Here is a 53,115-nt window from a genome sequence, read left to right as displayed (position 1 = left end):
AGGTCGATGGTTCTGGGATCGTGTCCCCTGTGACTGAAATTCGGACCAGGCTTGAAGTGAAAATGAGGGCTGATTTTCCAGCGCATTGTTGTTTCCTCCCGTGGGAGCATCAAAACAACGCGAGCAGAAAGTTCCGGTTCCGGTCAGGGCAGCGATGCACAAAGCACCGCGCAAACGTCAGGATGCATTGACCCCGCGCCAGCGGCCGTACCGCCACGGCAGATACCAGCGTGCGCCGTGCGGCGCGGTGAGGGGCACGTTGTCGATGCCGGATGTGCCGAACGGATTGCAGCGGAGCAGGCGCGCGAGCGTCATCCAGCCGCCGGCCCAGAGCCCGAACCGTTCGATCGCCTCATCGCCATAGACCGAGCAGGTCGGCAAATGCCGGCAGTTGTAACCGACCAGGGGCGACAGCGTGTGGCGATACAGCCAGATCAGCGCGCGGCCGAATCTGCGCGGCAGCCGGAGCACGCCTTCGATTGAACCGGAACAATGCTCGCAGGCTGAATGCTTCATGTGCGTTTTGCTGCGACGTTGATCGAGGTGTTGCACGGTTCCGGCGCAGGGAACCGTAAGCTGTTGTTTGCGCGCCATATTTTGCGTGCTTTTTGGGAGCAGTGCAGCAAGTATCTGTGGACGATCTGTATTCCCACGGATACCATTTTCGTGACGCCCATGTGTAGAAACATACGCCTGTATGATGGACTCAGAGGGCGCTACCGTGGATTGTTTAGGGACCTTTGGGGCTTGGGGAAGGAACCAGATTGAGACTTCTGAACTCCCTTGATCTTCGCGGCTGGTTGCTGGTGGGAACCGCCGTCTGCGGAATCGCGTTGGCTGGCGCCGTCGCGACATTCGGATCGTCGGCTCGAGCTGGCGCTGCCCTCGAGGAGCGCAAGCTGCCGATGAAGTTCAGCTGGGTCGCCTGCGAGCCCAACTGCCGCGGCTGGATCAGTGCAGTCGGCATCATCACTGCCGATACGCCAAAAGCATTCGAAGAGTTTTCGCGTGGACGCCAGCTCGGCGGCGCGACCGTGGTGCTCGACTCCAGCGGCGGTTCCGTCAATGACGCGATCACGCTCGGCCGCCGCTTCCGCAATCTCGGGCTCTTGACCACGGTCGGCGTAAGCCTCCGCGGCGGGCAGTCGGCTCGCCCGACGGTCGCGCCGGAAGCCTATTGCGAATCCATGTGCGTGTTCCTGCTGCTGGCCGGCCAGAAGCGTTACGTGCCGGAAGCCGCCCATGTTCGCGTCCATCAAATCTGGATGGGCGACCGGGCCGACGATGCCAAGGCGGCGAGCTACAGCGCGCAGGACCTGATGATCGTGGAACGCGACATCGGCCGCCTCGCCAAATACACCTTCGACATGGGCGGCGCCGGCGATTTGCTGTCGCTTGCGCTCAGCGTTCCGCCTTGGGAAGACCTGCACGAGCTCGATGCCGGCGAGCTCAAGCTCACAAATCTGGTCACGACCGATCTCGTGGCGGATGTGCTTCCGCATGTGGACATCTCAGCGCCGGCAATGGCGGAGCTTGCACCGAAGACGCAGGCCAGGTTCGGCGCGGAACCGCAGCAGGCGCAGCCTGCCAAGTCGACCAAGACGGCGGAAGCCCTGGTGCCGACCGGCAGCGCGGCAGCGCCGGCTACGGCGGCGCAGAAGTAAGCTCTTAAATTCTGGCAGTCATTCCGGGGCGCGCGTGGCGCGACCCCGGAATCTCGTGCTGCAATCTCGGGATCCCGGGTTCGATGCTGCGCATCGCCCCGGAATGACGGAGAGGGGTTTCAGCCCTGCGCTGCGGCCGGCTGCTTGGGCTCGGCCGTGATCTTCGCCTCGATCTGACCGATGGCATCAACCACGGCATCGAAGGTGAGAAGCGTCGAGGCATGGCGCGCCTTGTAGTCGCGGACCGGCTCGAGGAACTTGATCTCTTCCCATTTGCCTTCAGGAGGCGCGCCATTCTCCTTCAGCATCTTACGAACGGTTTCGCGTAACTCACGGAGCTCGCTCGCAGTCGAGCCGACCACGTGACTTGCCATGATGGATGAAGAGGCCTGGCCCAAGGCGCACGCCTTCACGTCATGGGCGAAGTCGGTGACGGTGTCCCCGCTCATCTTGAGATCGACCTTCACGGTCGAGCCGCACAGCTTCGAGTGGGCGGTTGCGGAGGCGTCCGGGTCCGACAACCGTCCGAGGCGCGGAATATTCCCGGCCAGTTCGATGATCCGCTTGTTGTAGATGTCGTTCAGCATGTGATGGAGTCCAGCACTTCCCCACCCGATCGGCCTTGGCGGGCGGCGTCCACGGTCCTATATAGGGGCGGAACCGGCGGAAAAATAGTCCAGCGGGGGGCAGACCCACGCGGCCGACGTTAGTGGTGAGGATATTTTCCACCGGCTTCAATTGTTCTCTTCAGGCGTCCGGCGGCTTGGCCGCCCCGTCTGCCGGTGACACTCCGGCCGTAAGGCCGTCGAACGGAGTCGAAATGGACGCTGCAATCAAATCCATCCGCCCCAACAAGCCCTCCGACCGGCAGCCCGAGAGCCGCCCGGCCGAGCTTGACCCTGCCGAATTCCTCGAAGCCGCCGTCCGCGCCGACCAGCCGCGCCCCGCGCGCGCCGAGGCGGAAGCGGCGGTGAAGACACTGCTCGCCTATATCGGCGAGAACCCCCAGCGCGAAGGCCTGCTCGACACGCCGCGCCGCGTCGTCGAGGCTTTCGACGAACTCTATCAGGGCTATCACCAGTGCCCGGCGGAGGTGCTCGACCGCACCTTTGGCGAGACCGCTGGCTATGACGATTTCGTGCTGGTGCGCGACATCGAGTTCACCTCGCAGTGCGAGCATCACATGATGCCCTTCTACGGCAAGGCGCACATCGCCTACACGCCGGTGGAACGCGTGGTCGGCCTGTCCAAGCTTGCCCGCCTGACCGACATCTTCGCCCGCAGGCTCCAGACCCAGGAGCACCTGACCGCGCAGATCGCCGCGGCCATCGACGAGATCCTCAAGCCCCGCGGCGTTGCGGTGCTGATCGAGGCCGAGCATACCTGCATGTCGGTGCGTGGCGTCGCCAAGCATGGCGCCTCCACCTTCACCAGCCGCTTCACCGGCATGTTCCGCGACAATCCGGCCGAGCAGGCCCGTTTCCTGTCCCTGGTGCGAGGCACGACGCGCTGACCTCGCGAGGCTTTATTGTTTGAGCATGATCTTTCCGGAATACCGCTTCACACTTTTCCGGATCATGCTCGCGCGAGGGTCCCGTGTCCGTTCACTCCCATGAGATCGAGGAAGGTCTTGCCTTCCTGCCCAGGTTCGACGCCAGCGGCCTCGTGACCTGCGTCGCGACCGACGTCGCCACCGGCGACGTGCTGATGGTCGCGCACATGAACGAGGAGGCGCTGCGCAAGACGATTGCGACCGGCGAGGCCTGGTACTTCAGCCGCTCGCGCAATGCCTTGTGGCGAAAAGGTGAGACCTCAGGTCAGACCCAGCGCGTCATCGAGATGCGCACCGATTGCGATCAGGATGCGATCTGGATCCGCGTCGAGCAGATCGGCGCGGCCTGCCACACCGGGCGGCGGTCGTGCTTCTACCGCAAGGTCGAGGCCGAGGGCGGGGGAGCGAAGCTGGTCTTCACGGACGCCGAGCGGCTGTTCGATCCCGACGCGGTCTATAAGAAGTGACGTCCGTCATTCCGGGTTCGCACCGTCTCGCGCGCCCCGGAATGACCATTCGCGTCCAATTAACCCCGCATTAACCATACCTGTCCCACGGTGAGACGACGGGCGCCGAATTGCCGGTGCCGCAACGCCGCACGGGGCGGGCACTTCATCATGTCGATCGACAATTCCAGTGCCACGCAGGCGGCCGGACTCGATCCGTCGCGGGCGCGCGTCGCCGGCGCGATCAAGCAGGCCTCGAATATCTCCGGCGTCAGCTTCCAGTACATGCTGACCACCGCCAAGATGGAATCGGATTTCGACCCGACGGCAGGCGCCACCACCTCGTCCGCGCACGGGCTCTATCAGTTCATCGACCAGACCTGGCTCGGCACCGTGAAGGAGGCGGGCGCGCAGCTCGGCTATGGCAGCTTCGCCGACGCCATCACCAAGACATCGTCGGGCACCTATACCGTCAGCGACCCCGTCATGAAGCGTTCGATCATGAAGCTGCGCGATGACCCGGAGGCCGCATCCACCATGGCGGCAGCGCTGACGCAGTCGAATAGTTTCAAGCTCACCGGTCTGCTCGGCCGCAGGCCAAGCGACAGCGAGCTCTACATGGCGCATTTCATGGGCGTCGGCGGGGCCGCAAAACTGATCGCCAATGCCGAGGACAATCCCCAAGCGGTCGGCGCGCGGCTGTTTCCCAACGCGGCTGCCGCCAACCGCTCGATCTTCTACGCCAGGGACGGCCGCGCCCGCAGTGTCTCCGAGGTCTACTCGGTGCTCGACGCACGTTACGCCAGTGCAGCGAATTCGAAAGTCACGCGGAGCGCGATGGCGATGTATGGCGGCACGCCGTCGACAACTGAGGTCGCGAGCGCGAACGGCGTGCAGCCGACCGCACCGGTGATCGACAACGCCGTCTATCTTCAGACCTTCCCGAACACACGCGCCGTGACGCCCGTCAGTGCGACTTCGCCAAGCTCCGTCGCGGACAACGTCCCGAGCACGCCGGTGTTTCGTTCGATCTATCAGCCCGGCGACGCCACGCAGCCGGTCTCGGCGACGGTGCAGAAATTGTGGGGCAACAATGCCTCTCTTACGTCAGTCGCATCAGTGACGCCGGATGTGCGGCCGCCGCAGCCGCTCGATCTCTTTAGCGATCGCAGCGGTACGTTCTCGAGCTAGTGTCCGCGCTCGTGTCCCGGACGCGCTGCAGCGTGAAACGCTGCTGGCAGAGCCGGGACCCGCGCAACAAGCTCCGCTCTCTGAACTCTGGGCATCCGGCTCGGCAGCGCATTACTTGCATGCTGCGCAGCGTCCCGGGGGAACGGCTCGCGGGCGCCTTTGTTCCCTTAACAAATCATCAATAAAACCAGCCAGTTATGGTGAACGCTTTGTTAAGCGTCGTGGTTTATTTTGTGTTGCAAGTGACGAGCCGTCACCATTTTCGTTTGTTGTGTAAGCCGGAAGCAGCATGATTGTTCGGCAGTTCATTCATTGGATCAGGACGGCGCCCGCCGGCGAGCGGGCCGAGGCAACACGGGCGTTGGCGCGGGCCTGGCTGATCTCGGACCTTTCTGCAGACGACCGCATCGCCGCCGAAGGCGCGCTTCTGATGCTGCTCGACGATCCCTCGCCGCTGGTGCGGCAGGCGATGGCCCAGGCCTTTGCCCGCAGCCTTGATGCGCCCGCCGCAATCGTGCGGGCCTTGTCGGCAGATCAGCCGAGCGTCGCGCTGCCCGTGCTCGAACATTCTCCGCTGCTGATCGACGCCGATCTCGTCGATATCGTCGCGACCGGCAACGAGGAGGTGCAATGTGCGGTGGCCCGCCGCATCGCATTGCCTGTATCGGTCTGCGCCGCGATCGCCGAAGTCGGCTGCGCGGCTGCCGCACTGGAGCTGATCGAAAATCCCCACGCGGAGCTGGCTCCGTTCTCCTGGCACCGCATCGTCGAGCGTCACGGCCATCTCGCAGCAATCCGCGAGGCGATGCTGGTGCTGGAGGATCTTCCGGCCGCAACGCGTGCCGCGCTGGTGGCAAAGCTCTCGGAGACGCTGGCGCAATTCGTCGTGGCGCGGAACTGGCTGAGCGCCGACCGCGCGGACCGCATCACGATCGAGGCACGCGACCGCTCCACCATGAACATCGCGGCGCGCTCGCGCGGCGAGGACATGCAAGACCTGGTCCGGCATTTGCGCATCACTGGCCAGCTGACCGCGGGGCTGATCCTGCGCGCACTGCTGTCGAGCAATCTCGATTTGTTCGATGCGGCTCTCGCCGAGCTTGCCGACCTACCGCTGGCACGCGTCACCGCGCTGCTGCACGACCGGGGCGGCAACAGCTTGCACGCGCTGCTGCGCCGCGCCGGCCTTCCCGAGGCGACGTTTGCGGCATTCCAGATCGCGCTCGATGCCTGCCACGAGCAGGGCTTCGTCGATAGCGACGACGGCGCGGTGCGGCTGCGCCGGCGCATGGTCGAGCGCGTGCTCACCCATTGCGAGACCGATCGGGGCGCCACCGAGCCGCTGATGGTCCTGCTGCGCCGCTTCGCCACCGAATCCGCGCGCGAAGAGGCACGGCTGTTCTGCGACGAGCTGGTCGCGGATGATTCGATCGATCCGGTATACGACGATCTGATTGCAGCGTAGCCGGATCCGCAAACTCCGTCATTGCGAGCGCAGCGAAGCAATCCAGAATCCCGCCGCGGGGACAGTCCGGATTTGCTTCGCTGCGCTCGCAATGTCGAGAGGAGAGAGGCTTCAATCCACCGGCGCGATGGTCGGGGCCAGGATCACCTCGAGATGCTCGGGGCGGTCGCGGTTGACCTGGGTGAGATAGTCGTCGGCGACCTTGCGCAGGCGGCGGCTGAGCTCGGCGGAGACGCTGATCCTGTCGAGCCTGGTGTTCTCGTGCACGATGGCGAGAATGGCGTTGATGTGGTGCGTGAACAGCTCGGCCGGCACCTTTTCCAGATCAGGCGCGTGCTCGATGACGCGGCACAGGCTCTCGGCGATTCCCGCTGCCGAAGGAAAGCCGAAAGTCGCCGCATCGCCCTTGATGTCGTGTGCGGCGTGAAACAGCTCGTCGCGCAGTTCCTTGGTGAAGCCATGCTTCTGCACGGCAGTCCAGGCGGCCGACAGTCTCTCGACCTCGATCGCCATCCAGTCCTTGAACTCACCGGCCAGGCTTGCGAGCGCCTGCTCGGCGCGGCCGACCGGATCGTCCGCGTCCTTTGCTTCGACGCGGCGCAGGACCTTGCGCAGTGGGTTGGGCTGCGTGATGATCTGATGCGTGGCGAAGGCCTTGACCTCGATGTCCTTTGCGCTGTTCTTCGCCATGATGCCTGCCTCGCCTGAAGGACGTTGCGCTAGATGGTGGAGCGGGCCTTGTCGAGCAGTGAGGGCTGCTGCAGCACCTCGTGCTTTTCGCCGACGCGGCGCTCGGGACCCATATAGGCGGAGTTGGTGTTGCGGCGCCGGTCCGGACCGAAATAGGTCTTGGTCTTGATGAAGGGGCGGGGATTGGCGACCACGTTGAGGATGCGTTGATAGAGTCCCTTGGCCGAGATCGGCTTGGCCAGGAATTCGGTGACACCGGCATCGCGCGCGACCGTGACGCGGCGCTTCTCGGAATGGCCCGTCAGCATGATGATCGGCGCGTAAGGGTTGCCCTTGGATTCCGGCTGCCGGATCATCTGCGCGAGCTCGAGCCCGTCGAAGATCGGCATTGCCCAATCGCTGATGACGATGTCGGGCACGTAATGACTGTACATTTCGAGCGCGGTGGCGCCGTCCTCGGCTTCGTAGACCTCGCGCGCGCCGAAGGAATGCAGCAGCGTCCGCAGGATGCGGCGCATGTGCGGATTGTCGTCGCAGACGAGGAAGCGCAGCTTGTTGAAATCGATGCGGAACATGACGCCTGGGCCAAAGCGGTCAACTTTCGTTAACCATATCGCGCTGGCGGTTAACGAAGGGTTGCCAGAGGATGCCACGCGTTTCGAGGCGTTGCGCGCCTCGATGGTCGAGCAGGGGAAGCAAGGCAAGCACGGGGCGATGGGGGTCGGTGTCGCAGCCAAGGAATTCTGTCGCACCAATGCGGCGCCGCAGGCCACGCTGCCCGTCACGATCTACCTGATGACGTCGGAGACGAAGAGCTTCACCCCGTCGTCAGGGATTTCGGCCTACTCAGTGATCCCGCCATGGCGAGCGGCCTGGACGCGATTCAGCCGTGCGAGCAATGATGCGCTGTCGGGCTCAATAGCCGAACTGCTCGCGCAGGATGCGCTCTTCCAGGCTGTGGCCGGGGTCGAACAGCATCCGCATCGCGATCGTCCTGTCGGACAGCACCTCGACGCGGCGGACGTCGCGCACCTCGTCGTGGTCGGCGACGGCTGCCACGGGCCGCTTGTCGCCCTCCAGCACCTCGATCACGACATAGGCCGTGTTGGGCAGCAGCGCACCGCGCCAGCGGCGCGGGCGGAAGGCGCTGATGGGTGTCAGCGCCAGCAACGCGGCGTTGATCGGCAGGATCGGTCCCTGGGCGGAGAGATTGTAGGCGGTCGAGCCGGCCGGCGTCGCCACCATGATGCCATCCGCAATCAGCTCGGACATGCGCTCGCGCTCGTCGATCAGGATACGCAGCCGCGCCGCCTGGTAGGTCTGCCGGAACAGGGCGACCTCGTTGATGGCGTGGTGCAGATGGACGTGGTCATTGACATCGGTCGCGCGCATCAGCAGCGGATTGATCTCGGATTCATGGGCCGCCTCGAGCCGCGCGCGCAGATCGTGCGTCGAATACTCGTTCATCAGGAAGCCGACGGTGCCGCGGTGCATGCCGTAGATCGGCTTCCCCGTGTGCATGTGCTGGTGCAGCGTCTGGAGCATCAAGCCATCGCCGCCGAGTGCGACGACGACGTCGGCCTCCTTGGGGTCGCAATTGCCATAGTCCCTGGTGAGCTGGCCGAAGGCGACCTGCGCCTCGTTACTCGGGCTGGCGACGAAGGCGATCCGGTCGTATCGCGAGGGCTTGGTCATGGCTTCTCGGCAGGGCCGCCTTGCTGGAGAAAAGTTCCGCCGGGCTCGTCTATACGACCTAAGCATCCATTGTCGAGGATGACCGCCCGCCAAACCTAACAGGGACTGTGCAACCGGATTTAAGCACAGAACCGGGCGATTTGAACCTGGCCGGCTTCTTCAGGCCCCTCCAGACCAATGATCCCCCAAACCGTCGCAATTCCGCGCTAAGCTTTCCGTTCTCACCGGCTGTCAGGGCCGGGCAGGGAGAACGATCATGGTCACGAACTTGCCGGTGCTCCGTCACGCGAGTCTGGTGCTGGCGGTCGCGGCTTTCGCGCTCGCGGACTTTGCGCACGCGGATGATCCGCCGCAGCCGCGCTCCGATACGGCATCGCCGGCCGGACAACAGAAGGGCGGGCGCGGTGGCGGCGCGCAGAGCGCATCGCAGACATCGTCATCGACCGCCGAGCTACACCGTCTGCCGCCGGATTCGACCACGAAGCAGACGCTCGATCTGCCCGGCCGGACCCTCAATTTCGCCGCGACCGCCGGTTCGATCCGCGTGTTCGATGGCAAGGGCGAGCCGCTGGCCGACATCGCCGTCACCTCCTATGAGCTCGACGGTGCCGACCGCGCGACGCGCCCGGTGACGTTCCTGTTCAATGGCGGGCCCGGCGCGTCCTCGGCGTGGCTCCAGTTCGGCACGGCCGGTCCGTGGCGGCTGCCGCTCGATGGCGAGGCCCTGTCGCCCTCGGCCTCGCCCGAAGTGAAACCGAACGCGGAAACCTGGCTCGACTTCACCGATCTCGTCTTCATCGATCCCGTCAGCACCGGCTACAGCCGCTTCGTCGCGAGCGGCGAGGACGCGCGCAAATCCTTCTACTCCGTCGACGGCGACGTCAATTCGATCGCGCTCGTGATCCGGCGCTGGCTCGAAAAGCACGACCGGCTGACCTCGCCGAAATACGTCGCGGGCGAGAGCTATGGCGGCATTCGCGGGCCGAAGGTCGTGCGCCAGCTGCAGCTTCAGCACGGTATCGGCGTCAGGGGACTGATCATGGTGTCGCCGCTCTTGGATTTCCGCGAGTTCACCGGCACGAGCCTCCTGCAATATGTGGCGACGCTGCCGAGCTATGTCGCAGTGGCGCGCGAAGCCAAGGGACCGGTCAAGCGCGCCGACCTCGCCGACGTCGAGGCTTACGCGCGCGGCGAATTCCTGACCGATCTCGTCAAGGGCGAGGCGGACAAGGAGGCAACCAATCGTCTCGCCGACAGGGTCGCCGAGCTCACCGGGATCGACCAGGCGGTCAGCCGCAGGCTCGCCGGGCGCTTCGACGTCGGTGAATTTCGCCGCGAGCTCGACCGCAAGAACGGCAAGGTGACGGGGCGCTACGACGGCTCGGTCCGCGGCTTCGATCCCTATCCGGATTCCGGCAGCTCGCGCTTCGGCGATCCCTCGGGCGACGCGCTACAGGCGCCGCTGACGAGTGCGGCCGTCGACGTCCTGACGCGCAAGCTCAACTGGCGGCCGGACGGCTCCTATGAAGTCCTGAACGGCACCGTGGAAGGCCACTGGGATTTCGGCCGCGGCATCAACCCGCCGCAATCGGTCTCCGAGCTGCGCCAGATCCTCGCCACCGATGCGAAGCTGAACGTGCTGGTCGCGCACGGCCTGTTCGACCTCGCCACGCCCTATTTCGGAACGAAGCGAGTGCTCGATCAGCTGCCGGCCTTCGTGACGCAGCGCGTGAAGTTCGTCGTCTATCCCGGCGGCCACATGTTCTATTCGCGCGACGGATCGCGGCAGGCGTTCCGTAGCGAGGTCGAGACGCTGATCAGGGAGTAGGCCTTCGCTTGCGCGGCGGATACCGGCGCGCGATCTCGCGTGCCACGGCGTTTTCCGGCTTCACATTCGCGCCAGCGATCCAGATGTCGCTGATCTTGCCGCGCTTGTCACGGATCCGGCGCACCGGCTCGCCATGGCTGGAATAGCCGGCAGCCCAGGCGAGCTTGCCCTTGTCGCGGCCGGTGACTTCGATCTCGGCGGCATCCATGAACGGATTGTTGAACTGCGGATTGGCGACGAGCACGCGGTTGCCCGCGGGCACGAGATCGGTCGCGCCCCAGATCGTCCACCATCGGCCGGTCCAGTCGCGCACGCGCCGGTCGGGCGCGCCGCGGGTCTGGAAGACACGCAGGATCTGCATCGCGCCATCCATCCAGAACGGGGCCGCGCCGTCGATGGAGTTGCTGAGGATGCTGATCGAAAGCTCGCAGGCGGGAATGGCGCAGGTCCGGGAGATGTAGCCCTGGAAACCGCCGCCATGGCCGAACCAGTCCCAGCCGTCGGTTTTGCCGGCATTGACGCCCAAGCCATAGTAGGCCTCGAAGCTCTGCGGGATGCGCCAATGGTGTCGCGTCATCTCGCGGCGGCTCGCGACCGACAGCACGCTCTTCCTCGCATTGGGTGCCAGCTGCGCGAAGAAGCGGGCGGTGTCGGCGGCGGTGGCGACGAAGCCTGCGGCGGATGCCATCGCATGTGCGGGATTGTCGCCGGGGATCACGCCCCGCTCGCCCAGCGGCACTTTGCGCGTATGACCGCACGCGAACGGCGTGCCCTTGGCAAGCGGCGTATTTGGCTCGGTTTCGCGTAAGCCCGCGGGTTCGATGATCTCGCGCTTGATCCAGACCGGGTAGGGCTCCTTGGTCACGGCCTCGATCACGAGGCCGATCAGCCCAAAGCCGTGATTGGAATATTTGAAGCGGGTGCCGGGCTCGATTGCGGTGGCCTGCTTCAATTCCGCGAGCAGCTCGTTGGCATCGAGATAGGGGCGGCTGTCGATGAACTGGCCGGAATCGGCGCCGTCGCGCGTCAGCCCCGCGCTGTGCGAGAGCACTTGCGCGATCGTCGTCTCGGCGACGCGCGGATGCAGGCCGCCGACATATTGGCCGACCATGTCGTCGAGCCGGATCTTGCGCTGCTCGCGCAGCTTCATGATGCCGGCCGAGGTGAAGCTCTTGGAATGGGAGGCGATGCGGAAGCGGTGGCGCGGCGTGAGCTTCTCGCCGGTGTCGAGATTGGCGAGGCCGAATGCATGCTCGGCGACGACCTCGCCGCGATGGGCGAAGGCCACGATGACGCCCGGCTGCTGGATTGTCGTCAGTTGGAATTCGATCCAGGAGCCGATGTAGTCGATCGCGGATCGCAGCCACGTGTCCATTGCGAAACCAATTTGCGAGGGAGGATTGGGTGCGCGAGGCTAGCCGAAAATGCAGAACGGGCACAACCCTGAGGTTGTGCCCGTCCGCTTCGTCAGAAGATGCGATTGGTCTCAGTAGACCAGCGTCGCGCCGGTCGGCTTGTCGAGCGCTGCGGCAAGCGAGCGATATTCAGAGCTGTCGGTGCCGGCGAGCGAGGCGATCTTGTTCAGATGATACTGCGCCTGTTCGCGGTTGCCCTGCTCGAGCTGCCAGAGGCCGTAATACTGCCAGGTGCGCACGTGGTTCGGATCGTCCTTCAGCGCCAGCTCGTAATAGACCTTCGACCACTGGTAGTCGCCGAGCTTGCGATAGGAATAGCCGATCAGGTTGGCGACGTCGGCGACGTCGTCGCGCCCCAGCGACTTCAGCTGGTCGATCGCGCCCGTGTAATCGTGCTTGTCGTAGACCGCGGCGTAGGCGGTGCGATAGGCAGCCAGGAATTTGGGATCGCTAACGGAAGAGCTCTTCTTCTTGCCCTTCTTGGACGAGGAGTCCGATTTCGGCGGTGAGGACGGCTCGTCGCTGCCAGCGGCGTAGGCGCTGGACAGCACCGGCGCAGCCGCCAACGTCATGGCGACCAAGCCCGGCACAACAAGCGTTGAGAGTTTGCGCATCTAAAAGTCTCCCGTATGGAACGTGGCGATCCTACACGATTGCCCAAAGACCGGAACACCCATCGGGCGGAAACATTCCCGCTTCGCACGATCTATTCGCCAAGTTCTATTCGCCAAGTTCTATTACCCAAGTCGCGCTGTTCGCCCAGCCGCGGATGACAAACTTGTCATCGAGATGAACGGAAGCCTGCAAGGGGCTTCAGACTGGGTTCAGCGCGCCACGCCTAGGCTCCGACCCACGATCGAAGGGGTGACGAGAGGGCGCCGCCTCAAGATCCTTGCAAGAGGAGACCACCATGTTGAAGACGATTTCTGCAGCCTTGCTCGCAGCTTCCGTGATCGCAGCCCCTGCCTTCGCAGCTGAAGCCGGCAAGACCACTACGACAGCCCCGGTGATCAAGGCGGATCAGGGCCAGACCAAGGCGGCGACCACCGCTGCGAAACCGGACACCGGCGTCAAGGCGCCCGATGCAAAGGCCGATGCCAAGGTGGATACCAAGTCGAAGGCGATGAACGCCAATGCCGCGGTCACCACCGACGAGCACAAGACCGTGCGCAAGCATCGCCATCACCACAAGCAGGTCTCGGCCAAGGCGTCGCAGAAGGCGCAGCCGGACGTGACCAAGCCGGCAACGTCGGACAAGCGCAACTGACGACTGATCCCGCGCGGCGGCATCCCTGGCATTGCCCGCTGCCGCGCGCGGACGTCAGGCCCGGTCCGTTCGCCACACCTTGCGCGAAAGCCCGAGGTGCCGGCAGCGGGCCGGTGCGCTGTTTGCTCCGCTGCAAGCGAATTCCCTTCGCGCAGGCTTGGGGCTAGAACGTCTCCGAATCTGATCGAGCGGAGAGCGGGGCCGGTGGGGCGATTGGCGAGATGTGCGGTGATCCTGGCGTTGCCGCTGGTGCTTGCGGCATGTTTCGGCAATGACGGTGACCGTCCAACCCTGCTGGATGGGACACAGGCGGGCGGGCCGCAGCCGTTTCCCGACAATTTCCGCAGCGACACGGTGGCTTTGATGAAAGCGTATCTCAACAATCCGGTCGGCGTGCGCGATGCCAGCATGGCCGAGCCGGTGCAACGCGAGGTCGGCGGCCGGCAGTTCTATGTGAGCTGCCTGCACTTCACCCCGCGCGAGAGCGATGGCAGCTACAAGGCCATGCGTGAGCGTGCCGTGATCTTCGTCAACGGCCGAGCGGATCGCGTGGTCGACCGGACCAGCGATCTCTGCACTGGTGCGGTTTACGCTCCCTTTCCGGAACTGGAAAAGATGACGCGGTAGCGCAAAGCCCGCCTTCATCGTCTGGTGTTAGACAGAAGCGGCCGAGCCGCTGGATCACGTTTCGGCGAGCTTTGAACGGGGTGGTTTGTCTTGCGACAAATCGTTGCGGCGGCCTTGCGCAGTCGACGTGGTGGAACAAAATACTCTCGTTGCAAAGCCGTCACAGTAACGAACGATCAACGTTCCGGCATCGCCGCGAAGCAACCCAATTCACGCCACGTTGTTTCCCGAGTGTCGTAGATGAAAGAACGGGGATGATCATGAAGTCGATTTTGCTCGGTGCAGCAGCTCTGCTGGCGCTGGCCGCACCGGCGGCCGCCGCGGACATGCAGCCGCGCACCTATACCAAGGCTCCGGCCTATACGCCGCCGCAGGTCATCTACAACTGGACCGGTTTCTACATCGGCGGCCATGTCGGCGGCGCGTTTGCCGGCGACAGCAGCTTCCAGTCGAGCGACGCCCGCTTCATGGGCGGCGTGCAGGGCGGCTTCGACTACCAGTTCGCGCCCAACTGGGTGGTAGGCGTCGAGGCTCAATATTCCTGGCTGCCGACCAACAACAACGGTGTCACCTTCCCGCTGGGCACGCAGGTCACGTCCAACACCGACCAGATCGGGTCGGTGACCGGTCGCATCGGCTACACCTGGGGACCGACGCTGCTTTACGCCAAGGGCGGTTACGCCTGGCGCAATAATGGCCTTGGCGTGAACATCGCCGGGGTGCCGCAGGCCTTCACCACCACCGGCAACAGCAAGGACGGCTATACCGTCGGCGCCGGCCTCGAATACATGTTCGCGCCGAACTGGTCGGCCAAGGCCGAGTACCAGTATTACAATTTCGGCAGCACCACCTTCACCTCTGGTCCGGCCGACATCGTCGGCGTTCGTGGCCGGGAGGACGACCATGCCGTCAAGGTCGGTGTGAACTATCGCTTCGGCTGGGGCGGCCCGGCCGGCTCCCGCTAGTGAGCGGCCCAGCGACGATCCAAAACCCGACAAAGGCCGGCTCCGCCGGCCTTTCGTTTGCCGGTCTTCCGGCGGCTTGCTTGCCTTGCGTAAACCATCTGGCGCGTCATTTGCTTGCAAACGATGCTGACGCGCCTTCTCACGCGCGTCACGGAGCCGACGTAAAGCAAAAATAATCTTTGCGATTTACGGAACTCGCGCTCCGGAACGCGTTATATGAGATTTACCGGGCTGGTGGGACGACGGACATGCGTATCTTGATGTCGGCAGTGGTGCTCTCGTGCTTCTTCGGCCTGCCGTGCTCTGCACAGACAATCCTCAAATCCGAGCCTCTGATGCTGGCACCTTATGAGGTCGCCTTCGTCAAGAACGCTTCCTGTCCGTCTGGCCAGGTGTTGAAGGTTACCGGCTCCATCCGTGGGCTGCATCGCCGCAAGGCCTGCGTCGCCATGCCAGGCGAGCAGGCCTCGCTTGCGGCCGCCACGCCCTGACACGCCCTGAGCTGCGATCCGGTTTCGTGCCGGAGCTCAGGAGTTCAGCTCGAACTCCATCCGCGACTCCTGGTCGGCCTCAGCCTTGTTCTTGGCGGGGTCCTCGCCCTGAGCTGCCTGGCAAGGCGCGATCTCGTAGTCGTTGTCGAGCACCCGGCGCGGTCCCGGCCGCTCGTCGTCCGCCATCACGTCCACGACGAGACCGCTCCGTTGCGCGAGCTTCCAGACGTCGGACTCGCTCGGATAGGCCTTGCTGATCTGGGCGTCGTTGCAGAACAGGGCGTAGGGCATTCTTCCCGCTCCAACAAACCCAGTTAACGAGCTTGCCCGGTAAGGGGTTCCGGCCCGCGGTTCGATCACGGCGCCGTGATCGGTTACCGCCGTCCCTGAGTCCTTAACGAGTCCTGAATCCCGGAAAAAAGAATCCCTGGGACTCGTTGGCCGGAATCAGCGGATGTTTTCCGCCATGACGAGCGACCTGAAGACATCCTGTGGGCACATGCTCCTGCCCCTCACGCTAGCGCTGTTCGGCGCCTGCGCGACCAATCTCTGGGTGGTCTGGTCCTGGCTGTAGGTCCCTGACGGGGCGACCTTATTTTTTGGGCGGGGGGCCGCCGGGGTCGCGGATGGCGGCACGCAGTTTGGTCAGCGTCGCCGCATAATATTCCTCACGCTCGCGCTCGAAGCGCTCCTGATGCTTGCGGAAATTGGCGATGCGGGCCTGCATCTCGGTGCGGAAATCACCGTTTGCCCGCGGCAGCGGGACAGGTGCGGGCCGGGACGGAAGGGGGGCTGGCGGCGGTTCGAACTCGCGGGCGACCGCCTCCACGGCGACGATCTCCACCGCGGCGGTCGAGCCAACCGCAGGGTTCTCCGGCTGAAGGGTGTCATCCTTCCTGCCGGTCACCGATTGGACGAAGGCCAGTGTCTGCGCGATCAGTGCGTCGCGCTCGCTGATCCATTTCATGATCCACCTCAGCCACGCTTATTCCAGCAAAGCGGCTGCATCGAATCAAGGAGGTTCGCAAAGGGATTGCATATTTTTCCCGGTCGTCCGACATTGACCGAATGGTCGCTGCAGAAGAACGGTCGGACGAAATGGAGGGGCTGAGGCTCATCCGTGCGTTCCTGTCGCTGCCGCCCGACAAGCGGGCGGAGGTGATCGCGTTCGTGGAAGAATTGGCACGTGCCCACGGCCCGCCCGAGGAGGGCGCGAAGGTCTCGCCGCGGTGAGCGCTACCGTTCGCGCGGATTGACGTTGGGCTCGAACGGCGCGCCGACCACTCGAACTGGGGCCTGAATCGATGTCCGGGTAATGTCGATCACGGCTCCCTCGGCGACACGCTTTTCAGGCGCCGGTCCCAGCACCGGCTCGAACAGCGCCAATGTGCCAGCCAAGGCGCTGCAGCACAGCGTCACCGTCGCTAGTAGAATCATGTTTCGGTTTTCTTCCCGGATCCGCATGGGCCAATAACGGCTGGTGGCGGAGCCAGTTCCGGGCCGGGCGAAAACAGACGCGGTCCTCACCGAGGCAACCGAGGCCGTCTCAAGGCCGCGCAGATCGAAACGGAGAAGCAGGCCGCCGAGCAGCGCCGCCGCGACATGCCGACCTCCGTCATCGTCGCGGCTTCGGGTGAAGCCACCGGCAACGTCCAGTCGGTTGCGACCGCAACGGAGGAGCTGTCCTCCTTGGTGAACGAGATCAGCCGCCAGGTGCAGGAATCGGCGCGGATGGCGGGCGAAGCCGTCACCCAGGTGCGCACCACGACCGAGCGCGTCAGCGAGCTCTCGGTCGCCGCCACCCGCATCGGCGACGTCGTCGAGCTGATCAACAACCTTTGGGGCGCGGCAGTACGCTCGCGTCGCCGCAAACGGCGATGAGGTTCGCTTCTATTTCTGCGCTGGCTGTGGCTCGACGGTGTGCTGGAAGGCCGACAATCTGCCTGACATGATCGGCATTGCCGTCGGCGCCATCGCGGATCCGGATTTTCCGGCGCCCGTCAGATCGGTGTTCGAGCAATCGAAACATGCCTGGGTCGAGATCGGTGGCGCCGGCGTCGCGGACAGGGCAGCGCGCGCAAGCGTTCAAGCTGAGGCACAGGCACCGACTGCTGGTGCCGGTGCGGCCGGCGTTCGGTCAGGGACGCTGCCTTGCGTTGGATGGCGTTCCTGTTGTCTGTATCGGTTCACCGGGAGCACGGTCCAGCGGCGGGTGGGGCCTGGCGAGTCCTACCGTTCCGGGAGGAGCGCCGTTGCTGGCCGTACGGGTATTGACGCGCTCCAACGTGACTGTCGATGCAACCACAATGGCGATGGCCAAGGCGACAGCGGATAGGGCTAAGGCTACCCGATCATTCGGGTCCATCGCTAGACCTCCGCGAGACAACTCTATAGCAGGAGGATGATAACGCCAAACCGATGATTTAGTTCTTCCGGTGGTCGCCGAAAGGGGCCGTGGCCATTGACAGGTTTCGATCTGCGGTCGCGGAGCTAAACCAATGGTGCCGGCTGAGGGGATCGGGAGACTGTCATAACCCATTGATTATAAATTGTAATTTTTACAACAACTCTGGGGAATACCAACGCAGATACCAACAGCTTGCGGAGGCTGGCGGAAGTTAGCCGGGGAAAACCTTGGCAGATCGCGCCCAACGGCTGCACGGCCGGTGTAGTACGGGTCCAGGTTGATCGCGTCGCTTTGGGAGACGGTGAGAATATGCCCAGCGGAACCACTCTGTGCCCCGTCTGCAATGGAAAGTGCGTCTGCATCGTTTGCGACGGGCGGATGGAATACTTCCCCGAACCGAACCCGAAAGGGGAATGGATGCCCTGTCCAGTGTGCTGCGGTGACCCAAACAAAAACGAACGCTTGCGCGGTGTCTGCCAAAATTGCGAAGGCGTCGGCACCGTCGACAAACCTCAGACCTTTTGAAGTCGCGATGCCGGATAACCCGTTCCGTGAAGCGCGCCGAAGGCGACCGTTCCGAGGTCCACGGCTGCCGGCCGAGCCGCTCAGCTTGACGCTCACCCAGGCGGCGAGCCGACAGGTTGAGGCAGCGATCCGTGCCTTTGAGCGAGGAACGTTCGAGGTGGCCGTGACGCTCGCTGGCGCGGGTGAGGGGATGATCAAACGCGAAGGTCACTATCTCTTTGCGGCGCTGCGTGACAATCCGCGCGCCAAGGAGAGATTTGCGGCAAAGAAGGACTGGATCAACCAACTAAACCGCGAACACTACTGGCTGAAACACGGCGGCGACGACGCAATGGAGATTTCATGCTTCGACGCCGCGATGATGATCTCTCGGGCGCTGACGAAGCTGGAGGCGAAGGACTGGACGCCTTTCATGGAAGAATTCCGAGCGTGGTTTCTCGAAAACATAGACGTGATCTGAAGAGGCTTTCGCAGGAACGATGATGTTGTCGATGCAGCGCAAATTCATGGATAAGCTGGCGAAGCTCCAGGATGAGCGAGGTGGTGCGACCGCTGACAGTGAGCGTGGACCAATCTTCGGGGCGAAAGACCGTCTCACTTTCTTGCTCGACGCTATAAAGCTGGTCGGAACAGCAAACGGAGCCGGCGTAGTAGCGTCGGTGGCCGCGCTCTACTACTTCTCAAGCCGACCTGAGCTGCACGTCCTGCTTAAAGCAACTGCAATCGCCTTCTTTGTCGGGCTCATTCTGTCCTCTGCCTCGCTCGCTGCTTACATCATTGGGCTACTCCTCGCTGTTGGGTTTATCGACAGCGGCCAGATCGAGACCAAGGCAGTTCACACAGGTGATCTGAACCGCGCAATTTGGGGGTTCATGATGCTGTTCGGCTCAGCATTTGTCGCGCTGCTCGCGTGGGGTCTGTCATTGCTGGGTACGTCGCTGGGCTTGTATGTGATCGTTCGCTTCGGCTGACCTAGAGCGCGCTCGGCTCAGAACACCGTCGCGACCTGCTCCAGCAGCTCTTCCCAATCGCCGGGCTCGAACGTCACGAGGCGGAAGTCGCCGGCCTTCGACCAGCGAATGTCGAGCACCTTGTGACCTAGGTGCCGAATTTGGATGCGCGAGAACTCATCGAGCCGCGTCGGTCTAAATGGCGTCAGGAGCGACCCGGACAGCCCTCGGTGCGAGAATTCGCGAAACTGCTTCTGCTCGCCCTTGACGGTCATGTTGCCGACGAGCTCCTCGAACCTCAGCATATCGAACGCCAGCCGTCCGACCTCTTTGGCTCGCTTCAATCTTGCTTGGCGGTCCCTCGCTCTCATGGGCGGCTCTCTCGGCAGAGAGGCGGCGGCTCAGCGCCGCCTCGGGCCTGATCTCCCGCTCAGTTCGAGCCGTACTTGCGAAGAAGCGCCGTTTCGCCCGAAGGCACGACGAACTTCCACAGCGAAGGCAGATCAGCACTGCGTTGCTCCAGCAAGATGAGCGCACTGCGCAACAACCTCATCACACGCCTTTCGGACGCTAACCGAACCGCCGACGCTTTTTCACCCATGGTCGCGTCCATCTCGGACAAAGCACACGCGATCTGAAACGCCGCACCCGTGATGCTCTGGGGCGAAAGATGATCGGCCGTCAGAACCAAATGGTGGAGCCTCTCGTAGGTATGGTCGTCTTCATTTTCGAGCCATTGCTTCGCGAGGAGGTCGTACTTCTGAGCAAGGGTGAGCACTGGGCAGGATTGCATTTCCGTATTTTCTTTCTCTTCGCGCTATCGCGCTGTTTGTTAACGAGAAAGCTAAGTAACGGCGTGCCTCAGAATGCCAACAGAAATGCCACACTACGTTTTGTGGTTGTGGACACTACAAATTGTAGACAGGTGCTGAGATCTTCATGCAGTCATAGGAGATTTCTGTGGGCGATGCTCCGACCTGCGACACTACGATTTGTAGCGCGAAGAAACTTTAGTCGGAGATTGTGGCGACCGAGCCGGATCGCGCATATCCGAGCACTTCAAGCAGCTCCGCCGGCGCGGTGCGCAGTGAGAGCGCACCCTTCCACCGGACGAAGGGGAGCGGTCGTGGATTGGCGAGCACGAACGCAAAATGATCCGGAGCGTACCAGCGGCTGGGGTGGGGCCGGACGCAATCGACGATGTCAACCATGCCGATGACGCCCCCGAGCTGCTGCTCGCACGTGAGGCGCACGCCAAACCGCCTCTCGATCTCGTCGGGCCGGATCGCGTCCGGACGCTGGCTTGTGTGGATCAAGACCGGTCCCCGATAGGACGTCGCCCAGGTGCGGTTCTCGACGTCCTTGAGCTCGACTGCGCCGGTCTCGACGTTTCGTCCCCCGTGGATAATCAGGCTCGCCCAAGGCTCTCGCACGCTCAGGATCTTCATGTTCCCGAGAGTAACGGCATTCCCGGTCGGTCCAAGCGAAAAGCCGCCGCAGTGCACACTTTCCGGCTGGAAAAGCCTTACTTTGGCGTGTATCCGCGCGCGGCTACGCGGGTTGCTGAGGCTCTCACCGAAAGAACGCTGGGTCGTAGACCGCGTAGACGTTTTTTCCTTGCGCAGTGAGACCCCCGTGTCACCGGGACGTGCTTTGCTCAGGTGGTTCACAGAGGAGATCATTATGTTGAACGCCATCCGGCTCTACCGCGACTTTCGCCATCTCGCCGGTCAGCCGCCTCGTCTTGCTCTCGCGAACACTGTTAGCGCGTTCTTCGGCTCCAAGGTTCGATCCTAACCATTGGAGGCGCTGGCGCGGCCCGCCAGCGCCTCTAAGAGCGCCGCCTTCTTCGCCTCCATGAACGCCTCGTAGCGAAGAGATGGGTCGACCAGGCGCGCGGCTCTAAACGCCTGGTTCAGCTCCCGCAGCTCGCCTTTCGACTTCATCGCCGCGAGCCGCGCATTCACTTCCGCGACGGCCGCGCGGGCGCGGTCGATCGCGATCGCATGCGGCGTGATTCCCACGCCGCCTTCGTCGGCGAGCTGCTCCAGCCGCTCCGCCATCGCCGCCTGATTTGGCGCGGCGACATGGTCGTTGTCCTGTTTCCAGAGCTGGAGGCGATAGGCGAGGACGAAGTTGGCACCGCGCGGGCAGCAAAAGGCAACGCGGCCGTCCTCGAGCTGGAGACGCGCGGCATCTTGCGAGCCGATCAGTCCGTCGCGGTCGATCCAGACCGCGGCGACACCGGCCGCCTTGAGGTAATATTCCGCGAGGAGATCGTCTCGATTTGCGCCCATGCCCAAGGGCACAGGCAAGCCATGATTTGGAGGCGTCTTGTCAAGCCACTCGCGACGTTGAGTATCAATTCAGCTTGCGCCGGAGCTTCCTGATGATCTCGCGAAGATTATCGGCGTACTCCTGGACGATACGGCGCGCCTCATCCAAGCGGGAGGGCTCGGGCGGCGGCGGCTCATTCACTCGATCTGGTTCGTCAGACTGGTTCATGGTCGGACGATCCGCTCGCGCTAGGAGTGACTATTGAGCCAGATCAACCATCCGCGGATACCTACGGACGAGGGTGGTGCCGATGGTTGTTCGCCACCCGCTCGATGTTGTCGAGCAGCCCGGCAAAGATTTCGTCCGCCACGAGGTCGGGCAGCTCGCCGGGCGCGCTGCCCGTCAGGCCGTCGAGGATAGACGCGCTGCCCGCCCGCAGGAGCGCCAGTATCCGGCGCTGGCTGTCCGGCGGTACCGTGCCCAGGATCAATCCACAGAGCGTCACAACGGCCACATTGACGACCGGATTGAGCCGCTCCAGTGCGGCTACGCGGTCCTCCAGCTCGCTCAGGGGCAGGGCGGTCATGGAAGTGGCATCCCAGTGTTAAAGCCCGTCGCTGGCGCGTTCGCGTCGGGACTGCTCTTGCCGGTCGAGCCGGCGCCGTTGGAGCTGATGGAGCCGAGGAGCTTGATCCCCTGCTCCATCTTCGAGACCAGCGCCTTGAGGTAATCGCCGGCCTCGACCTTGACGTTGATGTCTGCCTGTCCCTCGACCTTGCCCTCGACCGACACGCGCTGCTCGGCACCTTCGAGCGGCTGCACGGGTGGAGCCTCGCCTAGGCCGGCAGGCCTTGCACGCGGGAGCGGCACGTTGGCGCCAATGTTCCCGTACTTGGCTTCCCACTGTTTCAGCTCGGCGTCCGAGTAGATCGGCGGCATGTCGCGCTGGCTGTCGATCGCGTTGATGCCCTGCTGGAGCTCGAATTGCTTGAGGCGAGCAGCCGCCAGATTGGCACCCGTAAGGCCGAAGCCCGGCGAGACGCGCTGATCCTGCTCGTTGAGTTGGCGCTGGAGAAGATCGCGGTGTTGTCTCTCGCGAACCTCCGAACGAGGCATATTCCAAGCAGTGATCGCGCCCCTAATGATGCGCTGGTCGTCCTCGGGCAAAAGACCGAGCCAGTCACGGTTCTGCACGGCGGCCGCTCGCTTCGCGACCGCATCTGTGAGGTCGTTGAGCGTCTTGGTCGCGGTATCCATTACCGGCGCGAGCGCCGCGAAATTGCGGAGCTGCGCTTGCAAGGCCTCAAAGGCGACGAACGGATCCTTACCCATCAGCGGGCCAGCCGCGCTCAGGCCCGGTGCGCGGCCGTATTGCTCCGCCTTCGCCTGATACTGCTCCCGCTGTGTGATCAACTTTCCAAACACGTCCTGCACGACGCGGTTGGAGAACAGCTTCGCGAGCGCCTCCGTGACCTTCACGTTGTCGTTTACGTCCACGCCCTTCTTTTGCAGGGCGGGGATGATGCGCTCCCAAGCATACTTGTCCGGGTCGCGCATGATCATGTCGCTGTCGAGGAAGCGACCTTGTCCGTCACGAAGGCCGAACGCCTGCTGAGCTGCTTTGGAAGCCTTCGTGGCGCGCCCGCCGACGTTCTGCGAGAGCGAGGATGACAGCGCGGTACCGAGCTGCGGATCGCCCAGGTCGCGGGCAAGGCCGGGCGCGGTGGTCATCAGGAAGCGGTTCGAGAGGACGCCGCCGGCGGCGCGGGACTGCCGAGCCATCGAGAGCGCGCCGCCAAGGTCCATATCCTCGCCTTCGACGCCGAGCGCTTTGATGTAGCCGTCGAACAGCTCGCGGACCTCCTTGGGATCGATGTTCTTGCCGAGCACGTCGAGCGCGGCGAAGAACTTCCGGCCCTCCTCAATCGCCTTGTCCTTGCCCTTGAGGGACTGCAGGACGGTGGTGCCTTCCGCGATGGTGTCCGCCAACTCGATCGCCTTATCGGTCGAGCGCGTGCTCATGGCGGTGTCGCGCAACCGCTCATGCATCGTCGCGGCGTCGACTGACCTATACCGCGTCGAAGCGCTCTGCGCCGCGGCTGCGAGACGGTCGCTCTCGCTCGACGAGACCCCGGCTAGAAAGTCGCGGGCGCTCTCACGCTGCGCGATCGCTGCCGCCGAGAAGCCGGCGCGACCGACGTTACCCACGGCGTAAGCCGCGCCGCCGACCCCGCTAGCGAGCAGCGCGAAGCGCCCAGCCCGCTTGAAGAACTTCTGGTGCGCCTTGTCGGTTTCATCGACCGCCGCCTTGACGTTGCGCCAATGGTCGACGGTCTTTCCCTTCCATTCGTCAATCGCGCGGAAATAATTGCTCGCGCGGATCGGGCCCGCCTTGAGCGTGTCGTGGAAGCGGTCGAACTCCTTGCGGACGCCGGCCAGCTCCTTCTCGCTGAGCTTGAGCCGCTCCAGCTCCTTGTAGAGATCGCCGGTAAACTTCGGTGCCTTGACGTTCTCCAGGGCCTTGCCCGCCTTCTCGACGCCCTTGAACTTTTTGGCGATCTGGTCGAGTACGGCGCCGGTCTTGTCGACCGCCGAAATTACCGCCTTCGCCTCTATGATTTTGCTCATGGCGCACCCACTTTCGTCTGTTCGCTGTTGTCGCTCACTAACTTGATGGTTTTGCGCAGGCTGATGTAGTGAGCTTGCTCCACCGGAAACTCAGCCATAAAGCGCGCGACGCTCTCAACCGTACTTTCCGGATCGAGAGCTCGGATGATCAGCACCTTCTCGAGACCGGGACGTGGAGTGATCTCGCTCAAGATGGCGCGAAGTCTCGTTCGCTCGAAATTGATGCCAGCTTCGATGGCGAGCTCGACGGCGCCTTCCAGTGATCGGTCGCGATCGTTGAACACGGCCTGGAGCACCTCAGTGCGCACCTCAGAGAACGTCATGTTTGCACCTCCGGAATTGGGCCGCCGCCGGGCGAAAGCCAAGAAACGCCCGGCGGCGGTGTCGACGATCCTGCCTGCAAGGAGGCTCGTCGAAACTCATCTCTTGCTCGCCGCGAGTGTGGCCGCCGCGCCGGCGCGAACGCCGGCGGCATGGGCATCTTTCAGGCGCTCAGCGGAGGCGCTGTTGGCTCCGTAGAGCCGTTCGATCTTGTCGTACTTGCTCCACGTCTCGCCGGCCTCCTTGTGCAAGCCGGCGAGTTCCTGAATGACGGTATCAATCGATCCAACCTCGTCGGCCAGACCAACAGCAACGGCCTGTGCACCGAGGTAGGTGCGCGCCTCCGTACCCTTGATTGCCGCAGGCGAGAGCTTCGGTCGGTGAGAGGCCACGCTCGCCACCAGCAGCCCGTAGAAGCCGTCCACCTCCTGCTGGAGGTCAGCTTTCACCTCAGCAGACAGCGGCTGTAGCTCGTTGCCATCGACCTTGTGCGCGCCGGCATGGATGAAGGTGGGCACCAGGCCGTGATCCGCGAGCTGCTGGCTCCGGTCGAGGTGCAACATCACCACGCCGACGGAGCCCGTCATCGAGGTCGGCGTTACGACGATCTTGTTCGCCGCCGCTGCGATCGCGTAAGCAGCGGAACAGCAGACCGAATTGGAGACCGCGACGACGGGCCGCTTCTTCGCGATGTTGCCAATGACGTCGGCGCACTCGATCGCGCCGGTTGCCGCTCCGCCTGGACTGTGAACGTCGAGCAGGATGCTCGTCACCTCGGGGTCGTAGTTCGCTTCGCGGACGGCCCGGCTGATCGTGTCGTAGGAGATCAACCCGCTTTCGGCGTCCAGGCCGCCGGCGCGGGTGACGAGGCTACCGATCACCGGGACCAGCGCGATGCCGCCGCCGATCTTGGCATAGCCGTTGCCAGACCTGCCTCGTGCTGCTGGTCGAGATGCCAACGGCGGACCGAATGCGCGGGCGAGCGCCTCAAGGCGCTCGCCGTCGACGCCGACGCGATTGCCAAGAACCGCGGCGATGGTGGCGGCCTTCCGGGCATCGAGGAATAGCGGCGTCGAGAACAGTTCCGCGGCGATGCGCGCGAGCGGGTTCATGATCTAGCTCCGCTCCGGTGCCGGCATCGCATCGGACAGGCGCAACACCGCTCTCGGGTCGGTGTCCGCCGGTGGCATCAGGCCCGCCAACTCGCTGAACATGACCACCTCGCGCTCCGCCGCCAAGGTGTCGGCGTCGATGACCGCGAGCTTTTCAGTCCTCTCCTGCTCCGATAGCGCGATCTCGTCCTCGCCCTCGCACATGAGGTCTATCTCGCGGTCGATTGCGGCCTGCATCGCTTCCGGGAGCGCCCATGCCATGACGCCGATCACGTCGACCGTCACGAAGTCGAGCGACCCGCTGCCGAGCTTTTCGAGCACTCTGGTTGGGAAACGGGGCTCCTGAAGATGTTCCAGCGTGGCCGATACGTCGGGCCTCGCCGCCTGAGCCCGAGCTGCAAGGTACTCACGCGCTTTTCGTTTTGCCTCTGCTCGCGGATAGGGCGCGAGTTCTATCTCACGACGATCCATCTTGAGGCTACGCGCACGACGCGATGCGCGATCAAGGCCGGCGAGAGCTTTCTCACCGGGCCGCAACTGCGGGTCGTCCCCGTCGTGAAGCATGATGCGGCCGGCATTCGTACGCGCATAGCTCTGGCACGTGTCGACCAGCCGCTTCGTCGAGTTCCAGAACGCACTGAGCTTCTCGATCCGGTCCAGCAGCTTCGCAAGATCGGCTCGACTGCGCTCGATCTTGGCCGCAAGCTGGCTGATCTGCTGGTCGTCTGCACCGCCCGAGCGTTCGAGCCGCTGGAGGTCCGCCTCGTCCTTCTGAACCGCTGCGTGCAGTTCGCGCATTTCGGCACTCACGGACCTCAATGCCGCGCTTTGGTTGGCCGCAGTGTCGGCGATGCTCTGTAGCCGCTCCGCAACTGCGTATGGAATGCCCTGGGGCGCCTTCATGGTGTTGAGCACGTTCCTCGTCTCCCTTAAATCAGCGATGGCGACGGTGATCCTTCCGGTTGGTCAGTTCAACTTGACCAATGATTTTCCTGATCCGCTCGGCACTTAACGGGCCGGGGCTCTCGACCTGTAGTGCCCACAACCATGAACGGACGGCTCCGGCATACTTAGCCGGGCAACTCTCCAACGACATCAGCCGATCGCGCGGCCAAGCGTCGGCGGCGTAGCGCCGCCACGCGGTGGCGATCTCCTGCGCGGCATCGTACGGACTGCGATCAGGAAAGAACTCCGCCCAGCAACCGATCAACAGAGCGTTGCGCACGCGCGTCTTGGGTGACGCAGCGTGGCCGGGTGGTGGTCTATCGGAGAGCAGCGCCACCAGTGTACGGCGGTCCTCAGCGGACAGTAACGCGATCAGAGCGAGGGCTTGCCGGAGCTGCTCAGACATCGAGGTGACCAATCCTCAGCGGCGTCTGGGAAGGCCAAGCGTACAGCCGCCGGCCGCGATGGTGGCCGACGATTGTCGCGTTGCCGTTCCTCAGCATCTTGCGAAGCGCCTTGCGGACGGTGGCAACTTGCACTGGCGAGCAGCGCGCCGGCCGCATCCGGTGAACGCGACCGCTGTAGGCATGGCCGGCGAGTTCCACGGCCGACGCGGCCTCGAGCTGCTTGAGGAGTTCGAGCAGCCTGCGGCGCAAACCGAGAGGCCGGTGGGCGAACCCAGACTGGCGGCGAGCGCCCTTAGGCATCGGGCCCTCGGAAGAAAACGAAACCGAAGTTTTTGAAATCCCAAATACGCTGATTTTTCGGGCCCATCGCGCTCGCACGGCGGTTTGCAGAAACATGATTCTTTTTCCTTTTCCCCGCGAGAGTGCGGCGCGGTCGCGCTGCCGAGCTCGCTGGTGGCTCCGCGCTGGTCGACGCGCGAAAGGAGCGGCTGAGAAATCGAACGCACCACGCCGCGGCGCAGGAGGGGCTGCGGCGCTGATGCGAGCGTCGCTGGCGGCTGCTCCGCCGGTGCGCTGCTCCGCCGCTCGCCGCGTCGGCCAGCCCGCCAGCGCCGCGCGCACGTTCGCGCGCGCGTAATCTATATCTTTGCTGCCGTTGATGTTGGTGATGAGCGGCGGTGTCGCGGCGGTGATGCGGTCTCACCGCTGCAACTGTTCCATCTGAAACAGATGATCTCCCGCCGGTGCTGGGCGGGCGTCGCGTCAGCGATCGTCCCGCCCGTTTGACGCACGCGCGCTCGCCTTGGCGCGCCTGACGGCGCTTGGCGGCGCGCTGCACCGGATGCGCACCAAGCCCCCTATGTTTATTATCTAAGAGTGTGGTCGACGCAAATTTGGTCCCTCGGGGATGAAGTTGCGTCGAACACCGCAAATCATTGAGCTTTTCGGTTTCTGTCCTGCTCTGTGCCGAACGGGGGATAGAATTCGCGTCGAACATCGGCGGATCAATTACATAGCAGACATTTTGCGTGTTCCAGCCCAGTGCGGTGTCGAATAGCCGGAAGTGAGCCGGTGCATTCGACGGTGCACGACGGTGCATCGAAGCGGTGCACCGGGGATCAGATTTGCGTCGAACATCGGAATGACAGGCACTTATGAGCGGTGCATCGCGGTGCATAGGTGATCCGTCTAATTGGAAAAGATCCATTGCTGCGGCCGGTCATCGGGGCGGCCTGCCGGCGGTCGGAACTCGGTTCGGAAGGCTCCGGAATTGTCCTTCACGAGTTCACGGAGGACCCGAGGCAGGTTCTCCTTCTTCACGTCGGCGAAGGGGCCGCGTTCAATCTTCTTGGCCAGCAGCTTCGCGGCGATGTTGCTGATGGAGGAGCCTTGCGGGGGGATCACGTCCTTGACCGTAGCGATCCGACGACGGATCAGAGCGTCCTTGTCGAGCTGCGCTTGGCTCGGCTTCTTGGGCTTGGACGCTCTGTAGTTCCGTGAATATTCTACGGCCCGCTGTCGATCGATCTCGTCAAGGACATCGCGCGGCGGCCTGTCAATCGCGTCAATCTGGCGAAGGTCTAGCCGTCGGTGTGTCGCCCAAAGCACGCCGAGCATCTGGCCGATCTGCTGTGGGGTGTATCCCCGTGGCGCGTTGGCGATCGCGCTCGCCTTGAGCCGCTCGCGCGTAGGGTGGTCGAAGTCCGTCTCCCAGGCGAGATAGTCGTCGATCATGGCTGCACCGGCCGTATAGACCGCCATCAAGTCCAAGAGCACGGCGACGTCCCTGATGGCTGCCTCGGTCGCCGGAATGGGAATGGTCCACCGGTCCTCAAGGAAGGTTTTCACCTCTTTGAGTTGTTTCCTGTAGTTTACAGTCGCCTTTCCATAATCGAGCAGGCGGCTGATCGGCTTCGCCGCTCGGACGGGCGCGTCCTCCACGCGCATCGCTTTCGCTGTCATCCGAGAACCCGCTCCCAGATCGCGCGCCGGATCGACGCCTCGAGCGCACGGACCTCGCGCTTCACCAGAGCGGCGTCGGCCCCGGCGTCGACCAGGCTACGTTCGATGTGCTGCATGTCGCGCCGCAGGATCTCTTCACCGAATTCAGCAGTGGCGGCGTTGACGACGATCCGGGCCATCCGGTCGACGTAAGACTGCGGCCGGATAGGATGGAAGAGCAGCACCGGCGCGCGCCAGCGCGCCCGTGTCGGCTCCGGACCTTCTGTGCGAGCGGCGGTCGCGATCTGGATCAACTTCGATTTGTTCTTCATGCTGCCCCGGCTCCTACGATCAGTTCGTCATATCGTTGCCACGCCGCTCGGCAGAACAGGTGGCACTCCGCTTCGATAACCTCCTCGGCCAGGCCGCGGGCTTCGAGCACGTCCCAGATGACGTTCAGGTTGAAGACGAGCTCTGCCTCAGCGCAGCTGTCGGAGCCCGATGCCACCATCATGCGTGCGACATTGTTGACCATCGTGCGGTTCTGGTGATGCGCGAAGGCATGGATGATCTCTGCCATCGCGCCCTCAGAACACCTCTTCATCAACGGGCTCCGGCTCGGCCGCGCGCGCTTTCGGCGCGCGGCTCGCTCCGAGTTGCTGGACCCAGCTAAGCGCCTCGGCGAGCTGGTGCTCGATCTGGAAGAGCTCGTCGTAAGTCATGCCGCCGGACATGTCGCCGTGCTGGTGCTGTTTGCAAAAGCCGTGAAGGTCGTGCACGAGGCTGATCAGCTTGCCAGCCCGTGCGTAAGGGGAGGGAGAGCGTTCACTCATCTCGGGATCCTCGATCCTGGTGAAGGGGATGCGCCCCCAGGCACCGGAGCACGGACCTGGGGGCGCTGTGCCGCCGGCGTACGTCCGGCCGGCAGCGGTTGCGCCAGCGCCCGGAGACTGCGACGGGCGCGGCTGCAAGGGTGATGAATGAAAGGGCTCAGGCGGCGCGATCGGCCTCTGGAAGCTCCCGCAGCACCTGGTAGATGTTCTCACCAGTGACGACGCTCTTGGTGCCCATCTTCCTGATGGTGATCTTGCCGAGCTTCACCAGCTTGTAGAAATAGTCGTGCCCGCAGCCGAGCAGCTCACAAGCGCGTTTTGGCGAGTTAGCTGGGGTGACCCCGTACGCTTTGACCCATCGCTCGAAACCGTCGTCCATATTCCGCTCCATCGATAACGATGAGCACGGACTTAGACGGATAGCGCCTTTCGACAAACGGAAGACCCCCATGAAATTCCGGGAGGGGGTCTCCCTATTTTCAGAGAGAGGACTTTTCGTCGATGCGCCAAGGAGCTTCACCGGGGTTTTCATTCCGAGCACGAGCGCGTGCCGTCTCGATAGCACTCTCCCAACTTTTCACGAAGGGTAGCTCATCAGCCGAAAGGCTCTGCCAAGCGGCGTCTAGAAAGCTGGTGAACGGTTTCGTTGTGCTCGGATCGCGAGCAGTCAGCTGCCACCACGTTCTGAACAGGGAGGAGGCGAAGCTGATGCGCCAAATGTCGCCCGCGTTTTGAGATCGTTGAAGGTAAAGACGGGTGAGCGGCGCTCGCAAATTCTCGACTGCGGAGTGCGCTCTCAGAAGCCGGTCCATTTCTCGGAGGAGAGGAACGCCTTCAAGCTCGGGCTCATATGCGTGTTCTTGAGCAGTCGCGATCAAGTCGAGCTCTCTAGCCGCCTCGGCAATCTGGTCGCACAACTCCTCCGCTTTCTTGGCGAACCGCTTCATGGCCGCTGTCGCGCTCGTCCGAACCTGCTCCACATCGGATCGATGGAGAGCAAAGAAGGCAGCCCGGGCAACGCCGGCGCGAGCCATCGCGTATGGACACTCTCCTAGGTGATGACGTCTTCGGAGTTCGTCCGGTTCGTGGATCATTGGAGCGCGGCGACGCTGCAATATCTCCGTCATGAACAGATCGATTGGGAGCGGGCGACGAGGCTGTTTCCAAGGTCTCCAATTCGCCGGAAGCGAATTGGCAGGCCATCCAGGTGACAGTCTTGCTTTCACAGCACTGAAATCCAAGTAATGAGGGTCGAACGTTTCCACTGGATCGCACCTCCTACGTGCGGATTGGTGGTTAGCCCCAGCCGGGCGTTGCCGCGCTCGGCTGGGGCATGTTGTTCAAGCTCTCAACTTCACCACGCGGCCGAACCCGCGGAGCTCATCGAGATAGTCGGCCCACCATTGAGACAACCTGCGCCGCTGCTCGTGGTACGCCGCATCGTTGTACGTGCCGCGCACAGCATCCTCATCCATGTGATTTAGAGCAGTCTCGATAACGTCAGCGCGAGCGGCGTGGGCGTCATTTGCCAATGTCGAGAACGCGCTGCGGAAGCCGTGACCCACGTGATCGCTGTTCGAATAGCCGAGCCGCCGCAGCGCCGAATTCATCGCGCTCTCCGATAGCGGGCGGTAGCGTGATCGCTTCACCGGCTGCCCGTCCTTCCCCACGGTGCGGCGCGGTTGCTGGCATGGGAATAGGAAATCAGCGCCGGCGGCCAGGCGCTCAGCGCTTTCGGCCGTCCAGCCGGTGAGTTGCCGAAGCTCTTGCAGCAATGCCACTGCCTGCCGGCTGAGGTAAACCGTGTGGCTCTTGCGCATCTTCATGAGCGAGGGTGGCAACGTGACGACCGGCTCGGCGCCGTCAGCGTCGATCCAAGACCAGCGCAATCGCCTTAGTTCGCCCGGCCGCAATCCGGTCAGCGCGAGCAATTCGAGCGCAAGGCGGGTTTGCGAGGCGCCGTGGTAGCCGCGCACATCGCGAAGGAGCTTGCCAAAGCGCCGCGCCGCGTCTCCGTCGCGGTCGCCATCACGAGCATCCGTGACGCTGGCGTGGTGCTGCACCGCCTTGGCACCTCTAATCGTGATGTCGCCGTTTCTGGTATCGCCCAGCGGGTTGACCGGGATGGCGCCGCGCCTGGCTGCACGGGCAAGCACGCGGCTGACCGTCGCGCGACATCGGTGGGCTGTGTCACGTTGACCGCGCGCACCGATACGATCCAGCGCGTCGACAATCTGCGCGGTGGTCAAGGTGCGCGCATCCAGCTTACCGAGCTGGGGCCGAACCAGCGAAAGCAACCAATCCAATTTTTCGATCGTCTCCGGCGACTTCTTGCGCTGGTCTTTGGGCGCGTCCAGTCCGCCGGTAAGGCTGCGCTGATCCTCGAGCCAATCGTCAGCGATGCGGTCAAACGTTGTCAGGTGCGCGACGGCTGCGGCCTGCTTATCGACCTTCCGCTTTTCAGATGGATCAATCCCCGCCGCTAAAAGGCGCTTGTTGGCGTCGCGCGCATCGCGCGCCGCCGCGAGACCAATGTGCGGATAGACACCCAAGGATATCGTCTTCTGCTTGCCGGCGAAGCGGTACGCCTGTCGCCAGAGCCGCGATCCGCCTGTCTCGACCAGCAGATAGAGGCCGCCGCTATCGCTCAACTTGTACGGCTTGTCGGCCTTTTTGGCAGCTCGACAAGCTGCGTCCGTCAGTGCCACCGCTCACCCCCTCGATTTTTCTCGTTTCCCGAACGTCTGTTGGTATCTCCTTTGCCTGAGACCGCAGGTACCAACAGAGATACCAACAAAATGCGCGGATACCAGCAGATGCCAACGGTCCATGACGTACAAGAAAGTCATTGTTTTCCGCGGGTTTATGCGCCGAGACGGACAATAGCGGAGGATGGAGGATAGTCAATTGGTGCCGGCTGAGGGGATTGAACCCCCGACCTTCGGTTTACAAAACCGCTGCTCTACCGCTGAGCTAAGCCGGCGACGCCCAAGATGCGGGGCAGGGCTCGGCCTACCCAGAGCCGTCTGCCCGTGCGCGCCGCAATACCAGACTTGATTGGAAAGTGCCAGAACCCGCGATCGTGGTCGCAGGCATGAAATCAGGCGGCCCCGAGGAGGAGCCGCCTGATCCGTGTCGCCGCCCAATCTGTGGCGTTCGGCTCAAACCGCCTTACTGGCACATGTGCCGGCGGCCGTCTTCGCCCTTGAAGTAAGTGCCGGGCGTACAGACGAAGCCGTTGCGCTGGGCGTAGGTGCGGGTGTCCCAGCCGCGATTGTCCCAACCGCGGTCATAGGCGTAGGAATTGTCCCAGGCGCGGAACGGGGCGGTGGCAATCGCGCCGGCAGTGCCGATCGCGGCGCCGGCGACGCCGGCCGCGACGTCGGTGGGCCAGAAGCCGGTGCGGCTCCTGTTCCAATCGTTATTCCAGTCGGCCCGGGTCTGACGATAGGACGTGCGGCGATGACGGTATCCGCTATCGGTGTACGGATTTCCGGGGCCGAGGTTCTGGCAATTGGCGTTGGGGAATTGCGCCGAGCAGCGGCCCGGATTGGTGACGACCGCCTGCGCCATGGCAGAGCCTGCCAGCATGGTCGCTGCAATCGCGGTGGCCCCGAGAAGCTTGATGTTCATGGTTCTTCGCTCCCATTTTGTTGACGGGAACTAAACGCTGACGGCGCAGGACGTTCCGGTGCAACCGTGGGATTTTCGCCGGCGAACAGTCAAACGGATGTGAGCACAAAGGCGCCGTTCCGGCGGCGGAATCCCGCGCCGTTAACGCTTCGCTAGTTCGCTCTTCAGCATTGAGTGTCGCGCAATCCTTGCACGTTAGGCTTACCGGAATTTGGTGAGCTGGCCTTAACCCTCTCGGCGCCGCGATCGGTTAGGTTGTACCCGGATAACCGGGGTCTCCTCATGCGCGCTGTCGCGCTCGCCGCCTTTCTGATCGGAATGCCTGCGACGGCGTTGGCCGGCGGCTTCGAGATCGTCGTCCCGGGCCGTCCCGGCGTGCCGATCATCATCAACAACATCGACGCGTCCTATAGCGTGGTCGAAGGTGTCTGGGGCCTCGGCAAGAACCAGCAAGTACAGCCCACAATCTATGGTGGACGCTACATCGCCGAGCGGCAGCCCGACGACGTCGGCCACTATTATCCGACGCTGGGTCTGCGGCCGGGCTACGGCCGGCTCGAGGTCGAGCCGCCCGCGAACCGCAAATTGCCGGCGCCCGCCGAGAGCTACCACCAGAGTTGGGGCGCGTCGTCCGCGCCCTTGCCGCCGCAGATGGACGTGCCCGTCGATCCGCCGCCCGTGATCTATGCGCCCGAGATCAACGACCGTCCTCGGCCCCCTCGGCTGCGGCCGCATACGGAGATACCCGGCAAGCCGCCGGGTTGAGAAACGTGAAAATCCAAAAAACGGAAATCAACAGGAGAGAGTAATGCGTCAGATGATTTCGGGACTGGTCGCGGCAGCCGCCGTGATGTTTGCCGCCACCGCGCCCGCCGCGGCCTGCGGCTTCACCACGTGCGCGCCGATTGCACCGGTCTATACCGGCTGCAACACCGGCTGCTGCGGGTATGGCTACGGCTATGGCTATGGCGCCTATGAGCGTCTCGTCGAGCCGACCACGCAGTATTATTACGTCAACCAAGGCCCGACCTATACCGGTCCGGGTGCCTTCGCGCCGTATCCGACCTACCGTGAGGACGCCGTCGTCGCGCCTGCCAATTACGGCTACGGTCATGGCTATGGCTATCGTGCTGCTACGGTGGCGCCGCCGGCCGCTTATCCCTATCGCCGCCCGTACTTCCGTCCGTATCGCTACGGCTATGGCCCGCGCTACGGCTATCTGCCGCGCGTGCACTACGGCCATGCTCCGCGTTACGGCTATGCCCATCGCCACGCGCCGTACTATTATGGCGGTCACCGCGTGCTGCGCCGCTATTACTGATCTCTGATCGGTTAGAGCCAACGTGACGCCCGTCTGCGCAATGCGGACGGGCGTTTTGTTCTATTGGCGCTTCATCAAACCGAGCCGGCTGGCGCCGACATAGAGCGCGAGCGCCGCGGCGTTCGAGACGTTGAGGCTCTTGATCTCGCCGGGCATGTCGAGCCGTGCGACGACGCTGCAGGTCTCGCGGGTCAATTGCCTGAGGCCCTTGCCTTCGGCTCCCAACACCAGTGCAAGCGGCTCGCGCAGCGCGACGTCGCCGATATCCTCGCTGCCTTCGCTGTCGAGGCCGACGGTCTGGAAGCCGCGCTCGTTCAGCGCCGTCAGCGCACGAGCGAGGTTTTGCACCGTGACAATCGGCACCAGCTCGAGCGCGCCGGAGGCGGCCTTGGCCAGCACGCCGGTCGCTTCCGGGCTGTGCCGCGCGGTGGTGACGATCGCCTTCACCGCGAAGGCTGCGGCCGAGCGCAGGATGGCGCCGACATTGTGGGGGTCGGTGATCTGGTCGAGCACCAGCACCATGCCCTCCTGCGTCAAGGTCTCGATATCGGGCGAGGGCAGGGGATCGGCCTCGGCCAAGAGCCCCTGGTGCACGGCGTCGGGCGACAGCAGCCGATCGATCTCCTGGGGCCGCACGATCTCGGGCGCCACACGGATCTGGATGTTCTCTTCCGCAAGTCGTCTTGCGGCGTTCTCGGTCAGCGTCAGCTTGCGGATTCGGCGCCGAGGGTTGGCGAGTGCCATGGTGACGGTGTGCCAGCCATAGAGAATGATGGGGCCATCTGCTTGCGAATCACGCTCGCGCCAAGCCGGCCGGCCGGGTGATTTTCCGGGCCGGCTGAAGGGCTTAGCGCCGCCGCGAGCCCCCTTGGGGCCGAATTTTCGATCCTTCATGGGTTCGCTTCTGTCACGGGTTCCGGAATATGGCAATTTCGGTGCCTGAGGGGGCGATTTTAGCTGCTTGCCTCGGTTGACTTTGCCCCACCGCTTCGCCCATAAACGCGCCCGGTCGCGCCCCGATCCGGGTTGTCGCGGCCTTCACGTTCCATGGCCGTCTTCGGTCCGCCGGCAAGGTCCGGCCCGATTGTGCTGCCGTCGAGCGGGGGAGTGTCCCGAGTGGCAAAGGGAGCTGACTGTAAATCAGCCGCCTCATGGCTTCGCAGGTTCGAGTCCTGCCTCCCCCACCATGCTTCGCCCTTCGGGCTAGGCGTGGCGCAGCCACGTGATACCCGATAGGCGAAGCGTGGTGTCCGGCGAAGCCCGTAGGGCGAAGACGGACTGAGGCTGTCTCAACCGCTACCCCATCATCTCCCGCACCATCGGCACCACCTTCCGTCCATAAAGCTCGATGCTCCGCATCAGCTTCTCGTGCGGCAATGGTCCCGCCGAGTACTTCAGCTGAAATCGCGAAATCCCGAGCGCCTTTGCGGTCTTCGCGATCTTGCGCGCCACCGTTTCCGGCGAGCCGACATAGAGCGATCCATGCTCGGCCTCGTTGACGAATTCGTCGCGTCCCATCGGCAGCCAGCCGCGCTCCTTGCCGATACGGTCGCGCATGGCCTTGTAATCGGGCCACAGCTCCTCGCGCGCCTGCGCATCGGTCTCGGCGACATAGCCCGGCGAATGCACGCCGATCGGCTGCACAGTGCGGCCAAACTCCTTGAAGGCGCGGTGATAGAGATCGACGTAAGGCGCAAAGCGCGCGGGATCGCCGCCGATGATCGCGAGCATCAGGGGCAGATCGTAATGCGCGGCGCGCACCACCGATTGCGGACTGCCGCCGACGCCGATCCAGGTTTTGAGCGTGCCGTTCTCGACCGGCGGATAGACCAGCTGCTCCCGCAGCGGCGGACGCAGCTTGCCTTCCCAGGTGACCGGCTTCTGCGACAACAGCGCGGCGAACAGATCGAGCTTCTCCTCGAACAGCTCTTCATATTTGCGCAGGTCGAAGCCGAACAGCGGGAAGGATTCGGTGAAGGAGCCGCGGCCGAGGATCACCTCGGCACGTCCGTTCGAGAGCGCGTCCAGTGTTGCAAAACGCTGGAAGACGCGAATGGGATCGTCCGAAGACAGCACCGTCACGGCCGAGCCGAGATGGATGCGCCTGGTGCGCGATGCGATCGCCGCGAGCACGGTTTCCGGTGAGGAGATCGCGAAATCGGCGCGGTGATGCTCGCCGAGGCCGATGAAGTCGAGCCCGAGCTCGTCGGCCAGCACCGCTTCGTCGACGACGTTGCGGATCACCTGCGCATGCGGAAGCAGGCCGCCGGAGCCGGCTCTGGTGACATCGCCAAAGGTATCCAGTCCGAATTCGAGCGGTGCGGTCATCGATGAGGTCTCTGTGGGGCGCGAAGGCGCCGTCGTGTGGGAGGGAATGATTCCGGTGGACCTAGGGGGTGGAGACCGCTTCGACAATGCTGCTCCAGGAAAGCCATCGTTTCCGGTTCTTCATCGAACCGGCGGGCTCAATCGGATCTGGCGAACATCTCGACCAGGGTTTCGCGCAGCCAGCGCTGCGCCGGCACGGTGTCGTTGCGCTGGTGCCAGAACAGGCTGACGATGCGCGGCGGCGCTTTGAGGGGCAGCGGCATCGCATGCAGGAACGGCGCATGCCTCGATTGCGAGCGCAGGTCGCTCGGCAGCACGGCGATCAGGTCGGACTGGCGCACGACCTCGTAGGCGGCGCTGTAGTGATTGACGGTGGCGACCAGGTTGCGCGACAGCCCCCGCGAGGCAAGGAAGAGGTCGTAAGACGGCATGGTCTTGCCCGCGAGGCTCACGTCGACATGTCCCGCGTTCAGAAGGTTCGCGTGCTCAGCCGTTTCTGGGCAGCAAGCGGATGGCCGCGCCTCATGAAGCAGGCATAGTCGACGGTCCACAGCGAGCGCGAGCGAATGGCAGCCGGCTGCTGCGCCTCGTTGACATAGACGCTGAGCACGCAATCGACTCTGTTGTCCTCGAGCTGGTCGGCGATCTCGACGACGGTATTGGGCACAGTGTGGACGCGCGACTTTGGGGAAACCCTGCCGAGATGGTCGAGCAGGTTCGGCATCACCAGCGAGGAGACGTAGTCCGACATCGACAGGCTGAATTCCGTCTGTGCGCGAGCGGGATCGAACACCTGCTCGTCGAGCGCTCCACGGACGCTTTCCAGTGCCTCGCCGATCGGCTCCCACAGCACTACGGCGCGCTGGGTCGGGCGGATACCGGTGCCGGCTCGCACGAACAGGGGATCGCCGAGCGCGTCGCGCAGCCGCGCGAGCGCATTGCTGACGGCGGGCTGGGTCATCCGCAGCGCATTCGCGGCGCGCGTGACGCTGCCCTCGGTCATTAGCGCCTCGAAGACTTTCAGCAGGTTGAGGTCGAGCGCGCGGAACGACAAGGACATTCACCTTAGTGATATATCAGATCATGATTATAAATTATGACGATAATGTCACTTTGTCTATGGTTCCCTCCCGAGCGGCGCGCCGGGCCCGTGACATCGGAGGGGGACTTTCATGTCGATGATATCGGCGCGCATCGAGCGCCTTCCGTTCGCACGTTTCCACACGCATCTGCTGCTGATGGGCGGGCTCGGCTACATGTTCGACGCGATGGACGCGGCGGTGCTGGCCTTCATCCTGCCGGTGCTGCGCACGGCGTGGAATCTGTCGAGCGTGCAGATCGGCGTGCTCGGCAGCAGCACTTACATCGGCTTCCTGTTCGGCGCGTTGCTGGCCGGCACGCTGGGCGATTTGATCGGCCGACGTGCGGTGATGATGTCGGCGCTGGCGCTGTATTGCGCGGCGTCGATCGTGAGCGCGGTGGTCGACACATGGCCGTCCTTCTTCGCCGCGCGTGTCGTGGCCGGCATGGGCACCGGGGCGGAGAGCGCGATCATCGCGCCTTACCTCGCGGAGTTCGTTGCGCGCCGCTATCGCGGCAGCTTCACCGGCGCGCTGGCCGGCTTCTTCTCCTTCGGTTTCGTCGCCGCAGCCTTGCTCGGCTACTTCATCGTTCCCACCTCCGACAACGGCTGGCGTATCGTACTGGTGATCACCGCGGTGCCGGTCGTCATGCTGCTGTGGTGGCGCAAGTCGCTGCCGGAATCGCCGCGCTGGCTCGAAAGCCGGGGCAGGGGCAAGGAAGCGGAGGCCCTGCTGGACCGGATCGAGGCGGGCTTTGCGCGCGAGGGTCATGTCCTGCCGCAGCCGGTGGTGGAAGCAACAGCGCCGGCGGGGACAGGCGGGACTCTGCTCGCCAATTTCGCCGCGCTTCTGACGGGCCGGCAGGCGCGCATCACCATCATGACCTGGATCATGTGGCTGGCGATCACCTTCAGCTATTATTCCTTCTTCGTCTGGATCCCCGGTCTCCTGGTTCAGAACGGCATGAGCATCACCAAGAGCTTCGCCTATTCAATCGCGATCTATTGCGCGCAGATTCCCGGCTATTTCAGCGCGGCGTATTTCAACGAGCGCATTGGCCGGCAGGCGACGATCGCGACCTACATGGTGCTCGGCGGCGCCAGCGCGCTCGGGCTCGCCTTCGCGCAGAGCGACCAGCAGATCATGGCGGCGGGAATCTTCCTGTCGCTGTTCATGAACGGCACTTATGCGGGCGTCTATGCCTATACCGCGGAAGTCTTCCCGACCCCGGTCAGGACCACGGGTGCCGGGCTCGCTTCCGCAATCGGCCGCATCGGCGCGATCGTCTCGCCGATCCTGGTCGGCTATCTCTATCCGACCTTCGGCTTTGCCGGCGTGTTCGGCGTCACCACCACCGTGCTGCTGCTCGGGGCTGTCACCGTCGTGCTGATGGGCGTGCCGACGCGCGGTCGCTCGCTGGAGGAGATTGCGGCGGGCGAAGTCGCATGACGCGGACGAAACTGAAGGCCGATCCCTGGCTCTGCGCCGTCGCGGCGGCGCAGGGCAGGATGGATCAGCCGGATGCGCTGTACGTGGCGCTGGACCAGGCCGTGAAGTCGGCGATCGGGCACAAGCTGTTCACGATCCTCACCTATGACGGCAGCACCGGCGAAGCGGCGCGGGTCTATTCCAATCTCCCGGGCCCGTACCCGACCGGTGGACGCAAGCGGCTCACGCCCGGACCGTGGACCGAGGCCGTGCTCGATCGCGGCGAAGCCTATATCGGCCGTACCCATGACGATCTGCGCACCGTCTTCTCCGATCATGAGCTGATCGCTTCGCTCGGCTGCGAGAGCGTGCTCAACATGCCCGTGCGCTGGCGCGGTCGCACGCTCGGCTCGCTCAATCTGCTTCACGAGGCGGGCTGGTACGGCGAGGATGACGTCGCTGCGTGCCTTCCCTTTGCCCAGCTTACCTTGCCGGCACTGCTCTCGCCGGCCGATCTCTGACAGGACCGTCGCGATGACAAGCATCCTCTTCAAGAACGCCGCACTGCTCGATCCGCTCCAGCCGGACTTGCTGGAGGGGCATCATGTGCTGGTCGAGGACAATCTGATCAGGGAGATCTCCGACCGGCCGATCCAGGCCACCGCCGATCGCACCATCGATTTGAACGGCAAGACGCTGATGCCCGGGCTGATCGATCTGCATGTTCACGCGATCGCGGTCGAGCTCAATCTGGCGCAACAGGTGCACATGCCGAACGTGCTGGTGACGCTGCGCTCGACGCTGCTCTTGCGCGGCATGCTGCGGCGTGGCTTCACCACGGTTCGCGACGCAGGCGGCGCCGGCCACGCGCTGAAGCAGGCGATCGAGACCGGCCTGACCGATGGACCGCGGCTGTTCGTCTCCGGTCGCGCGCTCAGCCAGACCGGCGGCCACGGCGACATGCGGGCACGCTCGGATTACCTTGCGAGTGACGCGCCCTGTCCCTGCTGCGTGCGGGTCGGCGCGCTGGCGCGCGTGGCCGACGGCGTCGACGGCGTACGCAAGGCCGCGCGCGAAGAGCTCCAGATGGGGGCCGACCAGATCAAGATCATGGCCTCCGGCGGGGTGGCGTCGCCGACCGATCCGGTTGGCGCCTTTGGTTACTCCGAGGACGAGATCCGCGCCATCGTCGAGGAGGCACGCGGGCGACAGACCTATGTGCTCGCCCACGCCTATACCGCTGCCGCGATCGAGCGCGCGGTGCGCTGCGGCGTGCGCACCATCGAACACGGCAATTTGGTCGATGCGCCGACCGCGCGCCTGATGGCCGAACAGGGGGCCTATGTGGTGCCGACGCTCGTCACCTATGAGGCGCTCGCCAACGAGGGCGCCCAATACGGCCTGCCACCCGAGAGCGTGGCCAAGATCGCCGATGTCCGCGACGCCGGCCTGCGCTCGCTCGCGATCTATCGCGACGCCGGCGTGAAGATGGGCTTCGGCAGCGATTTGCTCGGGCCGTCGCAACGCCTGCAGAGCGATGAATTCCGCATTCGCGCCGAAATCCTCGGCCCGCGCGCCGTCATCGCCAGCGCGACGGTGATCGGTGCCGAGGTGCTCGGCATGGAGAGCAAGCTCGGTCGCATCATGCCGGAGGCTATCGCGGACCTGCTGGTGGTCGACGGCAATCCGCTGCGCGATGTCGCCTGCCTGCTCGGTCAGGGCGAGCATATCCCGCTAGTGGTGAAGGCGGGGAAGGTCCAGTTCGACAGGCTGAAAGCCTAACAGGCTGTTGAAGAAGTCTCTGGCGGGACGGAATTGGACGTGATTCTCTCGATGATTGAACGGGAGGCCGGGATGCGAGGATCGGACGAGCGGTCTGGATCGCTGTTCAGTTATGTGGATCTTGAAGCGCGGGTTCGTCCGGACCATCCCTTACGGACGATCCGGGAGATTGTGAACGCTGCGCTGGGCGATCTATCGAAGGCGTTTGCGGGGCTTTACACGGACTTTGGCCGGCCCTCGATTGCACCGGAGAGGCTGCTTCGGGCGATGCTGCTGCAGGCCTTCTACGGCATTCGCTCGGAACGACAATTGATGGAGCGGCTGGAATTTGACCTGCTATTCCGCTGGTTTGTCGGTCTGGGCGTGGACGATCCGGTGTGGGACCACTCGACCTTCTCCAAGAATCGCGACCGGCTGTTAGAGGGTGAGATCGCCGTCAAGTTCCTTTCGGCGGTGCTGGCTCAGCCGAAGGTGAAGCGGCTGTTGTCGAGCGATCACTTCTCGGTCGACGGCACGCTGATTGAGGCGTGGGCTTCGATCAAGAGCTTCCGCAGAAAGGACGGAGACGACAACGACAGCGAGGGTCCGGGACGCAACGCTGAGCGTAGCTTCCACAAGGAGAAGCGTTCAAACGAGACGCACCAAAGTACGACCGACCCGGAGGCTCGGCTCTACAAGAAGGGGGATGGGCGGCCGGCCAAGCTCTGTTACATGGGGCATGCTCTGATGGAGAACCGCCATGGTCTGGCGGTCGGCGGTGCCGTCAGCCAGGCCACCGGCACGGCCGAACGAGAGACTGCGCTGGCGTTGATCGATCGGCGTGATCGCACAGGCCGGCGGATCACGCTCGGCGCGGACAAGGCCTATGACGTCACGCAGTTCGTCCACGACTTGAGAGAACGATCGGTAACGCCGCACATCGCGATCGACGGACACCTCAGCAAGACCGGTACCCCGCGCAGGACGGCGGTCGACGCCCGCACCACCCGCCACGCCGGATACGAGATTAGCCAACGCTGCCGCAAACGGATTGAGGAGGTGTTCGGGTGGATCAAGAGTTCCGCCGGTCTGGCCAAGGTGAAGCTACGGGGGCGCGAGCGCGTGGACGCCGCCTTTACGTTGGCGCTCGCGGCCTACAATCTGATCCGTCTGCCCAAGCTGCTGGTGGTGCAGCCATGAGCGTGCGGGGCAAATGGCGTGTGGTGGAAACGCCCGATCACGACATGGCCGGGGCGGGTTCTTACATCCTGTTCGCAGCCGAAGGCGGCGAGTTCGCCCTGGATTGCCTCACGGGGGCAATATATGGCCGCTGCGAAGGCGATGCCGTGGAGTTCACGTGGGACGGCAGCGACGAGATGGAGCCCGCAAGAGGCCGTGGTTGGGCAGAAGAGCTCGCCGATGGCTCGCTTGAAGGTGAGATATGCCTCGAAGGCGGCGACGACATTCCCTTCATCGCCCGCCGATTGGCTACTTCTTCAACAGCCTGCTAAAGCGTTTTCGAGCGAAGTGGATACCGGTTCGCGTAAAGAAAACGCGTCACAACAAGACGCCAACTACCGCCACATCCCCCGCATCTTCGCCCCGATGTCGATCTTCGGCCCCTGCGCGGCAGTGCGCGCTGCGCCCGCCGCGGCTTTCGGCCAGGCGGTGCGCTCGAACAGATAGACCAGCTGCTCCGGGATGAAGCGGGTGCGCGAGGCGTAGACGTGGCGGTCGCCCTTGGCGGCCTGGCCGTGGACGAAGAAGCGTTGCGGCACCACGAGGTGGAGATCGTCCTTGGCGCGCGTCATCGCGACATAGAGCAGGCGGCGTTCCTCCTCGAGCTCGGCGCTGGTGCCGGCACCGAGATCGGAGGGCATGCAGCCGTCGACGACGTTGAGCACGAACACCGATTTCCACTCCTGGCCCTTGGCGGAATGGATGGTGGAGAGGATCAGATAATCCTCGTCGCGCAGGGGCGGTCCGGATTTGTCGCTGGTCGCATCGGGCGGATCCAGCGTGAGTTCGGTCAAAAACTTCTCGCGCGAGGCATAGCCGCCGGCGATCTGCTCGAGCTGCATCAGGTCGGCGCGGCGCGTCTCGGCATCCTCGTGGATGCGATCGAGATGCGGCTCGTACCAGAGCCGCACGCGTTCGAGATCGGCAGGCCATTCCGAATAGCGCAGGTTTTCGACGGTGCGGACGAAGTCGGTCCAGTCGGGGCCGGTGCGCGCCGGCACCGGGAGCCGGCCGAGCGCGGCAAGCGGGTCGGTGCTCTCCGCCATCTGGTCGAGCACGCGCTGCGCCGTCGCGGGGCCGATGCCCGGCAACAGATGCAGGAGGCGAAAGCCGGCGACGCGGTCGCGCGGGTTTTCGGCGAAGCGCAACAGCGCCAGCACGTCCTTGACATGGGCGGCGTCGAGGAATTTCAGCCCGCCGAACTTGACGAACGGGATGTTGCGGCGGGTCAGCTCGATCTCCAGCGGGCCCGAATGCGACGAGGTGCGGAACAGCACCGCCTGGTGCTTGAGCAGCGCGCCTTGCTCGCGGTTCGCCAGCACCGCCTCGACGATGTAGCGCGCCTGATCGGCCTCGTCGTGCACGGTGACGAGCTGCGGCTTCTGACCCGAAATGCGGTCGGTCCAGAGATTCTTGGTGAAGCGCTCACGCGCCAGGCCGATGACGCCGTTCGCCGCTGACAGCACCGCTTGTGTCGAGCGGTAATTGCGGTCGAGCGTGATCATCTCCGCGCGTGGCGAGAAGCTCTGCGGGAACTCCAGGATGTTGCGCACGGTGGCGGCGCGGAACGAATAGATCGACTGCGCGTCGTCGCCGACGACGGTGAGGCCGCGCCCGTCGGGCTTCAGCGCCAAGAGGATCGAGGATTGCAGGCGGTTGGTGTCCTGATATTCGTCGACCAGCACGTGATCGAAGCGCCCGCCGATCTCTTCCGCAATCAGCGCATCGCTCATCATCTGCGACCAGTAGAGCAGGAGGTCGTCGTAATCGAGCACGTGCTGGGCCTGCTTGGCCTCGACATAAGCGGCAAACAAGCCCTTCAGCTCGGCGGCCCAGCCCGCGCACCAGGGATAGTGCTGGCCGAGCACCTTCTCGATTTCCATCTCGGCATTGACGCAGCGGGAATAGATCGACAGGCAGGTGCCCTTGGCGGGAAAGCGGCTCTCGGTCTTCGACAGCCCGCGCTCGTGCCGCACCAGGTTCATCAGGTCGGCAGAGTCCTCGCGGTCATGGATGGTGAAGGCGGGATCGACGCCGATCCGCTCGGCATATTCGCGCAGGAGCCGCGCGCCGATGCCGTGGAAGGTGCCGGCCCAGGTGAGCGCATCGCGCATGATCGCGGCGTTGTTCTCACCCAGCACCTTGCGGGCGATACGCTCGACGCGGCCGGCCATCTCCGCCGCCGCGCGGCGGGAAAATGTCATCAGCAGGATGCGGCGGGGATCGCTGCCTGCGACGATCAGATGCGCAACGCGGTGGGCCAGCGTGTTGGTCTTCCCGGAGCCGGCGCCGGCGATGACGAGCAGGGGGGCGCCCACGGTCGCGCCTTCAGCCACGCCATGCTCGACGGCGCGGCGCTGCTCCGCATTGAGCGTGTCCAGATATGTCGCCACGAATCGCCCCGGTGAAAGGATGAGAGTCGGCGATCCCGGTGCGAATCGCAATGCGGCTGGACGAAACCGGGTTTAGGATTTAGGGGGAAGGGGCGGCCCCGAGTTCCAGCCCGAGAAACGCGTCCGCTATGACCGAGCTCAAGCCCGACCAGTTCGAGATGCGGCGGCTGGAATCGCTCAGCAACACCATCTTCGGTGTCGCCATGACGCTGCTCGCCTACGACCTGCCCAAGGCTGCGGTGTTCACCAGCGCTCCCGGCTGGAGCGATCTTGCCCATGTCTATTCCGGCAAGCTCGCCGGCTTCGCGCTCAGCTTCATCATCGCTGGCGTGTTCTGGATCAGTCATCACCGCCGGCTGGCGCGCCAGCCGGTCGGCAGCCGCGGCATGGTGATCCTCAATCTGTTTTTCCTGCTCTCGATCGTGCTGCTGCCGGTGACCAACGGCCTCTATACCAATTACGCCATGAGCAGCGCCGTCGCCGTGCTCTACGGCTTGCATCTGACCGCGATTGCCGGCCTCAACGCCTGGATGTGGTGGACGATCCTGGGCGGCTGGCGCCACGAGATCATGGCCTCGCTGTTTCCACTTCTGGTGTTCATCCCGGGCACGATCGTTGCGGCGTTCGCGCCCCAGGTCGCCCCCTTTGTGTGGTTCATTGCGTTCGGCGGGCTCGTGATCCAGCGCTTCTATGCGGGGCGGACAGGGCCGGAGGCGTAGGACTCAACCGGATGTCGCGCCGAACCCATCGGCCGGCACGTAAAGCTTGACCGGGCGGATTTCGTAGACGGCCGTCGGATTGACCGCACGCAGCTTCCGCGCCGCCGCGATCGCCTCATCCTCGGTGGCGCATTGCATCAGGTGGAAGCCCAGAAGCTGCTCCTTGGTCTCGGCAAACGGCCCGTCCAGCACCATGCCCGCGCCGGGGCCCCGCAGGGTGCGGGCCTTTCGAGTTTCATCCAGGCGGGCCGCCGGCCCAAACTGTCCGCTGGCCCGAAGAGGTGCTTGAACCTCGATGACTTTGGCCACCACCGCGGCGTCCTGCTCCGGCGTCCAGGACAGGACTTCGTCTTCCACGTGATAGGCCAGGATGGCGTACAGCATCATCACCTCGTTTCTTTCTGCGCAAGTTCCAAGGACGTGGCACGGTAGCCCGTGCCGACAATCCCGAAGCAAAATATTGCGTGGCCGGCAAGCGGCGAAACCGTCCTGAAACCCGATCGCGGCCTTGCCATGTGAACGCCGCCGGAACTGGTCGCGACTGATGGACCACGAACAACAAAGCTTTGGCTGGAGGCGGCAATGTCGGGTCACACCATCAAGATCATCTGGGATGCGCGGCGGGCGGCACAGTCGCAGCCGGCCGATTTGCACGACGAGGCGGGCCATCACCGCTATTACGGCAGCTCGGCCGAGAACGGCGGCGAGCGCATCGCGGAGAGCCGGCGCGGCAAACGGCCGCGCGCGTTCAACGTCTGCGGCTTCTGAAGCCTTTCGACGCGCCGGTCGTTCAAAATGAGCGCCCTGCAAATGGCGATCGCGGCGACGCCGTTCCTGGTCGCGCTGATGAGCCGGACCGGCAAGGCCATTGCGCCGTGCCTTCTGGCGAGCCTCTTCACGGTGCTGCTCGGCGGCGAGCCGCACCGCGCGGCCGTCGCCTGGTGCGTCGGCATGCTGATCGCCGCCGTCGCACTGCGGGAGCGGCTTCGCGCCGGCTGACCCGGCGATCCGGCTTCAAGGAAATCGCGAAGAAAAGGCGCGGCGGGGAGGCCCCGTCGCGCCCGATTTCTTGCTCGCTGGTCCAGGGCCGAGAGCGCCCCGATGCCAAGCTTCAGCCAAAGCTCAGCGGGCGATCCCAGCGAGGTGACAGCGCTTGAGATAAGACACTGGATCACCTCCTTTCGTTGGTTAAGGAAGTCTTCAACATAGGCGGCGATCCCGCCGCTGTTAAGGGGCGGGGCGGCCAAGTCGGAACCAGCCGTCTTCGCAAAGCCCGGAAAGGCGCCGTCCGGGCAGTTGAGACCGCCGCCGAGCCGTGTTAGGGGATCGCTCGACGCGGGTGTAGCTCAATGGTAGAGCAGCAGCCTTCCAAGCTGAATACGAGGGTTCGATTCCCTTCACCCGCTCCAATGTTTTCAAGAACTTGTAGGGCAGCTCGCTTTCCGTTCGGACAAGCTAACCTTGCTTGAAGAAAGCATCCCTAAAATAACGGCCGCTGATTTCGATCAAGTTGCCATTGTCATCTGATTTCCACGCAACGGTAGCGACCTCCACGAAGAGCAGGCTCATGTGACGCTTGAACCTTACGTACTGATCAGGAGGTCTCCGGTCGTTGATATTATCTATGTAGATTGGGCCCCACCCCTCCCGATCAAGTTCGGCTTTCAATATCGCGTCCGGTGATCCTACTGGAAATTTCTGCCTCAACCGTCTGGTGAACTCAGAGCGCGCCTCTGCATCAGTGCTGAGCGAAGAAATTCCGGCGGCGAGGTTCGGAAATGGCCGGTAGAAATGAAAAAAAATCGGCAGCCCGAAGGTGAGGGCGGCAATTATCCCTATGGCTACTGCAACAATTCTTAAAATACGCATCGCTCGCGGCCCGCGCTATGCAAAGGACGGCAAGTATACTACGAATTGCGCTGCATGGTTTGGGCAATTTCCAGAGAGTTGGGTCGAGCGGGCCTGCATTCAGCTGCCCTCGGCGGGTTCGGACAGGCCGGGAAAGTTATTGGGGTTCAAAGGCGTCCGAAGCTGCATTTTGTCCGAACGAGCATTGAAAATACTGAGAGTTCGACACCCTTCCAAGCTGAATACGAGGGTTCGATTCCCTTCACCCGCTCCAATGATTTCAGTTACTTAGTGAGCTTGTTGGTTTTCATTCCGACAAGGGTTCACTTTTGGGCCGCCTGCTTGATCCGCTTCATTTTTGCGTCCTGCTTCTCCTCATCATCGTGATGAAGATGCACCATCGTTTATCGATGACCTTTTCACGGCGCGGGGCGCGGAACCGTCACTCGGACTTGATGGAAGCGACCATGTCGGCAAAGAGGTTGCCTCCGACGATGATGTGAGCGCGCATCGATTGCTGTGCTTCGCTTTCGCTCCCTGTTTCAATCGCCCTGACTATCAGAGCGTGCTCGCCGAATGATGCCGCGAGGCGGGCTGGTCGCGACAAGCTCTGATGCCGGAAGAACCGCATCCGAAGGCGGGTTTCAGTCACGAGATCGGCCAAGGGCGTGTTGCGTGCGCCAGCGTAGATGGCTTGGTGAAATGCGGTGTTGAGTTCGACGTAGCGCGCCGTGTTGCCGGTGTGCACGGCTGATGCGCATTGTTCGTGTATCTCACGCAGGCCGGTTCGTTCGGCGACAGTCATTCGGCGCGCCGCCAGACCGGCAGCCTCCGCTTCGAGCGCAGTGAGAATTTCTACCATGCCGATCGCTCGCTGAGGTGTCATGCTCGCGATGGTTGCGCCTTGGCGCGACCTGAACTTGACGAGACCCTCATTGGCCAAGCGAAGCAGCGCTTCCCGCGCTGGCGTCCGCGAGACCGAAAAGCGTCTGGCGAGGCTCTGCTCGTCCAGCTTGTCGCCCGGGACCAGCCGTCCCTCGGCGATATCGCTTTCGATCCGTCGACAAAGCTCATCGGAGACACGAACCCGCATTGGCTTGCCCTTATGTATACGCTTATGCCTTTATGTATACGTAGACCATTTAAAAAAATACATATAATCCGGGCACAGAACGAGGACAACAGGAAACGCCGATGACTTCCGTGAATTTGAGCGGCACCCCTTTGCTGAAGACGGATGGGCCTATCGCGACGATCCAGCTCGATCGCCCGCGGCAGATGAACAAGATCACCGCAGCCGATCTCGCCGTGTTGTCGGGCCACTTCGCCAGCATTGAGAAGGCAGGTGCGAGAGTTCTCATCCTGACCGGCGAAGGACGCGCGTTCAGCGCCGGATACGACCTCGGAGACATCGCTGCGCGAACCTCGTCTAAGGAAGATGTTCATGCTTCCGGTTTTGAGAACGTCGTCGATCAGCTCGAAACTCTGGCGATACCGACCATCTGCAGGCTGAACGGCGGAGTCTATGGCGGCGCAACTGATCTTGCGCTCGCCTGCGACTTCAGGATCGGCGTGGATGATTGCGAGATGTTCATGCCGGCCGCGCGCCTCGGGCTTCACTATTACAGCAGCGGTCTCATGCGCTTTGCGTCGCGCCTCGGCGTAGCGGCGACAAAGAAGCTGTTCCTCACGGGCCTGAAACTGGACGCGGCCGAGATGCTGCGCATAGGCTATCTGGATGAAGCCGTTCCTGCGGGCAGCCTCGATGCGCGCGTGAAGGAGCTCGCCTCTGTTCTCGCTGCCAATGCGCCGGCCGCCATGCGTGGCATGAAACGCGCCATCAACGAGATCGCCGGAAACTCGTTCGATCGTGCTGCTGCCGATCAGCGTTACCGTGAGAGCCTCGTGGGCGCCGAGCTGCGCGAGGGCAGCGCGGCTTTCGCCGAAAAGCGCCCCCCGCGCTTCGGCGCCGACCTGGACGGCCGATGACCGGACCTCACTCGCCACCGGCGTCCACGCTGAAGCCGCGGTCAAAGGGGCCACTCGCTGGGTTGATCGTGATCGATCTCACCCGCGTGTTGGCCGGACCGTATTGCACCATGATGCTCGCGGATCTCGGCGCGCGGGTCATAAAGGTCGAGATGCCGGGCATCGGTGACGATGCGCGGCACATCGGCCCGTTCATCTCGAACGCCGATGGCTTGCCAAGCTCGGGCTATTTCTTCTCGATCAATCGAAGCAAGGAATCGATCGCACTGAGCCTCAAGGATGCTGCCGACCGCGCGATATTCGAGCGACTATTGCTGGACGCCGATGTCCTCGCGGAAAATTTTACGCCCGGTACCATGGACCGTTTCGGCTACGGCTGGGAGGCGCTCAGCTCGCGCTTTCCCCGGCTGGTTCTGGCGTCGATATCGGGCTTTGGTCAGACGGGGCCCTACCGCGAACTGCCGGCTTACGACATGGTCGTGCAGGCCATGGGCGGTGTCATGAGCTTGACGGGCGAGGAGGGAGGCCCGCCGACGCGCGTCGGAGTATCGATCGGCGACATCGCCGCGGGCACTCATGCGGTGATCGGGGTCCAGGCGGCGTTGATCGAGCGTGCCCGCACCGGTCGCGGTAAGCACGTCGATATTTCCATGCTCGATACGCAGATCTCTCTGCTCGAGAATGCCCTTGTCCGCTATCAAGTCGAGCAAGTCGTTCCGGGGCCCATCGGCTCCAGACACCCCTCTATCACGCCATTTGGCGTCTTCAAGAGCAAGGTCGGGCATCTCATCATCGCCGCCGGCAACGACCGGAAGTTCAGAGATCTTTGCGATGTGCTGCAGATGCGGGACGTCAAAGCCGATCCGCGATTCCTCTCGAATTCGTCGCGATGCGAACATCATCGTGCCCTCGCCGCGCGGATCGAAGAGGCGCTGGCAACCAGAACCGCCGAGGAATGGCTCCCCATCCTGACGCAAGCCGGGATTCCCTGTGGACCAATGAACGACATTGCCGGCGTACTGCGTGATCCGCAGCTCAACGCGCGCGACATGTTCGTCTCATTGGAGGCTCCGGGGGGCATGGTGTTGAAAACCGCGGCCTGTCCCATCCGGTTCGCCGGCGAACAATTCGCAAACTATCGGCCTGCGCCAGAGCTCGATGCCGACCGCAATGCTCTCCTGCAAGAACTCGGACTCGTCTGATCGGCTCCGCGAAGAGGATTTGACAATGAGATATGCCTGCTCCTCGACGTTCGTCGCCTTGAGCGTCGCTCTCCTTTCTTCGGCCGCGTCCGCGCAGAAGCAATATGATCCCGGCGCCAGCGATACCGAAATCAAGGTCGGCAACCTGATGCCCTATAGCGGGCCGGGATCGGCTTATTCCGTGATTGGGAAAGTCGAGGCGGCGTACTTCGAGATGATCAACAAGAACGGAGGCATCAACGGTCGAAAGATCAACTTCATCTCGTACGATCATGCCTACAGTCCGCCGAAAGCCGTCGAGCAAGTCCGCAAGCTGGTGGAGAGCGATGAGGTTCTGCTGACCTTCAACATCCTCGGCACGGCACACAATGCCGCTGTGCAGAAGTACCTCAACGGCAAGAAGGTGCCGCAATTGTTCGTGGCCAGTGGTGCGGAGCGATGGAACGACCCGGCGCACTTTCCCTGGACGATGGGCTGGCAGCCAAGCTACCAAGCCGAAGGACGAATTTATGGTCGGTATGTCGCTCAAACGCTTTCCGATGCAAAGATAGGGATACTTTGGCAGAACGACGACTCCGGACGGGACTACGTCAAGGGCTTCGTTGCGGGGCTAGGCGGCAAATTCGAGCCCACAACCAGATTGTCCTATGAGATCACGGACCCGACCATCGATCCCCAGATGTCGCAATTGAAGGCATCCGGCGCGAACGTTTTTTTCGACGTGACGTCGCCGAAATTTGCCGCGCAGGCCATTCGCAAGACGGGTGAGCTGCAATGGCGGCCGCTGCACATCCTGAACAACGTCTCCACGTCGGTGGCCGCTGTCTTGAAACCTGCCGGGCTCGACAACGCCAAGGGCGTGATCTCGACCGCATATTTGAAGAATCCGCTCGATCCGGCCTGGAGCGGCGACGAGGGCTACCGGCACGGGCTTGCCTTCATGAACGAATACATGCCCGGAACTGACAAAGCCGATTCCAACACGGTCTATGGGTATTCGGTCGCGCAGACCCTGGCGGAGGTGCTCAAGATGTGCGGCGACGATCTCACGCGAGAGAACGTTATGAAAAAAGCTGCCAGCCTCAAGGATCTGAAGCTCGACATGCTTCTCCCGGGAATAACGATCAACACGTCACCGACGGACTTTGCGCCGATTAAACAGGAGCAACTCATCCGGTTCGACGGGGAAAAATGGGAGCGGTTTGGGCCGGATGCGGAGAATATGAGGTAATCAAAAAGATTTCGATTCCGCCAATCGGAGGCTCGATCCATCTCCAGCTAGATGCAACGTGGTGAATCATGAGGATAAATACCTCCGCTTCGTGGCCTTCGATTCATTTGGAAACTGAGGGTAGACCTCATACTCGCTCAGCGAGACTGGCCGGCTCGCGACTCCTCCAGGTAGGCCACGATGGCCTCCATCTGGTAGTCGGAAGGCCTCGGGTTTGGCGTCGCCTGGTCTGGTCCGAGGCCTAACAGCTTGCCTGCCAAACAATCGTTCCGCGGCGACCGGCTGAGCCGGATGAGCTGTGCTCAATTCGCGAGACACGTTGCCACCCGTACTTCATGGATTTCCATAGACTAGGAGACCGTTCGGGAAACTCGCACGACCATTCCGACAACGGGAAATTCCCTTGTGATCTCAAGCGTCCGGAGGGCTGCAAAATGTCGGAATCGGCCTTGCGCGGATTGCGAATTTTTGTGACTTCCAAGCTGAATACGAGGGTTCGATTCCTTTCACTCGCTCCGGTTGCGCCGTAAAAATCATCGATGATTCAATGATTCAATGCGTTGCATGCGGTTCCGACGGCAGTCAATCGCTCTTCACAACCCAATTGTGGATACTTCGGGCGCAGGTCGGACTCCAAAAATCCCGAAGTCTATGAGACGCGTGCACCTTTGACTCCGAGCGATTTAGATTATCAGAATTTTCGTCTGATGATTAGCGCGCTCGGCGCTTCATTCGTCGCGCTCTAGCAGAAAGATAACAGTCGTCGGGCCGGGGACAGGCCCGGCTTCAGTCGCATGTCGATGAGGCGAAGACGGAGGAAGAGCGGGAGAGGGCGGAGAGGCAGTTGCGCAAGCTCGACGCTGATCGCGATCGGGGTCGACTGTAGGGCTATCGCATATGGGCGAGGGCGGAGAGAAGGAAGTCATTATTCCATCTGGCTTGGAGCATTTTGTGGCTGATGCGGGCAGGACCGGGCGTTGCCTGCAGGGTATTGATGGCCAGCTTGCGGATGAGGGCGAGATTTTCGGCGGCGTGATCTTTGCGGCTGCGGCAGGCATCTTCGTCGAACAGAACGTCGAGAACCCAGTGCAGGTTGTTCTCGATGCTCCAGTGAGCACGCACGACCTCGAGCAGCTTTTTGGCCGACAGCAGGCGCGAGGCGAGGAAGTATCGGACCGTATGCTTGGCGGTCTTGCCAGAGTTTGCGCGCCAGCTGTCGATGCGACCGACTGCGGCGATAGCGGGGAAGTCGTATTGCTTCGCCAACTGAGGAGCCGGCGCGACGATGGCCTGCCGGCG

The 53,115-nt window shown here is 63.4% G+C and carries 64 protein-coding genes, 3 tRNA genes and 3 pseudogenes (1 of these 70 only partly in view); 30 read left to right on the top strand and 40 right to left on the bottom strand.

Going from position 1 to position 53,115, the window contains the following annotated elements:
• Positions 1-86: the 5' end (the start) of a hypothetical protein gene (locus tag EAV90_RS27410; protein WP_122402630.1), read on the bottom strand. The gene continues 121 nt to the left of window position 1, outside the view; the window shows 86 of its 207 coding nt (coding positions 1-86); its start codon is at positions 84-86; the stop codon falls past the left edge of the window.
• Positions 87-177: 91 nt separating this feature from the next.
• Entirely contained in the window at positions 178-516 is a 339-nt protein-coding gene (gene yidD / locus EAV90_RS27405; RefSeq protein WP_122402631.1) for a membrane protein insertion efficiency factor YidD, read from the bottom strand.
• 248 nt (positions 517-764) lie between these two features.
• Between yidD and EAV90_RS27400 the strand changes: the two genes are divergently transcribed.
• Positions 765-1,664 (top strand): COG3904 family protein, encoded by a 900-nt coding sequence (locus EAV90_RS27400; RefSeq protein WP_162500225.1) that lies wholly within the window; start codon positions 765-767, stop codon positions 1,662-1,664.
• A 119-nt stretch (positions 1,665-1,783) separates the two neighbouring features.
• Here the strand turns inward: EAV90_RS27400 and EAV90_RS27395 are convergent, their stop codons facing one another.
• On the bottom strand, positions 1,784-2,251 hold the full coding sequence (locus EAV90_RS27395) for an iron-sulfur cluster assembly scaffold protein (RefSeq protein WP_129145226.1): 468 nt from the start codon (positions 2,249-2,251) through the stop codon (positions 1,784-1,786).
• 233 nt (positions 2,252-2,484) lie between these two features.
• On the opposite strand from EAV90_RS27395, the gene folE reads away from it, so the two are divergent.
• From folE to EAV90_RS27375, 4 genes are all read left to right on the top strand, one after another.
• Positions 2,485-3,177 (top strand): GTP cyclohydrolase I FolE, encoded by a 693-nt coding sequence (gene folE, locus EAV90_RS27390; RefSeq protein WP_122402633.1) that lies wholly within the window; start codon positions 2,485-2,487, stop codon positions 3,175-3,177.
• An 83-nt stretch (positions 3,178-3,260) separates the two neighbouring features.
• Positions 3,261-3,683, top strand: a complete 423-nt coding sequence (gene hisI / locus EAV90_RS27385; RefSeq protein ID WP_129145225.1) for a phosphoribosyl-AMP cyclohydrolase — start codon at positions 3,261-3,263, stop codon at positions 3,681-3,683.
• 150 nt (positions 3,684-3,833) lie between these two features.
• Positions 3,834-4,853, top strand: coding sequence for a lytic transglycosylase domain-containing protein (locus EAV90_RS27380; protein ID WP_162500226.1), 1,020 nt, complete (start codon positions 3,834-3,836; stop codon positions 4,851-4,853).
• 289 nt (positions 4,854-5,142) lie between these two features.
• Positions 5,143-6,318 (top strand): DUF2336 domain-containing protein, encoded by a 1,176-nt coding sequence (locus EAV90_RS27375; protein WP_129145224.1) that lies wholly within the window; start codon positions 5,143-5,145, stop codon positions 6,316-6,318.
• A gap of 111 nt (positions 6,319-6,429) precedes the next feature.
• Here EAV90_RS27375 and EAV90_RS27370 read toward each other — a convergent pair whose 3' ends face one another.
• The 3 genes from EAV90_RS27370 to EAV90_RS27355 all read right to left on the bottom strand — a co-directional run bounded on the left by EAV90_RS27370 (position 6,430) and on the right by EAV90_RS27355 (position 8,703).
• Positions 6,430-7,008: an Hpt domain-containing protein gene (locus tag EAV90_RS27370; protein WP_129145223.1), complete on the bottom strand. Its 579-nt coding sequence runs from the start codon at positions 7,006-7,008 to the stop codon at positions 6,430-6,432.
• Between the two features lie 29 nt (positions 7,009-7,037).
• Complete coding sequence (locus EAV90_RS27365) at positions 7,038-7,583, bottom strand: response regulator (protein ID WP_129145222.1); 546 nt, start codon at positions 7,581-7,583, stop codon at positions 7,038-7,040.
• Positions 7,584-7,923: 340 nt separating this feature from the next.
• Positions 7,924-8,703 (bottom strand): NAD kinase, encoded by a 780-nt coding sequence (locus EAV90_RS27355; protein WP_122402638.1) that lies wholly within the window; start codon positions 8,701-8,703, stop codon positions 7,924-7,926.
• A 256-nt stretch (positions 8,704-8,959) separates the two neighbouring features.
• Between EAV90_RS27355 and EAV90_RS27350 the strand changes: the two genes are divergently transcribed.
• A complete protein-coding gene (locus EAV90_RS27350; RefSeq protein WP_129145221.1) occupies positions 8,960-10,531 on the top strand; it encodes a S10 family peptidase in 1,572 nt (523 codons plus the stop codon).
• Here the strand turns inward: EAV90_RS27350 and EAV90_RS27345 are convergent.
• Both EAV90_RS27345 and EAV90_RS27340 read right to left on the bottom strand, forming a co-directional pair.
• Positions 10,521-11,906, bottom strand: coding sequence for a serine hydrolase domain-containing protein (locus EAV90_RS27345; RefSeq protein ID WP_129145220.1), 1,386 nt, complete (start codon positions 11,904-11,906; stop codon positions 10,521-10,523). The genes EAV90_RS27350 and EAV90_RS27345 overlap by 11 nt on opposite strands.
• Positions 11,907-12,017: 111 nt before the next feature.
• Complete coding sequence (locus tag EAV90_RS27340) at positions 12,018-12,560, bottom strand: tetratricopeptide repeat protein (RefSeq protein ID WP_129145219.1); 543 nt, start codon at positions 12,558-12,560, stop codon at positions 12,018-12,020.
• 296 nt (positions 12,561-12,856) lie between these two features.
• Between EAV90_RS27340 and EAV90_RS27335 the strand changes: the two genes are divergently transcribed.
• The 4 genes from EAV90_RS27335 to EAV90_RS27320 all read left to right on the top strand — a co-directional run bounded on the left by EAV90_RS27335 (position 12,857) and on the right by EAV90_RS27320 (position 15,296).
• The gene (locus EAV90_RS27335) at positions 12,857-13,213 is read left to right on the top strand and encodes a His-rich protein BRANT (protein WP_122402642.1); all 357 of its coding nucleotides are present in this window, start codon (positions 12,857-12,859) and stop codon (positions 13,211-13,213) included.
• A gap of 231 nt (positions 13,214-13,444) precedes the next feature.
• Positions 13,445-13,840: a hypothetical protein gene (locus EAV90_RS27330; protein WP_122406592.1), complete on the top strand. Its 396-nt coding sequence runs from the start codon at positions 13,445-13,447 to the stop codon at positions 13,838-13,840.
• A 260-nt stretch (positions 13,841-14,100) separates the two neighbouring features.
• Positions 14,101-14,805, top strand: a complete 705-nt coding sequence (locus EAV90_RS27325) for an outer membrane protein (protein WP_164937124.1) — start codon at positions 14,101-14,103, stop codon at positions 14,803-14,805.
• A gap of 248 nt (positions 14,806-15,053) precedes the next feature.
• Entirely contained in the window at positions 15,054-15,296 is a 243-nt protein-coding gene (locus EAV90_RS27320; protein ID WP_129145217.1) for a DUF6719 family protein, read from the top strand.
• A gap of 36 nt (positions 15,297-15,332) precedes the next feature.
• On the opposite strand, the gene EAV90_RS27315 is transcribed toward EAV90_RS27320, so the two are convergent.
• Together EAV90_RS27315 and EAV90_RS27310 are read right to left on the bottom strand one after the other, a co-directional pair.
• A complete protein-coding gene (locus EAV90_RS27315; RefSeq protein WP_122402645.1) occupies positions 15,333-15,587 on the bottom strand; it encodes a hypothetical protein in 255 nt (84 codons plus the stop codon).
• Between the two features lie 301 nt (positions 15,588-15,888).
• Complete coding sequence (locus EAV90_RS27310; protein ID WP_129145216.1) at positions 15,889-16,263, bottom strand: hypothetical protein; 375 nt, start codon at positions 16,261-16,263, stop codon at positions 15,889-15,891.
• Positions 16,264-16,364: 101 nt separating this feature from the next.
• On the opposite strand from EAV90_RS27310, the gene EAV90_RS39700 reads away from it, so the two are divergent.
• On the top strand, positions 16,365-16,529 hold the full coding sequence (locus EAV90_RS39700) for a hypothetical protein (protein WP_164937123.1): 165 nt from the start codon (positions 16,365-16,367) through the stop codon (positions 16,527-16,529).
• Positions 16,530-16,532: 3 nt separating this feature from the next.
• Here EAV90_RS39700 and EAV90_RS27305 read toward each other — a convergent pair whose 3' ends face one another.
• Entirely contained in the window at positions 16,533-16,733 is a 201-nt protein-coding gene (locus EAV90_RS27305; protein WP_164937122.1) for a hypothetical protein, read from the bottom strand.
• Positions 16,734-16,904: 171 nt separating this feature from the next.
• Between EAV90_RS27305 and EAV90_RS27300 the strand changes: the two are divergent.
• The 4 genes and pseudogenes from EAV90_RS27300 to EAV90_RS27285 form a co-directional block, all read left to right on the top strand.
• Positions 16,905-17,141, top strand: a pseudogene (locus EAV90_RS27300) (methyl-accepting chemotaxis protein); the annotation flags it as partial.
• Between the two features lie 7 nt (positions 17,142-17,148).
• Positions 17,149-17,349, top strand: a pseudogene (locus tag EAV90_RS27295) (GFA family protein); the annotation flags it as partial.
• 823 nt (positions 17,350-18,172) lie between these two features.
• A complete protein-coding gene (locus tag EAV90_RS27290) occupies positions 18,173-18,688 on the top strand; it encodes a hypothetical protein (protein WP_129145214.1) in 516 nt (171 codons plus the stop codon).
• 22 nt (positions 18,689-18,710) lie between these two features.
• Positions 18,711-19,199 (top strand): hypothetical protein, encoded by a 489-nt coding sequence (locus tag EAV90_RS27285; protein WP_164937121.1) that lies wholly within the window; start codon positions 18,711-18,713, stop codon positions 19,197-19,199.
• 17 nt (positions 19,200-19,216) lie between these two features.
• Here the strand turns inward: EAV90_RS27285 and EAV90_RS27280 are convergent, their stop codons facing one another.
• From EAV90_RS27280 to EAV90_RS27185, 21 genes are all read right to left on the bottom strand, one after another.
• On the bottom strand, positions 19,217-19,522 hold the full coding sequence (locus EAV90_RS27280) for a hypothetical protein (protein ID WP_129145212.1): 306 nt from the start codon (positions 19,520-19,522) through the stop codon (positions 19,217-19,219).
• 86 nt (positions 19,523-19,608) lie between these two features.
• Positions 19,609-19,971 (bottom strand): hypothetical protein, encoded by a 363-nt coding sequence (locus EAV90_RS27275; RefSeq protein WP_164937120.1) that lies wholly within the window; start codon positions 19,969-19,971, stop codon positions 19,609-19,611.
• Positions 19,972-20,188: 217 nt separating this feature from the next.
• Complete coding sequence (locus tag EAV90_RS27270) at positions 20,189-20,626, bottom strand: ASCH domain-containing protein (RefSeq protein ID WP_208738545.1); 438 nt, start codon at positions 20,624-20,626, stop codon at positions 20,189-20,191.
• Between the two features lie 345 nt (positions 20,627-20,971).
• Positions 20,972-21,475: a hypothetical protein gene (locus EAV90_RS27265; protein WP_129145210.1), complete on the bottom strand. Its 504-nt coding sequence runs from the start codon at positions 21,473-21,475 to the stop codon at positions 20,972-20,974.
• A 64-nt stretch (positions 21,476-21,539) separates the two neighbouring features.
• Complete coding sequence (locus EAV90_RS39695; RefSeq protein WP_164937119.1) at positions 21,540-21,683, bottom strand: hypothetical protein; 144 nt, start codon at positions 21,681-21,683, stop codon at positions 21,540-21,542.
• Between the two features lie 61 nt (positions 21,684-21,744).
• Positions 21,745-22,041: a hypothetical protein gene (locus EAV90_RS27260; RefSeq protein WP_129145209.1), complete on the bottom strand. Its 297-nt coding sequence runs from the start codon at positions 22,039-22,041 to the stop codon at positions 21,745-21,747.
• Positions 22,038-24,083 carry a hypothetical protein gene (locus tag EAV90_RS27255; protein ID WP_129145208.1) on the bottom strand — a complete coding sequence of 682 codons (2,046 nt, stop codon included), beginning with the start codon at positions 24,081-24,083 and terminating at the stop codon, positions 22,038-22,040. Before EAV90_RS27255 ends, EAV90_RS27260 begins: the two co-directional genes overlap by 4 nt.
• Positions 24,080-24,406: a hypothetical protein gene (locus EAV90_RS27250; RefSeq protein WP_129145207.1), complete on the bottom strand. Its 327-nt coding sequence runs from the start codon at positions 24,404-24,406 to the stop codon at positions 24,080-24,082. Before EAV90_RS27250 ends, EAV90_RS27255 begins: the two co-directional genes overlap by 4 nt.
• 96 nt (positions 24,407-24,502) lie before the next feature.
• Complete coding sequence (locus EAV90_RS27245) at positions 24,503-25,516, bottom strand: S49 family peptidase (RefSeq protein ID WP_129145206.1); 1,014 nt, start codon at positions 25,514-25,516, stop codon at positions 24,503-24,505.
• Between the two features lie 3 nt (positions 25,517-25,519).
• The gene (locus tag EAV90_RS27240; RefSeq protein WP_129145205.1) at positions 25,520-26,431 is read right to left on the bottom strand and encodes a hypothetical protein; all 912 of its coding nucleotides are present in this window, start codon (positions 26,429-26,431) and stop codon (positions 25,520-25,522) included.
• A 19-nt stretch (positions 26,432-26,450) separates the two neighbouring features.
• The gene (locus EAV90_RS27235) at positions 26,451-26,867 is read right to left on the bottom strand and encodes a hypothetical protein (protein ID WP_129145204.1); all 417 of its coding nucleotides are present in this window, start codon (positions 26,865-26,867) and stop codon (positions 26,451-26,453) included.
• A complete protein-coding gene (locus EAV90_RS27230) occupies positions 26,860-27,264 on the bottom strand; it encodes a hypothetical protein (RefSeq protein ID WP_129145203.1) in 405 nt (134 codons plus the stop codon). The genes EAV90_RS27235 and EAV90_RS27230 overlap by 8 nt, the downstream gene beginning before the upstream one ends.
• A gap of 792 nt (positions 27,265-28,056) precedes the next feature.
• The gene (locus EAV90_RS27225; RefSeq protein ID WP_129145202.1) at positions 28,057-28,830 is read right to left on the bottom strand and encodes a hypothetical protein; all 774 of its coding nucleotides are present in this window, start codon (positions 28,828-28,830) and stop codon (positions 28,057-28,059) included.
• On the bottom strand, positions 28,827-29,141 hold the full coding sequence (locus EAV90_RS27220) for a hypothetical protein (protein WP_129145201.1): 315 nt from the start codon (positions 29,139-29,141) through the stop codon (positions 28,827-28,829). The genes EAV90_RS27225 and EAV90_RS27220 overlap by 4 nt, the downstream gene beginning before the upstream one ends.
• The gene (locus EAV90_RS27215) at positions 29,138-29,389 is read right to left on the bottom strand and encodes a hypothetical protein (protein ID WP_129145200.1); all 252 of its coding nucleotides are present in this window, start codon (positions 29,387-29,389) and stop codon (positions 29,138-29,140) included. Before EAV90_RS27215 ends, EAV90_RS27220 begins: the two co-directional genes overlap by 4 nt.
• Before the next feature lie 7 nt (positions 29,390-29,396).
• A complete protein-coding gene (locus tag EAV90_RS27210) occupies positions 29,397-29,642 on the bottom strand; it encodes a helix-turn-helix domain-containing protein (RefSeq protein ID WP_129145199.1) in 246 nt (81 codons plus the stop codon).
• A gap of 157 nt (positions 29,643-29,799) precedes the next feature.
• Complete coding sequence (locus EAV90_RS27205) at positions 29,800-30,021, bottom strand: MerR family transcriptional regulator (protein ID WP_129145198.1); 222 nt, start codon at positions 30,019-30,021, stop codon at positions 29,800-29,802.
• Between the two features lie 100 nt (positions 30,022-30,121).
• A complete protein-coding gene (locus EAV90_RS27200; protein WP_129145197.1) occupies positions 30,122-30,589 on the bottom strand; it encodes a hypothetical protein in 468 nt (155 codons plus the stop codon).
• Positions 30,590-30,982: 393 nt separating this feature from the next.
• A complete protein-coding gene (locus EAV90_RS27195) occupies positions 30,983-32,350 on the bottom strand; it encodes a tyrosine-type recombinase/integrase (RefSeq protein ID WP_129145196.1) in 1,368 nt (455 codons plus the stop codon).
• Positions 32,351-32,550: 200 nt separating this feature from the next.
• Positions 32,551-32,625: transfer RNA gene (locus EAV90_RS27190), tRNA-Thr, on the bottom strand.
• 188 nt (positions 32,626-32,813) lie between these two features.
• Positions 32,814-33,275, bottom strand: a complete 462-nt coding sequence (locus EAV90_RS27185; RefSeq protein WP_129145195.1) for a hypothetical protein — start codon at positions 33,273-33,275, stop codon at positions 32,814-32,816.
• A gap of 282 nt (positions 33,276-33,557) precedes the next feature.
• On the opposite strand from EAV90_RS27185, the gene EAV90_RS27180 reads away from it, so the two are divergent.
• Complete coding sequence (locus tag EAV90_RS27180; RefSeq protein ID WP_129145194.1) at positions 33,558-34,040, top strand: hypothetical protein; 483 nt, start codon at positions 33,558-33,560, stop codon at positions 34,038-34,040.
• 43 nt (positions 34,041-34,083) lie between these two features.
• Positions 34,084-34,596, top strand: a complete 513-nt coding sequence (locus tag EAV90_RS27175) for a hypothetical protein (RefSeq protein ID WP_129145193.1) — start codon at positions 34,084-34,086, stop codon at positions 34,594-34,596.
• 60 nt (positions 34,597-34,656) lie between these two features.
• Here EAV90_RS27175 and rlmB read toward each other — a convergent pair whose 3' ends face one another.
• Positions 34,657-35,490, bottom strand: a complete 834-nt coding sequence (rlmB, locus tag EAV90_RS27170; RefSeq protein ID WP_164937118.1) for a 23S rRNA (guanosine(2251)-2'-O)-methyltransferase RlmB — start codon at positions 35,488-35,490, stop codon at positions 34,657-34,659.
• Positions 35,491-35,697: 207 nt separating this feature from the next.
• Here rlmB and EAV90_RS27165 point away from each other — a divergent pair.
• A tRNA-Tyr gene (locus tag EAV90_RS27165) sits at positions 35,698-35,783 on the top strand.
• Between the two features lie 109 nt (positions 35,784-35,892).
• On the opposite strand, the gene EAV90_RS27160 is transcribed toward EAV90_RS27165, so the two are convergent.
• Complete coding sequence (locus EAV90_RS27160) at positions 35,893-36,924, bottom strand: LLM class flavin-dependent oxidoreductase (RefSeq protein ID WP_129145191.1); 1,032 nt, start codon at positions 36,922-36,924, stop codon at positions 35,893-35,895.
• Between the two features lie 137 nt (positions 36,925-37,061).
• Positions 37,062-37,927 (bottom strand): annotated as a pseudogene (locus tag EAV90_RS27155) (LysR family transcriptional regulator).
• A 169-nt stretch (positions 37,928-38,096) separates the two neighbouring features.
• On the opposite strand from EAV90_RS27155, the gene EAV90_RS27150 reads away from it, so the two are divergent.
• From EAV90_RS27150 to EAV90_RS27130, 5 genes are all read left to right on the top strand, one after another.
• On the top strand, positions 38,097-39,455 hold the full coding sequence (locus EAV90_RS27150; RefSeq protein WP_129145190.1) for an MFS transporter: 1,359 nt from the start codon (positions 38,097-38,099) through the stop codon (positions 39,453-39,455).
• Entirely contained in the window at positions 39,452-39,955 is a 504-nt protein-coding gene (locus EAV90_RS27145) for a GAF domain-containing protein (RefSeq protein WP_122402654.1), read from the top strand. Before EAV90_RS27150 ends, EAV90_RS27145 begins: the two co-directional genes overlap by 4 nt.
• Positions 39,956-39,968: 13 nt before the next feature.
• Positions 39,969-41,216 (top strand): metal-dependent hydrolase family protein, encoded by a 1,248-nt coding sequence (locus EAV90_RS27140; RefSeq protein WP_129145189.1) that lies wholly within the window; start codon positions 39,969-39,971, stop codon positions 41,214-41,216.
• A 72-nt stretch (positions 41,217-41,288) separates the two neighbouring features.
• Entirely contained in the window at positions 41,289-42,395 is a 1,107-nt protein-coding gene (locus EAV90_RS27135) for an IS5 family transposase (RefSeq protein ID WP_129145238.1), read from the top strand.
• Positions 42,392-42,706: a hypothetical protein gene (locus tag EAV90_RS27130; protein ID WP_129145188.1), complete on the top strand. Its 315-nt coding sequence runs from the start codon at positions 42,392-42,394 to the stop codon at positions 42,704-42,706. Before EAV90_RS27135 ends, EAV90_RS27130 begins: the two co-directional genes overlap by 4 nt.
• Before the next feature lie 63 nt (positions 42,707-42,769).
• Here EAV90_RS27130 and EAV90_RS27125 read toward each other — a convergent pair whose 3' ends face one another.
• Positions 42,770-44,827: an ATP-dependent helicase gene (locus EAV90_RS27125; RefSeq protein WP_129145187.1), complete on the bottom strand. Its 2,058-nt coding sequence runs from the start codon at positions 44,825-44,827 to the stop codon at positions 42,770-42,772.
• Positions 44,828-44,955: 128 nt separating this feature from the next.
• On the opposite strand from EAV90_RS27125, the gene EAV90_RS27120 reads away from it, so the two are divergent.
• The gene (locus EAV90_RS27120) at positions 44,956-45,546 is read left to right on the top strand and encodes a TMEM175 family protein (RefSeq protein ID WP_129145186.1); all 591 of its coding nucleotides are present in this window, start codon (positions 44,956-44,958) and stop codon (positions 45,544-45,546) included.
• A gap of 3 nt (positions 45,547-45,549) precedes the next feature.
• Here the strand turns inward: EAV90_RS27120 and EAV90_RS27115 are convergent, their stop codons facing one another.
• Positions 45,550-45,930: a YciI family protein gene (locus EAV90_RS27115; protein ID WP_122406594.1), complete on the bottom strand. Its 381-nt coding sequence runs from the start codon at positions 45,928-45,930 to the stop codon at positions 45,550-45,552.
• Positions 45,931-46,128: 198 nt separating this feature from the next.
• Here EAV90_RS27115 and EAV90_RS27110 point away from each other — a divergent pair, with 198 nt between their 5' ends.
• The 3 genes from EAV90_RS27110 to EAV90_RS27100 all read left to right on the top strand — a co-directional run bounded on the left by EAV90_RS27110 (position 46,129) and on the right by EAV90_RS27100 (position 46,955).
• Positions 46,129-46,314: a hypothetical protein gene (locus tag EAV90_RS27110; RefSeq protein ID WP_129145185.1), complete on the top strand. Its 186-nt coding sequence runs from the start codon at positions 46,129-46,131 to the stop codon at positions 46,312-46,314.
• Between the two features lie 27 nt (positions 46,315-46,341).
• Positions 46,342-46,545 (top strand): hypothetical protein, encoded by a 204-nt coding sequence (locus EAV90_RS27105; protein WP_129145184.1) that lies wholly within the window; start codon positions 46,342-46,344, stop codon positions 46,543-46,545.
• 336 nt (positions 46,546-46,881) lie between these two features.
• A tRNA-Gly gene (locus tag EAV90_RS27100) sits at positions 46,882-46,955 on the top strand.
• Positions 46,956-47,001: 46 nt separating this feature from the next.
• On the opposite strand, the gene EAV90_RS27095 is transcribed toward EAV90_RS27100, so the two are convergent.
• Complete coding sequence (locus EAV90_RS27095; protein WP_129145183.1) at positions 47,002-47,415, bottom strand: hypothetical protein; 414 nt, start codon at positions 47,413-47,415, stop codon at positions 47,002-47,004.
• A 421-nt stretch (positions 47,416-47,836) separates the two neighbouring features.
• Positions 47,837-48,487 carry a GntR family transcriptional regulator gene (locus EAV90_RS27090; protein ID WP_129145182.1) on the bottom strand — a complete coding sequence of 217 codons (651 nt, stop codon included), beginning with the start codon at positions 48,485-48,487 and terminating at the stop codon, positions 47,837-47,839.
• A 101-nt stretch (positions 48,488-48,588) separates the two neighbouring features.
• Between EAV90_RS27090 and EAV90_RS27085 the strand changes: the two genes are divergently transcribed.
• Genes EAV90_RS27085 through EAV90_RS27075 form a run of 3 tightly spaced genes read left to right on the top strand, consistent with a single transcriptional unit; the run spans position 48,589 to position 51,816 of the window.
• Positions 48,589-49,383, top strand: a complete 795-nt coding sequence (locus EAV90_RS27085; RefSeq protein ID WP_129145181.1) for an enoyl-CoA hydratase/isomerase family protein — start codon at positions 48,589-48,591, stop codon at positions 49,381-49,383.
• Positions 49,380-50,585 carry a CaiB/BaiF CoA transferase family protein gene (locus EAV90_RS27080; RefSeq protein ID WP_283810511.1) on the top strand — a complete coding sequence of 402 codons (1,206 nt, stop codon included), beginning with the start codon at positions 49,380-49,382 and terminating at the stop codon, positions 50,583-50,585. The genes EAV90_RS27085 and EAV90_RS27080 overlap by 4 nt, the downstream gene beginning before the upstream one ends.
• Positions 50,586-50,610: 25 nt before the next feature.
• Entirely contained in the window at positions 50,611-51,816 is a 1,206-nt protein-coding gene (locus EAV90_RS27075; RefSeq protein WP_129145180.1) for an ABC transporter substrate-binding protein, read from the top strand.
• An 888-nt stretch (positions 51,817-52,704) separates the two neighbouring features.
• Here EAV90_RS27075 and EAV90_RS27070 read toward each other — a convergent pair.
• Positions 52,705-53,115, bottom strand: a 411-nt coding sequence (locus tag EAV90_RS27070; protein ID WP_129145179.1) for an ISAs1 family transposase, incomplete at its 5' end; no start/stop codon positions are given.

This window comes from Bradyrhizobium vignae (genome assembly GCF_004114425.1).
Taxonomy (GTDB): Bacteria; Pseudomonadota; Alphaproteobacteria; order Rhizobiales; family Xanthobacteraceae; genus Bradyrhizobium; species Bradyrhizobium vignae.
Note: the sequence above shows the minus strand (reverse complement) of the source record. Positions and strands in the feature narration are given on the sequence as shown.

Coding starts and splice junctions, on each gene's coding strand:
- yidD (WP_122402631.1), bottom strand. CDS start 516: ATGAAGCATTCAGCCTGCGAGCATTGTTCCGGTTCAATCGAAGGCGTG.
- EAV90_RS27395 (WP_129145226.1), bottom strand. CDS start 2,251: ATGCTGAACGACATCTACAACAAGCGGATCATCGAACTGGCCGGGAAT.
- folE (WP_122402633.1), top strand. CDS start 2,485: ATGGACGCTGCAATCAAATCCATCCGCCCCAACAAGCCCTCCGACCGG.
- EAV90_RS27380 (WP_162500226.1), top strand. CDS start 3,834: ATGTCGATCGACAATTCCAGTGCCACGCAGGCGGCCGGACTCGATCCG.
- EAV90_RS27375 (WP_129145224.1), top strand. CDS start 5,143: ATGATTGTTCGGCAGTTCATTCATTGGATCAGGACGGCGCCCGCCGGC.
- EAV90_RS27370 (WP_129145223.1), bottom strand. CDS start 7,008: ATGGCGAAGAACAGCGCAAAGGACATCGAGGTCAAGGCCTTCGCCACG.
- EAV90_RS27365 (WP_129145222.1), bottom strand. CDS start 7,583: ATGTTCCGCATCGATTTCAACAAGCTGCGCTTCCTCGTCTGCGACGAC.
- EAV90_RS27355 (WP_122402638.1), bottom strand. CDS start 8,703: ATGACCAAGCCCTCGCGATACGACCGGATCGCCTTCGTCGCCAGCCCG.
- EAV90_RS27350 (WP_129145221.1), top strand. CDS start 8,960: ATGGTCACGAACTTGCCGGTGCTCCGTCACGCGAGTCTGGTGCTGGCG.
- EAV90_RS27345 (WP_129145220.1), bottom strand. CDS start 11,906: ATGGACACGTGGCTGCGATCCGCGATCGACTACATCGGCTCCTGGATC.
- EAV90_RS27340 (WP_129145219.1), bottom strand. CDS start 12,560: ATGCGCAAACTCTCAACGCTTGTTGTGCCGGGCTTGGTCGCCATGACG.
- EAV90_RS27335 (WP_122402642.1), top strand. CDS start 12,857: ATGTTGAAGACGATTTCTGCAGCCTTGCTCGCAGCTTCCGTGATCGCA.
- EAV90_RS27325 (WP_164937124.1), top strand. CDS start 14,101: ATGAAGTCGATTTTGCTCGGTGCAGCAGCTCTGCTGGCGCTGGCCGCA.
- EAV90_RS27320 (WP_129145217.1), top strand. CDS start 15,054: ATGCGTATCTTGATGTCGGCAGTGGTGCTCTCGTGCTTCTTCGGCCTG.
- EAV90_RS27315 (WP_122402645.1), bottom strand. CDS start 15,587: ATGCCCTACGCCCTGTTCTGCAACGACGCCCAGATCAGCAAGGCCTAT.
- EAV90_RS27310 (WP_129145216.1), bottom strand. CDS start 16,263: ATGAAATGGATCAGCGAGCGCGACGCACTGATCGCGCAGACACTGGCC.
- EAV90_RS39700 (WP_164937123.1), top strand. CDS start 16,365: ATGGTCGCTGCAGAAGAACGGTCGGACGAAATGGAGGGGCTGAGGCTC.
- EAV90_RS27305 (WP_164937122.1), bottom strand. CDS start 16,733: ATGATTCTACTAGCGACGGTGACGCTGTGCTGCAGCGCCTTGGCTGGC.
- EAV90_RS27285 (WP_164937121.1), top strand. CDS start 18,711: ATGTTGTCGATGCAGCGCAAATTCATGGATAAGCTGGCGAAGCTCCAG.
- EAV90_RS27275 (WP_164937120.1), bottom strand. CDS start 19,971: ATGCAATCCTGCCCAGTGCTCACCCTTGCTCAGAAGTACGACCTCCTC.
- EAV90_RS27270 (WP_208738545.1), bottom strand. CDS start 20,626: ATGAAGATCCTGAGCGTGCGAGAGCCTTGGGCGAGCCTGATTATCCAC.
- EAV90_RS27265 (WP_129145210.1), bottom strand. CDS start 21,475: ATGGGCGCAAATCGAGACGATCTCCTCGCGGAATATTACCTCAAGGCG.
- EAV90_RS39695 (WP_164937119.1), bottom strand. CDS start 21,683: ATGAACCAGTCTGACGAACCAGATCGAGTGAATGAGCCGCCGCCGCCC.
- EAV90_RS27260 (WP_129145209.1), bottom strand. CDS start 22,041: ATGACCGCCCTGCCCCTGAGCGAGCTGGAGGACCGCGTAGCCGCACTG.
- EAV90_RS27255 (WP_129145208.1), bottom strand. CDS start 24,083: ATGAGCAAAATCATAGAGGCGAAGGCGGTAATTTCGGCGGTCGACAAG.
- EAV90_RS27250 (WP_129145207.1), bottom strand. CDS start 24,406: ATGACGTTCTCTGAGGTGCGCACTGAGGTGCTCCAGGCCGTGTTCAAC.
- EAV90_RS27245 (WP_129145206.1), bottom strand. CDS start 25,516: ATGAACCCGCTCGCGCGCATCGCCGCGGAACTGTTCTCGACGCCGCTA.
- EAV90_RS27235 (WP_129145204.1), bottom strand. CDS start 26,867: ATGTCTGAGCAGCTCCGGCAAGCCCTCGCTCTGATCGCGTTACTGTCC.
- EAV90_RS27230 (WP_129145203.1), bottom strand. CDS start 27,264: ATGTTTCTGCAAACCGCCGTGCGAGCGCGATGGGCCCGAAAAATCAGC.
- EAV90_RS27225 (WP_129145202.1), bottom strand. CDS start 28,830: ATGACAGCGAAAGCGATGCGCGTGGAGGACGCGCCCGTCCGAGCGGCG.
- EAV90_RS27220 (WP_129145201.1), bottom strand. CDS start 29,141: ATGAAGAACAAATCGAAGTTGATCCAGATCGCGACCGCCGCTCGCACA.
- EAV90_RS27215 (WP_129145200.1), bottom strand. CDS start 29,389: ATGGCAGAGATCATCCATGCCTTCGCGCATCACCAGAACCGCACGATG.
- EAV90_RS27210 (WP_129145199.1), bottom strand. CDS start 29,642: ATGAGTGAACGCTCTCCCTCCCCTTACGCACGGGCTGGCAAGCTGATC.
- EAV90_RS27205 (WP_129145198.1), bottom strand. CDS start 30,021: ATGGACGACGGTTTCGAGCGATGGGTCAAAGCGTACGGGGTCACCCCA.
- EAV90_RS27200 (WP_129145197.1), bottom strand. CDS start 30,589: ATGAAGCGGTTCGCCAAGAAAGCGGAGGAGTTGTGCGACCAGATTGCC.
- EAV90_RS27185 (WP_129145195.1), bottom strand. CDS start 33,275: ATGAACATCAAGCTTCTCGGGGCCACCGCGATTGCAGCGACCATGCTG.
- EAV90_RS27180 (WP_129145194.1), top strand. CDS start 33,558: ATGCGCGCTGTCGCGCTCGCCGCCTTTCTGATCGGAATGCCTGCGACG.
- EAV90_RS27175 (WP_129145193.1), top strand. CDS start 34,084: ATGCGTCAGATGATTTCGGGACTGGTCGCGGCAGCCGCCGTGATGTTT.
- rlmB (WP_164937118.1), bottom strand. CDS start 35,490: ATGAAGGATCGAAAATTCGGCCCCAAGGGGGCTCGCGGCGGCGCTAAG.
- EAV90_RS27160 (WP_129145191.1), bottom strand. CDS start 36,924: ATGACCGCACCGCTCGAATTCGGACTGGATACCTTTGGCGATGTCACC.
- EAV90_RS27150 (WP_129145190.1), top strand. CDS start 38,097: ATGTCGATGATATCGGCGCGCATCGAGCGCCTTCCGTTCGCACGTTTC.
- EAV90_RS27145 (WP_122402654.1), top strand. CDS start 39,452: ATGACGCGGACGAAACTGAAGGCCGATCCCTGGCTCTGCGCCGTCGCG.
- EAV90_RS27140 (WP_129145189.1), top strand. CDS start 39,969: ATGACAAGCATCCTCTTCAAGAACGCCGCACTGCTCGATCCGCTCCAG.
- EAV90_RS27135 (WP_129145238.1), top strand. CDS start 41,289: ATGCGAGGATCGGACGAGCGGTCTGGATCGCTGTTCAGTTATGTGGAT.
- EAV90_RS27130 (WP_129145188.1), top strand. CDS start 42,392: ATGAGCGTGCGGGGCAAATGGCGTGTGGTGGAAACGCCCGATCACGAC.
- EAV90_RS27120 (WP_129145186.1), top strand. CDS start 44,956: ATGACCGAGCTCAAGCCCGACCAGTTCGAGATGCGGCGGCTGGAATCG.
- EAV90_RS27115 (WP_122406594.1), bottom strand. CDS start 45,930: ATGCTGTACGCCATCCTGGCCTATCACGTGGAAGACGAAGTCCTGTCC.
- EAV90_RS27110 (WP_129145185.1), top strand. CDS start 46,129: ATGTCGGGTCACACCATCAAGATCATCTGGGATGCGCGGCGGGCGGCA.
- EAV90_RS27105 (WP_129145184.1), top strand. CDS start 46,342: ATGAGCGCCCTGCAAATGGCGATCGCGGCGACGCCGTTCCTGGTCGCG.
- EAV90_RS27095 (WP_129145183.1), bottom strand. CDS start 47,415: ATGCGTATTTTAAGAATTGTTGCAGTAGCCATAGGGATAATTGCCGCC.
- EAV90_RS27090 (WP_129145182.1), bottom strand. CDS start 48,487: ATGCGGGTTCGTGTCTCCGATGAGCTTTGTCGACGGATCGAAAGCGAT.
- EAV90_RS27085 (WP_129145181.1), top strand. CDS start 48,589: ATGACTTCCGTGAATTTGAGCGGCACCCCTTTGCTGAAGACGGATGGG.
- EAV90_RS27080 (WP_283810511.1), top strand. CDS start 49,380: ATGACCGGACCTCACTCGCCACCGGCGTCCACGCTGAAGCCGCGGTCA.
- EAV90_RS27075 (WP_129145180.1), top strand. CDS start 50,611: ATGAGATATGCCTGCTCCTCGACGTTCGTCGCCTTGAGCGTCGCTCTC.